Below are 57,671 nucleotides of genomic sequence, written 5' to 3'. Positions count from 1 at the left end.
GAAAATACCTTTAGATGGTACTACATAAAAAGAAGGTGTCTTTTCATTGGTAAATGGACTCAGGGCTTTATAACTTGACCCGGAGCGTTTGAGAGTTACAAAGTCCTCTACCACCTCGACAATGTCGATTCGGTTTTTGATCTCTTCGATGGTTGAGGGATGAATCATACGCGTAAATGGATTGCAAAATTACCTGATTAAAAGGATACTAAATCATCAGGAATAAAGCATAGTTTTAAACTAAAAAATCAATGCCCAAACAAACATCAAATCCTGCCAATATTTTATTTGTTTCAATCTCAGGATTAATAAGCGATATCGCCTGGCAATGCAGCAAAGAAGGGCACCAGGTGAAGTATTTCATTGAAGAAGAAAGTGAAAAAGAAATAGGTAATGGATTTGTAACAAAAGTAGATGACTGGGAGGCTGAGGTGGACTGGGCAGACCTGATCGTTTTTGATGATGTCTTAGGTCAGGGAGAAAAAGCTAAGCAACTACGAGAGCAAGGAAAGTATGTGGTAGGTGGCACTCCCTATACTGACAAGCTTGAAGATGATCGCTCTTTCGGTCAGAGTGAACTCAAAAAACATAAGGTAAACATCCTTAACTATCATGAATTTGATTCATTTGATGCTGGAATTGCTCACATCAAAGCAAACCCGGGCAAGTATGTGCTTAAGCCTAGTGGCGAAGCTCAAAATATCAAGCGACTGCTATTTGTTGGGATGGAAGAAGATGGTAGCGATGTATTACGGATTCTCCAGGCATATAAAAATGCATGGAGTGAAGAAGTAAAAGTTTATCAGCTTCAAAAGAAAGTAGATACCGGCGTTGAGATCGGTGTAGGTGCTTTTTTCAATGGAAAAGAATTTATCTATCCTATCAACATCAACTTTGAGCATAAAAAACTTTTTCCGGGGGAATTAGGAGTAGCTACAGGAGAAATGGGCACCAGTATGTTTTGGAGCGGCCCAAACAAAGTATTTAACTCTACTTTAAAAAAGATGGAACCAACCCTGGCCAAAGAAGGATATGTGGGATATATCGATGTGAATTGCATTGTAAATGGTAATGGCATTTATCCACTAGAATTCACCTCTCGCTTTGGATATCCGACCATTTCTATACAAGGTGATGGTATGCTTAATGGGATAGGTGACTTTTTCTATGAGCTTGCAAAAGGTCAAAAACCCAACCTTAAAACAAGAAACGGATTCCAGGTGGGGGCCAGAGTAGTAGTTCCTCCATTTCCTTACAAGGATCCCAAAACTTTTGAGGCTTTTTCAAAAGATGCTGCTATTGTGTTCAAACGACCTATCACAGATGGTGTGCACATTGAAGATGTGAAGATGGTAAACAATGAATGGCTAATAACCGGTGGTAGTGGTGTGGCTTTGATTGTTACAGGAATGGGGTTAACAATGAAACAAGCCCAACAGCAACTTTACAATCGCATTAAAAATATCATGATTCCTAACATGTATTACCGAACTGATATTGGAAATCGTTGGTTTGAAGATAGTGATAAGTTACATGCCTGGGGATACCTGAGGGAAAGCTAATTTGTCAGAATAATTTTAACTTGCGACGCGAATGGAATTGACGAAGGAAAATTTATTAAAAGCACTTAGTGAAGTCATCGATCCGGACCTCAAAAAGGATCTGGTATCGTTGGGAATGATTCAAAACATCCATATTGATGGCAATAAAGCAGCCTTTGATGTGGTGCTCACCACTCCTGCATGTCCTCTAAAAGAGGTGATAAAGAAGGATTGTGAGGAAAAAATAAAGAAACATTTAGGTGATGTTAAGACCATCATCAACATGACTTCCAATGTAACAACCAAACGTGATGATGGACCCGTGCTTCCGGGCGTGAAGAACATCATTGCGGTATCTTCCGGTAAAGGGGGAGTTGGGAAGTCTACCGTAGCTGCAAACCTTGCAGTGGCACTCGCACGAACAGGTGCGGATGTTGGCTTGATTGATGCTGACATTTATGGACCATCTATCCCTACCATGTTCAACTGTGAGTTTGAACAACCCGGAGTTGTTCAGGAAGATGGTAAAAACAAGATCGTCCCGATTCAGCAATATGGCGTAAAGCTGATTTCAATAGGTTTTCTTACTAACAGTGAAGATGCTGTTGTTTGGAGAGGTCCGATGGCTAGCTCGGCCCTTAGACAGTTTATTACGGATGCAAAATGGGGTGATCTTGATTACTTAATTATTGATCTTCCTCCAGGTACCAGTGACATACATCTCACTTTGGTACAGGCAGTACCTGTGACTGGGGCTGTGGTAGTTACAACCCCGCAAAAAGTGGCATTGGCTGATGCACAAAAAGGTATTTCCATGTTTAAACAACCTCAAATCAACGTTCCGATTTTAGGTTTGGTGGAAAATATGGCATGGTTTACTCCCGACGAACTTCCTGATAATAAATACTTTATCTTTGGAGAAGGTGGCGGAAGAAAGCTTGCAGAGAAGAACGAAGTAGAATTATTGGGACAAATCCCAATTGTTCAGTCTATCAGAGAGAGTGGAGATAGTGGATATCCGGCTGCTATGAAGGATGGAGAGTTATCGGATGCGTTTAAAAGCCTTGCTGAAAGCGTAGCAAGACAAGTGGCGATTAGAAATGCTTCATCCCCGGAGACTAAAAAAGTAGAAGTGACCGTTTAGGATATGTCAGAAATTGTAGAAAAAGTAGAAAAAGCACTAAACACGATCAGGCCTTACCTGGAGGCAGATGGCGGTGATGTGAAAGTGCTGGAAGTGGATGAGGATATGAACGTTGTGCTGGAGCTCATGGGAAATTGTGGCTCATGCCCTATGTCTACAATGACATTAAAAGCAGGTGTGGAAGAAGCGATAAAACGTGAAGTTCCTGAAATTAAAAGTGTACATGCGGTTAATATTACCTCGCCAGACGATCCAAACGCTAAACTCCCATTTGCTAACTGATGGACCCATGCGTGCTGGGTTAGTATTACTATTTACACTTTTCATCACCTATCTACATGCCCAGGATAGATGCGCAACTGTAGCTCCATCTACCGGCGAGTTTGAAAGCTGGATAAGCACAAAACTTTCAGAACAAAAAAATCAAGCCAACAGGCTTCAAGCACCCATTTATCAGGTACCGGTTGTGGTGCATGTTTTTCATAAAGGTGAACTTGAAGGCACTGGAGTCAACCTTTCCACTGAGCGTATCAAGGCTCAGATAGATTCGCTCACGGCCGATTTTAGAAGAATGAATGCAGATGCTGTAAATACTCCGGCTGAATTCCTCCCCGTGGCAGCAGATGTAGAGATTGAATTTGTGCTTGCAAAACAAGACCCTGCCGGCAACCCTACTAATGGTATCGTTAGACTACAAGGATCACGTGATGTATATCGGGCAAACTCTCACAGACCATTGCTTCGATCTGAAAGCTACTGGCCTCCTCAGCACTACCTGAACATTTATGTGCTTGACCTCCAGGTTTTCCTTGGTTATGCGTCATTCCCCTTAATCTCGATTGAAGGAATTGTAAATGATACGGAAGACTACATTTTTGATGGTGTACTTATTGATTATCAGTACTTTGGTGTAAATCCATCTGCTTCTGCTTTTGAAAGCTATGGCAGGACTCTCACACATGAAGTAGGTCATTACCTTGGCTTAAGGCACATATGGGGAGATGGCAATTGCTCTGTAGATGATTTTGTAGACGATACACCTCTAGCAGATACAGACAATGGAGATTACACCTCTCCCTGTACGTTCCCAAACCCAGGTGATTCAGAAGTATGTATTAGCGGAGAACCGGAGATGTTTCAAAACTACATGGACTATACAGATGACATATGTATGAATCTGTTTACTGAAGGGCAAAAATCCCGAATGAGAGTGGTGATGGATAATGCGCCTAACAGGATATCACTCAAATCAAGCCCGGGACTTTCTGAACCCACAAGATTTACGAATGATTTGGCAGTAGTAGAAATCCAGAGCCCTGATTTTGCGACCTGCGGGACTAATATTACTCCTCAGCTAATGGTCACCAACTATGGGACTGATGACATCACATCGTATGAAATACAATTCAATATCAATGGCAACCCAATTGGCGGTTCACAGGCTTTCAATACCTCGCTTTCTCCACTGGCTTCTGATGTAATCAACTTCTCCACACAATCAATCCCTAGTGCTCCTTACACCATTTCTTTTGAGGTGATGAGTGTCAACGAGACTGTAGACGATAATAATGCCAATGATATGATATCTAAAGTGGTGTCAAACAATACATCTGTCAGGCTCCCCTTCTTTGAAGATTTTGAAAGTGTACTAACAGTTTTGGGTCCAATTGGCAGTAATTTACCATGGGAAGTAATGTCTGCTCCAAAAACAACCCCGTCCAATCAAGGCATTGTCTTTAAGGCATTTGAAAACACCGAATGGTTTGGGGAAGAGACCATTTTCAAAACACCGATCCTGGATTTAACAAATATTCAATCCGGAGAAATGCTTTTCAGTTTTGCTCATGCAAATCCACCGGATGCATTTTATGATGGCCTGATGGTCAAAGCAAGTGTTGATTGTGGTGAAACTTTTACAGATGTACTATTCTCAAGTTTTGGTCCAAACCTGGCCACTACAGGAGAATCTTCAGAGAATTTCACACCAGCAAATCAGCTAGAGTGGATGGATACGCTGATAAGTATTACCGAGTATAAGGATATTGATGGAGTACAGTTCGCTTTTGTGGGAATAAATGGTGGTGGAAATAATATCTACCTGGATGATATTGAAATCGTTGAGACTAATCTCTTTGAAAACGATGTGCTCCCCAGCAGTTTGAAAGGGCCACTAATTACCTGCGCCGAGTCTTCTCGTATAGAGCTTCGTTTGCGAAATGTAGGGTCACAAATAATTTCCTCTTTTGAAGTAAAATACCATGTGAATGGAGATACAATCACTACAACTTTTGATGACTTAAGTATCGCATCTAAATCTTTTGCCAGTGTATTTATTACTGCTGATAACCTCATTGAAGGTCCAAATGAAATAGGTGCGGAAATCATACAGGTCAATGGTGTGGATGATGAATCAGGTGAGAATAACACACTTGAAACCACGCTTTTAAGAGATAGAAAATCTGATGAATACCCTCTATCATTAGATTTTGAAAGTTCCGATAGTTGGGACATTACGTCAGAAAGTAATCAATCCCTTTGGGAAAGAGTTACCATTGAAGAAAATGGTGCTTTACGTGCAAATGGCTTCAATGCTCCTCAGCTTGGCGTAAAAAGTTGGTTTATCAGTCCAAAGCTCTCAACCGGAAACCTGGATAGCGCCTTTCTATTTTTCCGTGCATCATATGCCTCTCGTGACGGATTTGAAGATCGGCTACAAGTCCTTTTGTCTACCGATTGTGGAGAAAATTACAACACAACATTACTGGATATAGATTCAGATTCACTTCAAGTGGAAACCTCTGCTATACGCTGGGTGCCAACAGAAGAAAGTGACTGGAAGACCTTCAGGCTCAGTCTTTCCCATTCATTTTTCTTTGATGAAGACATTCGGATCGCATTTGTATTTACACCGGGAGGAGGAAATGATCTTTACATCGATGATATCAATATCTTTGAAAGCGACCCTCCTATTTATGAGGATGTTGCTCGTATTTACCCCAACCCGGCCAAAGATCACTTCAATGTAGGTTTTAACCTTCCTGAAAAAGAAGAAGTGACAATTAGAGTGGTTGATATCAGTGGTCGAATAATTTTTGAACAAAGAGTACCTAATGCATTGAATCAGATCATTGAATACAAAGCTCCCTCACAAGAAGGATTGTATTTTGTGAATGTGATTGGAACTCAATTCAAAAGCTCTCAAAAACTGTTTATTAGTCGCTAATTGATTAGGTTTATCCCCATATTTTTAAACGCAAGATGACATTTAAAAAACCAACCAGCATCAAAGATTTTTTAATTCACCTGGGAGTGCTAATCGGCAGCAGTGCACTCATTGTTGTAATTGTATTTTACGTTTGGCTACCCATCTCCACTAATCATGGTGAGACCATCACCGTACCTGACATTAAAGGTATGACTGTGGATGAACTAGACGAATTTTTAGGGAAGCGAGACTTGAAGTATGAACCAACAGCCGACTCAAGCTACTCTCCTGATTTTCCTCCTCTGGCTGTATTACGTCAGGTACCCAAGCCCAATACAAAAGTGAAAGAAAATCGAAAAATCTACGTTACACTAAATGCAGAAAGTCCACCAAAAGTGCGCATGCCTGATTTGATTGATAAATCATTAAAAAGCGCGATGATGACCTTAAAATCGTATGACCTACTTTTGGGCGACATTACAATTGTGCCGGATGACTTTTTTGTGGTACTTGAAACAAAATTAAACGGAAGAACGGTGCTTGCAGGTGAGAAAATAGAAAAGGGCTCGGCAATTGATCTGATTGCGGGAAATGGATACGGTAATACAATTTTTCAGTCTCCAAACCTAATTGGATTGGAACAGGAAGAAGCTGAATTTGCAATCATTGGATCAGGTCTGCGAGTAGGTAAAGTCCGATTTACCGAAAAATCACTCGCTGGTTTCGCTGCGGTAGATTCTGTCGGTAATGACATATTGGAATATCGAAGCATTTCACCCGGTACTGTACAGCAGCAATATCCAAGACCTGAAAAACAGGTGAGGATCAATGATCCCATCGATATCTGGATCTACAAACCTGACACAGTTAGTAATACGCCAACAATTCTGGACAATTAATGCGCAGGATTCTCTTTACCATATGTATTGCAAGCGCATCGCTGACTTATAGCCAGTTGAGCATCAAACCTATTAAGCAATCTGTTCAGCAACGAGCAAGAGCAACTCAATCACAACAAGTGAATCCAGCGTCGCTTCCTTTCTGGGATGATTTTTCTGTAACCGATGTGTCTCCTGATGGTCTAAGGGTATGGGGCAATGACACCTCGAGACAATGGAATGCGGAGCTTAGCAAAGACGTTTATGTAAATGCCAGTTTAGCGATCAATCCTCCTTCTTATAAAGTAGCCACGTTTGACGGCCTGGATTCCAATGGTGCTTTTCATGGAGACGATAAAGGGCTGGCCGATCAATTAGTGTCTGATACCATCGAGCTTCAAGGAAAAGCTGATGTGGTCTTATCCTTCTACTGGCAAGCGGGTGGAAATGTGGAGATACCGGAACCAGGTGATTCGCTTGTATTACAATTCCATAATCCTGCTGATACAGCCGCTCCATGGAAAACCGTTTGGATGAAAGACGGAGGTGATGTAGAAGCACATCAGGACAGTGTTTTTACCCAGGAGGCGATTGTTGTAGAATCGCAATTTCTAACACAGAAATTCATGTTCAGATTTCAATCATACGGGGATTTGGACGGGCCTTTTGATGCATGGCATGTGGATTGGATTTATTTGAATGAAAATAGAGGTTCTGAAGATTATTATTACCTCGATAGAGGTTTAACCGGACAGCTGAAGGCTCCTTTCTCACCCTTTAAATCAATGCCAACCTATCAATTCAGAGCAAATCAGGCTGCTCTTACCAGCAGTCAATTGGTACAGGCCTTTAACCTGGATGCCCAGCTTCAGCCTACTGAATACATTTTAGTTATCAATGACGTAATCAATAACACACGAATCGATTCGATCGAATACGGCAATAAAAATCCATTATTCAATAATCCGGATCCATTCAGCATTTCCATCGAACGATTCATTGAATTAGATGGGGTTGACCTGTCTGCCATTCCGGATGCTGATTCATTGGTTATCTCTTCGGAAGTTTATTTAGAAAGCTCAGATGATGATTTCCTGGACGGAACCCAGGTTGATTTAAGAATAAACGATACGCTGCGAACGACCTATACCTTGCACAATTATTACGCCTATGACGATGGTGTGGCAGAGTATGCTGCAGGCACGAATATCAATGGTGGACAAGTGGCTGTAAAATATTGGCTGGAGCGACCGGATACACTCACACATGTTGATATCCACTTTCCAAATATTGACCCTCCAAGCTCGAACAGCGCGTTGCAACTTAAAGTCTTTCGAAATCTTAATGATGCTCCTGTGAGATCTCAGGCTATTAATGTAGCCACGGCCACCTCATTAAATGAGTTTACCAGGTACGAATTGAACAGCCCCATCCTTTTGGCTGATACCTTTTACATTGGCTATGAACAAAGCAAAAATGATTACATCGGCATTGGGTTTGACCGGAGCAACCCGGATGCTTCTGAATATATTTTTGAAAACAAATCCGGAGTATGGGAGCAAAACCAGCGATTGAGTGGCGCACTGATGATTCGACCGGTCTTTGAAAAAATTGACTCACTTGTACTTGGAAGTAGTGAACGCCTCGTATCAAAAGTATATCCGAATCCTACTTTCGGCAGGATACAAATCGAGGGTGACTATGAAATGATCACCTTGAGGGATTTTTCTGGAAAGGTGATTCGTCAGAATGCAAAGGAAGTCATTCATGATTTTTCAAGTTTGAAGTCAGGCTTATATTTGCTCACCATTCACCGAAAAGAGGGTGATCAAACACTTAAAATCATAAAAAAATGAACGAAGATATAACCTGCCAGCAAGTAAAATCTCGTCTGGACGATGGCGAAAAATTCAACTTTATTGATGTGCGCGAGGAGTGGGAATACGAAGAAGCCAATATTGGCGCCAAGCTTATTCCATTGGGAGACTTACCAAACAGGCTTTCTGAAATTGAGCACATGAAAGATGAAGAAGTGATTGTTCACTGTAAATCCGGTGCTAGATCTGGAAGAGCAAAAAAATATCTCAACTCCCAGGGATTTTCCAATGTACGCAACATGGAAGGTGGAATCACCGCCTATCTGGAACTTTAGATTCCTTCAATGACCAATGGCTGGGGACTAAAGCTTAGAATAAATATGATTAAAGCTACCCAGCCTAACACTTTTCTTCCAACAGACAATGGCTGATTATCAATAACCGGTGGATGGTCTACACCAATAAATCTTCCAATTAAAACAGAGAATAACAGCCATCCGGTATACCCTTCCACTTTGAATATGGAGGCAATAAAGAATTGGAGGGTGAACATTACGGTTGCATAAAGTATTCGATTCTGTTTCTCTTTAAACACACTTGCGGTACTCCAATAAACGATAAATAGATATACTCCAATACTTAATAGAAAACTGGCAAGTGACTCAATCGAATTATTAATTAAATCCGCTGTAGTGACCCATCCAAGTCCTGCATAAAATAGAAAAGCAGTAAACATTACTCTAGAGATAATGCCGTGATTTTTTTCTCCAAAAAGACCGAATAACACATGTCCTCCATCCAACTGACCTATAGGTAACAGGTTTAATGCAGTGAAGAAGAATGCCAGATAAGCAGCCAACAAAATAGGGTAATGCATGAGCTCCTTTGAGCTTGGAACATACCGATCATCCGGTGCTAGATAGCTCCTGCCCAGGTTCATTAGGATATTATCACCGAATGATACGGACCCCTCCCTACCTGTATCTATTGTATCCGGCAAGGTTTCATATGCCATTCTTTCCGGGTTTAGATCCTTCTTGAGGATGAGCGTATCTAAACCTTCCATTCGTTCTTCAAAATTCTCCCCAAATACTTCATACTCTGGATGTATCTCGTAGATGTATTCTGTTTCCGGTAACGTTTGGAATCCATAAATCAAAAATGCGATTGCCACAACAAATCCGGCAATCGGACCGGAAACTCCAACATCAAAGTATTTGATCCGACTGGCTATATGCTCTTTGATTCGAATAAAAGCACCCATCGTTCCAATAGTTGGCATACCAATGAAACCAAACCACATAGGGATATAATATGGCAGAGTGACACGTATCTTGTGGTAGCGTGCAGTGAAAAAGTGACCAAACTCATGTACGGTAAGAATTAGAAGAAAAGGAATTGAAAAATTAAAACCGTAAAGGAATTCATCCCATGTGAGGCCCGTAATCACGAACTTACCAATGGTCCATTCTACACCTGCAAAGGTCGTCGTGACCAGTGTAATGATGAATAAGCCAATTTGAATGAATTTAGTTTTCTGCTGGTTATCCAAGCCCAAAAATTTCGTTTAGTTGTTTGTCAGGATCAAAAATTTGAACGGCTTTCATACCGGCTCGTTGTGCTCCCTCCACATTATCCAATCGATCGTCAAGGAAGAGCATTCTCGAAGCATACAATCCAATGTCATCAATAACAAACTTGTAGCAATTCAGGTTTGGTTTACGCATGCCTATTTCGTGAGAATAATACACTTCCTTTACAAAGTCTCGTAAACTGAAGCGTCCGGTCGACTCCATGATCATCTCTTCGTAGGCTATTTCATGAATCATGTTGGTATTTGATAGAATGAACGTATCAAACTTTTCACCGATTTTAAGCACTTTATCCATGCGCTCTTTGGTGATGGATTTAAGCATGCTGTTCCAGATCGATTCGAACTGTCGCTCACCCATTTTAGTACCCAAAAGGTTATTGATGCTGGCCCTAAATTCATCTGGACCTATCATTCCCATTTCAAATTTTTGCAGAACAGGTGCAGTTACAACCAGTTCTTCAATCTCTTCCTGGTTCTTTTTTGCCACTTCAGAAAACTTCCTGATGACCTTAGGATAATCCAGGTCGATCAATACATTTCCAAAATCAAAAATTACGGCATCTATGCCTTGCAGTAGGTCTGACATTCGTTGGCTATTAAGTCGCAAATATGTAATATTGCGCTCCTATTTCAAATAGAAAGAGGGCCTATAACTCAGTTGGTTAGAGTAACTGACTCATAATCAGTAAGTCCCAGGTTCGAGCCCTGGTGGGCCCACACTGATAATCAAGCACTTACGAAATTTTCGTGAGTGCTTTTTTATTTTACTGCGTGTTATCTGCAATTTTTGAATCTCATTAATTACCGTAACCCATTTACTAATTAGTTCGCATATGAATTTCAAGCTTACCCTTCTTGAACTCAAAAAAAACAGGAAGAGATACGATCTCACTAGACTATCCATAGTAAAAATTGCATTACACAATTTGATGTTTACAAAATTGATTTTAACAACTTCTCTTAAGTTAAAAGGCCTTCAATATAATACAGATGTCTTTCTTCTAAGTTTTACCCATCACTTTAAAATCATTAATGAATTAGCTTACTTGAAAAAATCAGATGGTGAGAGTCTAGCTTTACTCTATGAAGAGATTGATAAGCAGTTACAGAATGATATCTCATTGCTTGAAAAAAAGAAAACCAATTACCTCATAGGAGGACTTTATAACAGATACCTTCTTTTTTATGACAAATACAAGTGGTTTTTTAAGGCACATTGTTTGGTATTATCCTCAAAAGCAATTAAAAAACTATGCAATAAATCGAATGGCGTTTACAATCCATTTCATGCTTTCAACATTCTGAAGAAATTAAATGAAGTTGAAAAAAATCACCTATTTGATCTTGGAATGGAAAATGGGATTAAATGGAACAGGGAGCAATTTGATCAATTGTTAGAAAATAAAATTAGATCTGCAATTGAAGTTGAAGACATGAAGAAGATCGCAAGGTTTCGTGGACTATTTAAGAGTAGCAATGAGACGCATGTTTTTTTTAGTGATCCACGATACTGGAAACTTGAAAACGGTGGCGATTTTGACATAAAAGATACCAAAAGAATTGTATCCCTTCAAGCAAACATGAAATCCTACTGGACAAAAAGGGGCATCCCTGAAATTGTCCAAATACGCGACTATTAGATCAGTTACCAACCTTTTTTAAGGTAACCGTAGGAAACACAATAGTACTTCATTTGACTTGTGGCATGGAAAAACTTCATGCTACCAATGCGTATTACATAATCATGGGCTCGGCAGAGTGGGACGCATTGTTAAAATATATAGATAACTACTTTGCGAAGCGAGAGCCAAAACAAGAACCTACAGAATGGGTAAATCAACGCATGGCATATCACATGCTCGGGATCTCTAATCCCAAAACGTTGAATGAATATGTTGGAGAAGGTATCATTGAGTGCTCAGAACTCTCCTCACGAAATGTTATGTACCGTAGGTCTTCCATTATTAAACATATTGAATTTAAAAGCTTCAAATAATGGATAAAGAATACTTATCAGAGCTTGAAAGCTGGTCATTTAACATCGGCTACAATTCACTGGAAGGGACTCATCAATGGTTCATCCTTCTCATAAGATATATCGCTCAGAACAAAATTTCCCTTAAAGATGCTGCCTTTTGCTCAGAGGCATTCAAACAAGGACAAGAACTTGGAAATGTTCAAATGAAAAACATTGAGGAGATGTCTAATGACCTTCGCAGCATGACGGAGAAGTTGCAAAACGTTTTTGATGAAATTGATAAGACCAAGCAATGAACATGAAGTTTACTTCCAGTTTTCGCTTAGATGAAAACCTTAAAATTCTTCTTGAAGAAAAATCGCAAGATGCCGGAATGAATAAAGGAGAATTTATGAGGCAACTGATTGAAAATGGATATGTAAAGTCTCGTATTAATCATAAGGATGCTTTTGCCATTGAGAACTTAGTCGATATGATCGATTTGGCAGGAGATAACGAATGGCTAGTAGATAAACTGCGAAGAATCTTAAAACACATTATTAAACGACAATGGTGATTTTAACCCATAGTAACAACCACATTAAAGCGACCTTAAATTACATCACTCGTAAAGAATCTAAACCGTTATTTGTGGGAAAAAATCTTTGTGACTATGACCCGAAGGATCTGGATTACCTCGGAAATCAATTCAAAGCATTTCAAAGAGACATTAAGGATAGCTACTATCATATTAAGGTAGCCTGGCACCCCAAAGATCCGAACTTCAAATTAGAGCGAATGAACGAGGCATATAGCTGTATTATTCAAGAGATGAATCTCACAAGAAATGCCTCGATATGCTTTGCTCACAGAAATACAGGAAGTCCTCATTTGCACATAGCGGTATCAAAACAGTCTTTTGATCTAAATGTCCATGATGACGGGTTTATTGGATTAAAATCAAAAGCAACGGCAATTAAATTTGACAAGCAACTTGGATATTATGGGCCACCGCAGATGAAATCTTTAATGGCAAAAATGTTAACTGAGCAAATTCAAAAGTGCAATCACTTTGATGCTATTGAAGACTATTTAATCAAGGCCAATTTGAAGATTGATTTCGACAAGAAGGACAATCCTATAATAAGAAGCACTGAGTCAAAAAACGTATTAACATTCAATGAAATTCCTCAAATATTTTTTGAACACATTCAATTATTAAAAGAAGAGAAAAAAAGACAAAAACGTTATGAGCAAAAAAAGCAACGATCACTATCATTATGACAGATTAAGAAGAGAAATTGAAGAATTGAAGGAATTCTTGCACAAACTAGGACTTGACTTTGTAGAGTATCAAGAAATCATTCAAAGTATTGAAACTAAAATTGAATTTCTTGAAGGAAAGGCTGATTCAATTAATCTAGGTCAATTTTATGATTCTGTAATCAAGATTGTATACATCCTTAAAAAGCTAGAAACTTGGGATGAAAAGAATGCAAGGTATCAAGCAAAGCAGCATGAATTATTCAATTCCCTGCAAAAATTAGAAGCTACCATTGAGAGAAAAGAAGGAGAATTGAGTTTAACCACTCTGCGGTTTAACGAAGAATTAAATCGTCAAAAAGATTTGAATGTTAAAATGGAAAACTTAGTCAGGCGGTTAAGTCGGAGTATATTTATTTACATACCTAGAATTAGAGTGAAGTGGGCTGAGTATATCTCATTTCCCGTGTACATCATTATGCTAATGTTCGCTTTTGCCTTTTTGCTATCAAGCATTCACCAATTCGATGAGCAATTAGAAACAAGAGAGCAACTAGAAAAACTAACTCTTCTGTATCAAGCAAATGAGCCTGAATCGTTCAAAAAAATAATTCCCCTTATGAGAAACGATTCATTGTTTCAAATTGAAAAGGCTAGGTTGGATAGTATCAGAATTCATTCTAAAGACCATTAAAGATGCCTTTTAACAACCAATATCATTTACCCACTTTCTGGTATTTACATTAACTGCTAAACAATCTATCTTAGGTCATCAATGAAACTCATCGACGACCAACTCTTTCTGTCAGCAACTGACCTTGTAAATTTCTTAGGCTGCAAACACCTCACTGAACTCGATCGAGCAGAGAAACTTGAAGAAATAGACTCACCTGACTTCTATGATCCGGCCCACGAACTCTTAAAGCAAAAAGGCCTTGAACATGAGAATGCGTATGAGCAATCTTTGGCAGATCAAAAGTTCTCTATTTATCGGCTTACTGAACACTCAAATGAGGCTACCCTCAAAGCCATGCAGGAAGGCCATGATTACATCCTTCAGGCAGGGCTCTATAATGGAAGATGGAACGGACGAGCTGATTTTCTAAAACGAGTAGATGGAGCAAGTGATCTTGGTGATTATCATTACGAGGTGGAAGACACCAAGCTGGCCACTGAAACAAAAGCCGGTACAGTTCTTCAGCTATGCCTTTATTCTGAAATATTGAGCAAGCTCCAGGGTCGAGATCCGGAAAATATGTGGGTAGTAAAACCAGGTGATGACTTTCCAACTGACAAGTTCAGGTATCCGGAATTTCAATCGTATTATCAGCTCATCAAAAAGCAGTTCGAGAATACAATAGTGAATCAACCTAAAGGTTCTTATCCCTACCCTGTAGCTAAATGTAGCACCTGCAGATGGTGGAAGGAATGTGATAAAAAGTGGCATGATGACGATCACCTTAGTTTGATTGCGGGCATTCAGGCCATGCACTTAAAAGAGCTGGAGAAACAAGGCTTTAATACTTTAGATAGCTATGCTAGAGTAGATGAACCATTTAAAACAATACCTGAGCAAGGGAGTATTGCCACTTATGAGAAAATTCATAGCCAGGCCAAAATTCAACGTTCAGGAAGAGCTGCGGAGACAATTCTGTACGAGTTATTAGAAATAATCCCAGAACGCGGATTGAACCGATTACCGGCTCCCAATACAGGTGATGTCTATTTTGATATTGAAAGTGATCACTTTCATGAAGAAGGTGGGCTAGAATACCTTTTAGGATATCTTACCTATACTCCTGAGGAAGGCTATGAGGATTACAACTATCTATGGTCAAAAAATAAGGGTGAAGAGAAAGAGTCATTTGAAAAATTCATTGATTTTTTAATAGAACAATGGAATAGATATCCGGAGTTCTACATCTATCATTATGCCCCATACGAACCTGCTGCCATTAAGAGGATGGCTCAATACCATAGAACTAAGGAAGTTGAGGTAGACAATCTGCTCAGAGGCGAACGATTCATTGACCTTTATTCTGTACTTAAAGAATCATTGAGAGCAAGTGTTGAGAGCTACTCGCTGAAAGATGTAGAAAAGCTCACCACGTATGAACGGAAAGCAGACCTTCGGTTGTCCAGCATGGCTAGAAGACGAATTGCTACAGCCTTAGAATTCAAAACTGATAAGTTGCTTATTGAAGCAGATGTACAGGTGGTTGAGGAATACAACAAAGATGATTGCCTGGCCACAGAGGCGTTACATCATTTTCTTGAGCAACGCTATCAGGAAAACAAAGCACAGCTTCAGCGACCACCTGTCAAAGATGGCGCTGCCTCTGAAGGAGTTGAAGGAAGGGATATTGAAGCAGAGGAAATGTTCAAAGCTTTGATTAAAGATCTTCCTGAAGACCGGGAGGATTGGAATAATGAACAAAAGGCTTTGTGGTTAACTGCTCACCTGGTTGAATACTATCGCAGAGAAAAGAAGAGTGCTTTCTGGGAATATTTCAGGCTACAGGATATGGAGCCAGACGAACTTTTGCATGAGCGTAAAGCGATCACAGGACTGACATATACTGGTGAACATCCAGACGCTAAAAGAGTACCGATTCATATCTATACATTTCCACCTCAAGAGATATCAATAAAAGAAGGAACGGATCTCTTTGAAGTGCCTGGAGACAAGGTAGGCTCAGTTTATGAAATTTCTGATGAGGACTTTACAGTTAGTATCAAGAAAATGGGTAAAACAGCAGATGTAAACCCTATATCTGTTTGTACGAAAGAGGTGATTAATGATTTTGTCCTAATCCAATCACTATGGAAGCTGATCCAATTTATCATCGCAAAAGGAATTGATACTGAAGGTCCATTTAGGGCAGGCAGAGATTTGCTGCTACAACATAACCCAAGACTATTGAATGGTGAGGCCATGGAAGCAAAGCCAGGTGAATCACTGGAAGAGCACGTCCTTAGAATCCTATTAAACCTTGACCATAGCATCCTCCCGATTCAGGGTCCTCCGGGATCCGGAAAAACATACAATGGAAGCAAGTTGATTGCTGAGCTGGTTAGAAATAGGAAGCGAATAGGAATCACTGCCGTCAGCCATAGCGTGATTGTGAACTTCTTGGAAAGTGTTCAGGAAGAAGGACAAAAGAAAGATTTAAAAATAGCCATTAAGCATAAAGTATCCTCTTCTACTAATGTTGAAAAAGGAGATGAAGTATCATTCAAAAAAGTAGATGAAGCACTTGGCTTACTGGAAGATGGGACCGTAGTTGGTGGCACTTCATGGCTATGGGCTGATGATCAGCTTGAAGACTCAGTGGACTATCTGTTTGTAGATGAGGCAGGTCAAATGTCACTGGCCAATGTGCTGGCTGTTTCCAAAGCGGCTAAGAACATTGTACTACTTGGTGATCCACAACAATTGGAGCAACCACAGAAAGGAGCTCATCCGGAAGGTGCTGATGTCTCGGCATTGCAGCACATCATAGGTGAGCATCAAACCATACCTACTGAGAAAGGAATATTCCTCGATACCACCTGGAGATTACATCCGGACATAGCAGCATTTACCTCTGAGTTGTATTATGAGGGGCGTCTAAAATCAAAAGAGGAAACAGCACAGCAGAAAATCCAGGGGGATTCAACATTCAGTGGATCAGGGCTATTCTATCATTCCGTTGATCATGTTGGAAACCAAAATTCCTCTCCGGAAGAAGTCTCCGAGATTGAAAAGATTGTGAAAGAGATGCTGGATGCTAAGCTTCAGTGGACTGACAGAACGGGAGAAACTAAACCAATCACTTCCGATGACATATTGATTGTGGCTCCCTATAACGCACAAGTTGCGGCACTTAAATACAGACTTCCGGATTGTAGAATTGGAACAGTAGATAAGTTCCAGGGGAAACAAGCACCCGTTGTGATTTACAGCATGACTAGCTCCTCTCCAGAGGAAGCCCCGCGTGGGATGAGTTTCTTGTATGACCCGCACCGATTAAATGTAGCAACTAGCAGAGCAGAATGTATTTGTATTTTGGTGGCAAGCCCAAAGCTCTTTCAACCAGAATGTCATTCTATTCCTCAAATGAAATGGGCAAATGGTATGTGTAGGTATTTAGAATTAACAGTTTAAACCAATAACTAATGTTCGGAAAATCAAAACGAAGCAAAGCACCTATTCCGGCCAAAATATTGGCAGAGAATAATGGAGAAGTTGTTTTTTACAATATTGAGGAGATTCGAAGCATGAGAGATGAAATAAATTGGCGTGTAAAGGTTGCGTACAATTCGAGTGTAGCTTTCATTTCTGTTTTTTCATTTGTGGTGGTTCAACTCTTTAGCACTGAAAACACGTTTATAGATAGTTTTGAAAGTGATCCTGACCTTTTTATTAAAGCTGGCTTAGGTATAATTATATTAATAGCAGCATGGGTTGGTGTGCAGAATGCAAATCATTTGATTGAAAAGCGTATAGAGTTGTACACTCTTGATTTAATGAAAAACGTGTACAAAGAAAGTTCTCATGTCTTCTTCAGTTGGCTAGGATTTTTGTATGGAAGTGTTTTCTTTAGAAGAAAGTCGAAGAATTTTATAGCTAAGTTCTTAAATGCCTCGATAGGACTATTTACATATTTTTTGCCGAATATCATAGCCTTTGGAATTTGGCTATACTTTTTAATCATGATCCCATTAAAGGGATATTTACCATTTTTTTACTTGGCCTCTTTCTTTGTCATGATTGCAATGAGTACTTCATTCTTTTTATTCTTTTACGTCGTAAAGGTGAATAACAACCATACAAAATTTTATAAAGAAGTTATGCAGCCATACTTTGAACGAGAATAATCTTATCTCCTATTCAAGGCTTTTAAGGCTAAATTCGGATAATCGGTTATAATTCCGTCTAATCCTACATTGGCAGCTTTTAAAATATCTTCAGGCTTGTTCAAGGTAAAAGCTGCTACTTGGTAGCCATTGTTATGCATTTTTTTTACGAAAGACTCATTAGCATACATGTAAAAAATATTGACTGATTGGGCTTTATCTAGCGGTCGGAAATAACCGAATCTAAACTTTCTATCATAATAAAATGGAGCTATTGAAGATTTTCCAAAAACCAATTGATTAATCCTGATATCTGGAAATTCTTCTATGCACTCATGCAGATATTTGGTTTCGAATGACTGAACTGTAATCCAACTAGTTGCTCCTTTTAAGGTAATTAACTCTGCCATCTTAGAAACAATTCCCTTGTATATTCCCTTCTTAGGCCATTTAATTTCTATCAATAGTTCACACTTACCATTGATCAAATCAATAACTTCTTCAAGAGTGGGTACTTTTTCACCGCTATACTCATCACTAAACCAACTTCCTGCATCGAGGTTTTTAATTTCACCTAAAGTCAGATCCTCAATGTCACCTTCACCATTAGTCGTTCTTGAAACTTCATAATCATGCATTACAACTATCCGATCGTCTTTGGTTAAATGTATATCTATTTCAATTACATCAACTTTCAGGTCTATTGCTTTTCTTATGCTTGTGATAGTATTTTCTGGTGCAAGGCCAGCAGCCCCCCTATGCCCAATGACTTTAACTGATTCAAAATTGTTGCTATCATCTATAGAGACTGATTTCCACTTCAAAAAGGGAATCAGAACAGTTAGAACTAAAAAAATAAAGAGTGAAATAGTCATTACTGCAGCGGATTTGAATATTATTTTTCTTGATTTCATCTAAACTAAGCTCATTGGAAAAAATAAAGCTAGTATTTTAATTAGAATTTCCTCACAGTTCAAGATTATATTGGCCTTGTATTAAAGCATCAACATACATCACTTGACAGCTCATCTTTTCATCAGAGGTGTGACCTTTATGATAATATCCGGGACTAGCAATTGGACTGAGGGAAGTCTTCGGATAAACCAAAAACCCCTTCTTCGCTCCCCAATAGATATTGTATGCAAAAACCTGACGGAGATCTTCATCCGAAGGCTGAGCATTATTTACGATTTTCCATTTAGCGTCAACTATTTGATTCTCTCCATCAATATTAACCACCATATCAGGCCGCATTCTTCTTAACTTCCAGAACAATTGAGAGTCCTGATATTTGACGCTATATCCAGATGCGATTAGCTGACGATATATATACTCCTCCCATAATTCGTTCATGTCAAACAGCAATGCAAATAGGTCATTTCTCCCACCCTTGATATCAGGCGAGTAATTGAGAATTATCATTTTAGCTATCTCCAGTGCCTTGCTGTAAGAGCTTGACTTTCTGTCAAGATTAATTTTTTCAAAAGTCTTCTCAGTCACACTAACGAATGGCATTTCAGGAAACTCGAATAGTAGTCGGTTAAGGTCATCGGTAATAAATGAGTTTTTAGTCAAAGACTGGATGATTCCCAAAGCCTTGTACAAAACCTGATGTATTAAATGATTGTGATCATAGACCTGATGCATGGTATAAAAACGCTCTTTGTGTACAAGGTTTTGATTGATATGTTGATTGAATTTGAGTGATCCTTTCAGGGCAAATAGATTTCCTTCTTTCCTCCTATATTTCCTGATTAACCCTTTTCTGACCAGTCCTCTTACCTGATTAATGTACTCCTGAAAATATAAGTGAAGGATCGAGTACTTCTTATATCGCAATGATGCCTCAGAAATGTAATTAAGCTGTAAAAAGCGTGTCTGTCGAAGCATGGATAGCAACACATTGTGCCAATCTGATTTGCTTTCACTTCTATCTGTCTTGGGAAGGATTTCAATAGTGAGATCCAACACTTGCATTACACCTACATATTGTGAGAACTGAACCCCAGAGCGTACTAGCTTAAAGTATTTTGAACCACCTCGATTATCATGATAATCTACCATAGCTTCCAGATGACGAGCCGTAAACCACACCTCATACCCCTTTCTGCCAGGCTCGCATCTTAGCATTGAATGTTCAAAAACTTGGTAGGTTCTATCCATCATTTTCTTCTTCCCTGCCCTTGATCGTATCAGATGGAATTTCATAAATAGACTTGACTGCCGCCATGAAATCTACCTCATACTTATTGAATCTATAGTCCTTGATGGTGTAGACATTTTTATCTTGGAGCATGCTCTGATCTTCCATTTCGAAAGCGGCAAATTTTACTTCCGCCCCTGACCGAATTTCAACAAAATGTCTCCCTAAAACCAAACCAATCTTTCCAAAATCACCGTAGAAATACTCCTCCAAAAGGGGAATGATTTTATCATAGAAAATAGACATCAGCTCCTTTTCACAATCATCAGCACCTATCAAAGAGAAAAAATAAGAGTGGCCAATCATGTGATCTTTGTCAATAAGTAACTCAATTCGCTCATTAATAGCCTTGAGCAATTTCGCTGGATTGAGCTTATTAAACTCTACGACACCTTCAAAGACATTCCGTTTCAAGCCTTCCTCCCAATCAACTTTCTTTTCTAAAGCTTCGTATGCTTTTTTATCCTTTACTTCACCGATCAGCTTTAATAAGCTTGATTCATGAAGAATCCACTTTTCATCTTTCCACTTATAATCCCAGTCCTTCTGCCATAATCTCCACAGAAGAAAATGTGGTTCAAGCAAATGAATATCTGGCTTGACTTCTTCAAATGCAAACCTTCTTCTGAGAGCTGTATCTAAAGCTTCGATACTTCTATCAGCAGTATTCATTGTCCCTATAATGTGGAGATTCGGGGGAACGGAAAATTTGACGGACTTATCATAAGGAAGGTTCACCCATAATTCTTGATCCTGACCAATACGCTTATCAGCCTCAATTAGAGTAATAAGTTCCCCAAAAATGGCGCTTACATTTCCACGATTAATCTCATCTATGAAGATTGCATACGGCTTGGCCTTTTTGAAATTTTTGACCTTACTCTCATGAGAATCTTCATAACATCCTTTAAAAGATTTATAGCCTGCAAGTCTTAAAGCTTCCTGACAAGCTTCATAAAAAACTCCTTTTTCGATTCTGTAGGCAATGTCATCCTGGTCAGAAGATTCATCTTCATCATTGGTCAGTACAGGCTTTATTCCTTCTACAAAGTCTTCATAGGTAAATGATTGATGGAATGTTACGAATTTGAATCGCTCAAGAGTCTTGATTTTACCTATTTGTTTATCAACGTTTTCAATTTCCTCTGCAAGTGATTTGATTTCTACTAATTCCTCTTCAACCAGTTGCCTATCAACAGTCCAATTCGATTCTTTGTCCTTGTCAAAAATTAAAGGGTCATGCCTCCGGGTATGATTTACAAATTCATTCTCTTTCTTGGTGTGAAGTTGCAGTTGAGACCAAACGATTTGATTGGCTTTGGTTGGTTTGTCAGGATTGTGTTTTGCACGAATCATTGGGTGGTCTATTAGGTCCGGCACTTTCATTGAACCCTTGCTATATAAAATCGCCGCAATAATTTTCCACCAAGAATTATCTTGAGCCAGATCAAATGTTAAACTATCATCAACCAATAATTCTTCTTTATCAATAAATCCTCTTTTTAATTCATTGATTTTGTAGGTTTTACCTGTTCCAGGAGGCCCGAAAAGAATTTGATTAAGTTGAAGCACTGAAGCATCAGAGGACTGCTTGTCTTTCTTTTGCAAATCCTTAACAAAAGCCGAAAAAGCTTTGCCTCCCTCTTGTCCATTATTTCTTAATGATTGAGCCAAACGGGAAAGCTCCGTAATATCATAGCTATTGACCTTATCGAGATCAAAGGATCCAGATTCTGCGTATGCCTTTACATTTTTCGCATAATTATTATGGGTTTTGACTGTAGCAGTTTTCCAATTATACATCATCCATTCGATGAAATGTGCTATTATTTTCATTTCCGAATCATTCCTTTGATCAAAAAAATCTATTACATAATTTATCTGCTCCTCGAATACTGGAGAGATTAATTCAACTAAACCGTCCCAAGTATTCGGGAAGTTTGAATCCACAGGAATTCTCCAATATTGCTCCGCCTGAAACTTATCTCGATAAGATTTGTATTGATTTTCATCATCGGAAAAGTTTACATCTACATCAATTCCAAATTCGGGTTGAGAGTCGAATCCTCCAAAGCTAAGCTTTACGAAAACTTGATTTTCAATTGGAATGTCTTTTGGAACAAAGCCTGTTAGAATGTACTCCTTAAGTACAAACCCTTGACCATGTCCAGCCATTTTATTGGGCTTTTCGTTGTAATTATTTCTAAGATTAACCCCAATTGCTTCTCCTAGTCTTTGTCCAAGATGTTTAAGTTTATCACGTGTTTCGAAGTACATCTTAGTTCCTACACTATTGCTATCGTACTTTTCACCAATCCAATCTCTGTATCCAACAAGATCGTTTAACCTGAAATATTCAATATCACTCACTCTGCACCCCCTTCCACAATCTGACCATCATCATCTTGTTCCTCTTGTTGAGTTAAATATTTCCTATCATTCAATTGGATAATTACCGGTTGCTTTAATCTTAAAGCCTTTCCTACAGCAATTACATGTCGTTCCTCTAGTGTAGGAAGAGTGTTTGAGTAGTCTGATCCTATGTAATTCTCTAAAAACTGCTTTCCCGTATCATCAAAAACTCGAAGTGCAAATATTGTATTGCACTGATTTAAGATACTCTTACTAATGTTCGCAGTTCTTTGGGTTATGACCAAGCTCCCTAGCCCGTACTTGCGGCCTTGTAATATTATCTTTGCTGTACCATTAACAGCTGCTACATCTCCATCATTTGCAGCTGACCCCCATTCTGGAACCAGCGAATGTGCCTCTTCAAAAACAATCATCACTCGAGCTGATGAACCATCTGTTGAGTCAAATTCCATAAGAATTCTAAGAATTTCTTCACATATGATCCTTGTTTTTTCTGCTGCGCTTAATAGAGTTGTTATAACATTATATCCAATTTTCTCTCCTTTAGATACTTTATGAAAATCAGGATTATAAACCCTGATATTTTTTTTGTCACTTACTACATATTCATTTGGAGTTTGTTGAGAATCAAATAAAAACTTTAATAAGTCTAATCTTATCTCATTTCTATAAAGATCTTTGTTGCCACTTTTATCCGGGTATTGTTTTCCATTCTCGTCGCTAGACACAAATTCTATTTTAGCATTGATTTGATTAAAAGAGTTAGCAACATCCCTTTCAATTTTTTCATCGGAAATATATCTAGGAAGCCTATCCTCTCGAGCATACTCATTTGTAATATCAATACATATTACTTTTAACGACTCGATCTTTTCAATTGACTTCTTTATTAGCTCAAATGTTAAGCAAGATTTTCCAATACCTAAAATTCCAAGTATTGCAGTATTATGAGTTACTAAAGAATGATAATCAACAATTGGTATTGGATATGATGTAGTAGGAAGCCTTCCAATAAACTTTTCAGCTATTGTAGACCTCTCTTCTTCATTTATCTCATCCTCTGAATGTAGAAATACAGGTGTGAAAATTTCAGGCATCCAGGATACTACGCCCAATTCATTTCTTTCTAGGTTATAATAACCCAATTTTCGAGCTACTCCAATTGTGAATCCGTAAACATCTTGATTTTCTAATGGTTCATCACGAGTGTTTCCATCAATCACTTGATAGAGCGTCTCAACCCCATTCACTTGAACCTTAAGAATTGCTCCTTCTGACACGTGATTAGCTTCTGAGAGTCCTAGGATATGAAACTTTAGAGTGTTGAGGTTTGAGCCGCTTTCTACAAAACCTATTAATGAGCTAAAATTCTGATAGAGTAAGCATGAATTTATTTTTTCCTTAATAGGATCGCTAAAGTCTTCAACCGAATCTATGTGAAAAGCTGAATTTTCATCACTTAGAATTGATTTAGAGCTTGAGAAAATTGCAGACAGGGAAGGTACTGTTATTTTTTGCTTGTTCTCATCCTGAAGCAAATACACGTTTGCCCATTGTTTATTCAAAAGTTGCCTTACACTAATAACAATCCCAACAGACTTTGTTTTTTTTCGATTTTCAATAGTTATAATATCACCTTCTTTAACTGAATTTTCATTACCGATCTCAACTTTATAAAGTAGTGGATTTTCACACCCTATGGCTTTCCCAATTACTGCAGAATTGGTTTTTGATATATTCCTTAGTCCCGATAAAACCTCAACCGTTAGGCCAACAAGATCGAAGAATACAATGCAAATCCAGAAGGCCAAGAGGATAATAAAGTCCACTATATCAGGCGGGCTAGAAAGAGCGAAGTAAGAATAAATTGAACTTAAGAAAATGATTGAAAATAGAACGTTACTTGCGCCCAACTTGACAGAAAACCAATAAGTAAACCGACTTAGGCCTCTCCATAAATTAGATTCTGCGTCCTTCAATCCAATTGAAACCAGACTAAATACGAGAACGGTCAGGTTGAAGATGAAAATAGCCTGATACCCAAAAAAGGATGCTTTTGAATCAATTGTCAAAAGAGCTATCAATACAGCTAAGGAGTTGGTTAATGAGTCTGTTGGTTTTGTAAAAAAAGGCTCAGCAACATACTTGCCTAGAACTATTAGAAGAATACCAGAGTAGAACCAAAGGCTTGTATCATTAGCTAAATCAAAAGCCATCGAAAGAATATCACCACCTAGCCCCCTGAAAATCATTACTAAAATGATCAGATAAATAAATGCTACTAGAATTCTTTGCGGCTGTGTGAGTTTTGGCTTCACCCTTCACCCCCTTCCACAATCTTGATCTCTTCCTCCGTTAACCCATATAGCTCATATACCAACTGATCTATTTGATATTCAATGTTTGACGTATCATTATCTAGATCATCATTTTTTCTAGAAATAACTTCATTTACTTTTTTGGAAATATCAATGACATCAACCCTTGGAACAGGAAAGTCATTGATAATTCTAGAAGAGTATGAATAGTATCCTCCTTGTTTCAGAGCAGCTCTTCTATGTAAGTAAAATTTGGCCAATGAACTATTCAGTATTCCAAGTAAAGCTCTCAATGAATCATCTTCCTTCACATCTAGAGTTAAACCAAATACTCTAGCACCACTGTAACCAGCAGTTTTATTAGATAGTCCGAATTTGTGATGTTTAGTCTCGCCTGGCCAGAGTATTTTATTCGAATTATAGACCTCTAATGTTCCAAATCTCGTTAAGGAGTACCAGTTTGATTTACCTTCAAATGTTTTTCTTGAGTCTTTCCTTTTTTCCAGTTCACTTTTTTTTGACTTGAGATAACGATAGGCATTAGGATATCTAGCTCTCATTACTTCTAAAGGCAATAGGTTTGTGCTATTGCCTTTCTGTTCATAAGGATATATAATGTATTGATCTGTATCAATTATGGCATATCGATCACAGTTTTGTGCTCTGATAAGAGGGAGCAAAACTCCTGACTCAATACCTAACTTTTCAATTTTATCATTAGATAGTAAGAATGTATCATCACTTCCACTGACTATCCCATAATGACATGAACCAAAATCACTAAGCTTAGGGTTCGAACTAATCTTGTTTATCAATTTTGATTCGACTTGGGATACAAGCGACCAGTGTTTTTCATCCAAATTATCAACATCAATTGGTGTTTTATTACCAAAGTCGAACTCTTTGGCTGATGCTATTGAGTCTACCTTTCTGTAAAAGAAATTATCAGATAAAGTATTCTTAAAGAAGAAGATACTTACATATGTTAAAGCCTCATCGAAAACAGGTAAATCTTGAAAATCAATAACTTCCAAAAGGCCAAGTTTATTCATAAGGTATCCTCTGCACCTTTCACCATATTCAGCACCGATAAACTGATTCGATGTTATGAAAGTTGAAGTCGAGTTTGTCTGATTAATACGGCCAGCTAGCTCAAAAAATAGAATAGAAATATCAACTCGTTTATGGGCTACTTGATACGAAGACTTGTAAAAATCAATTTGTTTATGTCCAAGCTCTTGCACCCTGATATATGGGGGATTCCCTATCACCACATCAAACCCTTTAAAGTTGCCTTGATCATCAAGGACCTCCGGAAACTCAAACCGCCACTCAAAAGCATCTTCGTAGATTTTGTTGCTTTTGATTTCTTCAATTTCGTGCTCCAACTTTCCCAAGGCAGTGGATTTGGTGCCCACTTCTTTTTCCCACTTCTTCTTTTCTTTAGGCCCCATCTCAAACATGCTCTGCTGGTTGGTCAGGTTAAAGAGTTCACCTTTTAGTTTGTTGAGTTTGATAAGTCGCTTATCCTTTTTATTGATCTCTGTCTCAAAATCGCTCTTGATGCTCTCAATCAGTCGTTCAAACTCACGCTTATCTTCCTTCTTCGTGGCATTCTTGTAGTTGTAAACCGCATCGCGATAAGTCCCAATATCCCACTTGCTCTTTTTTAAGGCATCACTAATATCCACATCCAGATCAAAACGGCTAATGAGTGAATTACCGGTCTTTATGTTGATGTCAATATTGGGAAGGGTCTCCAGCTCTCCTTCATTCTTATAGTAAGCGTTCTTCAACAGCTCAATCCACAGCCTGAGCCTGCAAATCTTCACTGAGTTGGCGTTAATGTCTACTCCAAAAAGACAGTTCTCAATGATCGTTTGTTTTTCATGGAAGAGGGTTTCCTGAACTCGCTGCTTCTCCTTGTTTCCAATGGCGTACTGAAACAGCTCTCCTTCTGATTCTACAACCAGCTCATCGTTCTCGATTGTAATCTCATAGTCACGCAAGGTTTTACCATCTCGGTCCAGCAAGATCTTCAGCTCGGACTTGATGGCTATGATCTCATTCAGCGCTGAAACCAGGAAGTGTCCGGAACCCACGGCAGGATCACAGATCTTCAGGCTATTGATGATGTCATTTGCCTCCTGCTTTTTATCCTTTTCTATGTGGTCATAGAGTTGATCGAAGCTTGCCAGCTTCCAACCTTTAGCCTCATTAAATTTTTTAACCACAGCTCGCCGGATCGTCTCCCGGCACATGTACATGGTGATAAATCCGGGAGTATAAAAGGAGCCGTCTTTGTAGCCATTGATTTTTTCAAAGATCAATCCTAAAACGGAGGCATTGATTAAGGATTTATTCTCTTCCTGGATTTCTTCCTTTCCTTCACTACTAAAATCATAAGCCTCTAAAAAGCGGAACAAATACTCCAGTGCATCCATTTTTCCGGAGAGAGGCTTGCCATTCGCATCTTTCAACACAGTTCTGGAGTATAGCTCATGCTCCAGATTGTTATTGAGCATAGTCACTGTCATGATCTCCTCCAATCCTGTCGGTTCAAAGAGCGAGCTATTGAGGTAAGGTACTTTGGCATATTTCTCCTTGTATCGATCTGACCGGTCCTCTATTCGCCTAGCCAGCACCCCAAAGAATAAGCTTTCCAGTGCATCGTAGTTGGGCACTGTTTTTATATCCAGGAAGCGATATGCCTGATCGCCTTTGTGATAGGTCACCAGCTGAGACTCCATGAGCTTGAGAAAGAGGATCCGATTGATCCAGGTGATGCAAAGCTCCAGAGCAACTGCATAGAGACGCTCGTCATGAGTGTCTCCAAAGTGTGATGGCCGATCCAGCCCATTCAATCTGTCACGCTCATCCATGGTAATGATTGCATTCTCCAGAAATGAACCTTCAATCCGTTTGCCCTCAGCCTTTCGCTGAATGACCTTCTTACCTTTGTCCTTCACTTCTTCCAACCCAATAATATGCAGCAACTCATGGTAGAATTGCTTGTTCAGGCTGTTGCTATCGTTCGCGAAAGGTTTCTTCAGTAAATGAACAGGTGACAGCACCTTGAATAGAGAGATTAACTTTTGAGAGTCTTCTCCCTTATTTAGTTCTTTCTCATACTCACGCAAATCAAACCAGGTATACTCTAGTTGATCCTCTACTTCGGCTATGTATGTGCTGGTAATTTTGGAATAGAAGAATGTGGTGTCCGTGCCTTCTAGCTGTTTTGAGTCCCATTCCTGAAATGCTTTTTGCAGCTTCTTATTCTTGTAGAAGTATTTGTGAAACAGAGCTGCATCGAAGATGAACCATTCATAAATATTTGTTACAACCAGGTACTTGATGTCGGCATTCTTATTGCTTTTATGTTCTCGTAAATAATAGAGGAGCAACTCCTGAAGTGCTTTGGCATTCAGTTGCTCTTTAGAAATCATTTCCGACTTATTACCTGGCCTTTTGACTTCCGTTAAAACACCCACTTTGCTCTTTGGTGATTTCTCCTGATGGATGACAAAGTCGGTTCTACCCTTGGTATTAATGAAGTGGTCATTTTTATACCAGGTATCAGATAGGAAAGCCATCACATTGTTCTTGAGATGCTCTTCTGATTCATCCTCATTCAGATCTTTTAGAAGCAATGAAAGATTAGACCTGAAGGCTTCAATCTCAGCACGATTGACCTTTTGTCTTCGATAGGCTTTGTTGAGTGATTCTTGTGGCTTTAGTGGCATTTGGTGAAACTAGCAAATGTTCCTTAAAGCTAACAAACCATTAAATAGGATTGAAGGAGATAAAGAAATATGTATAGAAGTGCTGAAGGTAAGTGCTTTCCCTTTCTTTTTAAGGATTAATCACTAATATAGTGCGCACCTAATTGGGTCTCAAAATTTATAATTTATATCTGAAAGAAATTATGGGGTTTCACGTAATACTAAAACATAATTCAAATGAAATTAAATATGCATACGCTCAAGATGAAATTGAGCTAGCTAAGCTTCCAATCTCTATTGACTCTATCATTTATCAAGGAGAAGAACGATGGAGGCCGATGTTGGTAAAAGATAGTTCACAGTATAAACGATTTTCAAAACCATCTTATCGTGTAGGAATTCTGGCCCAGGAACTTTTCAAAAAGCAAGCTTTGAAAAAAGAATATATCCTAGAAGAGCTCAATCAAGATCAAGAATCAATGAAAGCATATACAAACGCAACAAAAGAATATATACCCATTAAAAGAGGAGATTTCCTATTAAGAAATGCTGGCAACTATGAGATAGATGTGAAATGCAGATTTTTTATTGAGAACAAAAAAGGTCAAACCTGTTTTGAGTTTAATGTAGACCATCTTGAGCGTCATCTAAATATGTGGAAAAAATTTACAAAAACACCTGTGATCATTGCCGTTTATGATAGAGATAAGATCAACAATTCTCCGCGAGAAGAATCACTTCATATGATAGATGTTGAGCACATGAAAAACATTGTAAAGAAACATAACCTTAAAAAAATGCCAAGAAAAAATAATGGTGAACGATATCAAGTTTATCAAATACCTGTAGATGAAACGATGAAAGAATTTGACCTGATTTCATACTTATTTAAAAAGAAAAAATAGTCATCTAAAATGTTCCTTCACATTCGTCCCAAACATAGCTCCTCTTAATATTTTAACATCTTCACGATCATAAAAGGTATCGGTTGCTATAGATGGTCTTCTTTTCAGCGCATCTTTAAGTCCCTTCTCAAGGCTCTTCCTTTTTTTATAAAGTACCCAAGCTTGTTCTTCAATTGAGAATGGGTGCTCGTTCTTTACAGCATCAACAAACATCCTTTGCTTCTCACTGATGGGGTCGAGTTTGCCCTCAATTAAGGCCTCAAACCAGTGTCCATACTTCTCAAGAATATCAATCATTTCATCAGAAAATGCCCGAAGGTTCTTGATTTTACTATCGATCTTGAATTGACCTTTCTCTTTTAAATATTGAAGATGATCCTGTTTCGTGCTAGGCATTCCTAAATCTAACTAACCATTAGATAGCATTGAAATTGATCATCAATATCCTTTCAAAAATCTGACTGTTTTAGGGCACTTTTCAGGAAGTAACCACAGACCATAGAAAATTCAAAGTGTATTACATTTCCACTTCTTGCTATAAGAAGATGAAACGAGGGAGTTTTCACTCCCCCATAAATACTATGCTTTAAGCTGTCTCAAATCCACTTGATGTCGCTCTTCATCCCCTAAAAACTCCACAAAATTGGACCAGCTTCGCTTTGTTTTTTCAGATCGGATCTTACCTCGCCATTTCCGTACATACTCACGATCCTTCTTTGTGCAAATCTTAGGAATCACATCCCATTCATAACATTCAGAACAGCCATCAAACTTCACTACTGTTTTCACAAAGGGTTTGTTATTAAGTAGGTGTTGTTCCATATCGTATATGTTACCGGCATCTCCAATATAAGTTCGATATACTACGACTTCCTTAAACTTCTCCCTTTTGAATCTTCTTAATCTCTCCTCCAGGTTTAGTTCACTTGTTATCCCTTGTTTGATGTATTCAAAACCTAATGGATGTCGGAGGTAACAGAAGTAGAGTAATCCTTTACCCCCATTCCTTTTACATTTATTAATAAAATTCTTTCTCTTGCCTGTGGTTCCACCCAGCCCACAGCAAAATGTACGGGTAGCTTTCTTTGATTTAGAATACCGTTTAAAATATTCTTCCCCACAACGAATACATCTTACAAAGGGGTAAATTAGATTTTGAAAGTAACCCCTCTTGGTTTCCCAGAGCAAGCGAGAAACAAATTTGACTTTTAGTGTCGGCCATTTAGACTCTACTGTCTCTCGTATTTCATCCTCATGGATCATTTTGGCGGTCATTGGCAAGGTACCTTTATTCAGAATGTTGTTCACATTCAAATCACGATGCGTGCATTTCCATTTCTTATCATAGACATGAGCGTGGAAAGGTGACTTTGCGTGCTTTGCTCTTTTACTAGTCGTCCTCTTCCTATATACCTTCTTTACTTGATATTGTGGACCAAGCTTTTGTTGAAGCATCTCCTTGATCTCTTTCTTGGTATGAGTCCTCTGACAGAGACAACCACCCTTACTCGGATTGTTCCTGATATGCGCCATCTTTCGTTTTTTCATACTTCCACAAGAAAGACATCTAAGCTTGCCTACAAGCCCTTTCCCAGCAACCATTTCAATACCCAAGACCTTATACTTTACATTCAATTTCCCTTGTGAGTGTAGGTCATCAAGTTCTACCTGAATCCTCCTGAGCTGCTCAGAATTAGATTCATTTTTATAATTTTTATTCATGGCTTATGTTAGCCAATCATCAGACCTAAAAGCCACGCCAAACCTGACCTACTGAGGGCCCCACCTAACCAAAATTGAGCGAGCGAAGTTGAGCGAATTGGCTAGCGAAATAAGCAGCGAACTAGCAGCGGATTTTTGCTAGCAAAAGCGGAGCGGATTTCGCTGCACTAGCCACGAGCGAATAGCAAGCAAAAAAGCAAGTATAGAGGGAATAGCAAGTGTTTTAGCAGACCGTAGTTTGCTTATGCTCGCTAAAAGAAGGCGAGCGGATTCGCTTAATAGCTAAGCGAAATCTTGCTCAAAAGAATAATCAGCTTTTGCAAACGAGCTAAGCAAATTGGGTAAGCGAAAATAGCAGTGAAACCTAGCGAAATCGAGAGCAAAAAAAGACCGGATTGTTAAGCGAAAATTCCGTGTCGTATTTGAATTAGAATATTAGTAATGCGTTTGATCCCTTTTTCGTTTTCTAAACAGTCTTTTGGCTTTCTGTCATTAAGAAATTCCCAAGAAGTGTTCATCCATTTATCAAAATTCACTTTACTATCAAAAGTTTTCAGGCCTTCCTCATCAAGACGTTTTAGTAATTGGAGATTCATACTATAAAAAACGTATTCAAATAAAGATGGTTAAATGATCCTTAATATGCGTTTAACTAAAATGAACAAATCTCTCAAAGAAATTAAATACGATCTTGCTATTGCAATGTCAGATCCAAACATTACTGAATAGCAAATATTCGAAAGAAAGTCGTTTATTTAATACGTGAATATGTGATATCCTTTCCGACAGCATTATCCTCTATCACGATCATATCAGTAAGAAATGTCTCAATTGGACTTATTTGATTGCTTGCCTCTCCGAAGAAAATAAAGTTGGAACCACTAATCTTATACGTTCCTTTCACCTCCTTATCTCCATTCAATATGAACAATGCATTATTGGCACTATCCAATTGCATTTCAATTGTAACTCCGTTCATCTTAGCACCCCATGTTCCAATAATTACCTCAGAGTATTCATCTACAGAAACTTCTGTTAAGTCTAATTCACTAGAAGGTTTCACCTTCAATTCATAGATTGTTTCCAAATCAATACAATTGAAAGCGTTGTGTAAATAATCAACTATCCGCAAGTCCTTTTTTCGTGAAGTATCTATTTCCCTTGAGGTGCTTCTGTCTCCAAATTGATAGACTATTTTCTTAATCTTATGCTGCTGGAAAATCGCAAATTCCTTCTTGGTTACTGGATGCATGAAGAAAACATTATAACGAGTGTATTTGGTGTCTCCAAAAGTTGCTGTTTCTGGAGTTTCTCTCAAGCTGCATTCTGTTGGATTCTCAAAAGATAGGATCTCCCCACTTTCAAATTCAATTATCACGAAGCTCTTTTCGAGCTTGTCATTCGAAAGATCACCTTTTACATATTCATTGTAAACGGACGGTGTATTTCTATCAGAATAATTAAGTACCAAAAATGTTCCACCAGAACCTTGATTTACTTGTGTGATATTAATTGAGAATCTAATAGAATTTAGTGCACCCATAAGAGAAGAACCATAAGATTCTATTAGATCACCAGCATCACTTTTTGAAGTTGTTCTATACTCTTCACAGTTCTGAGCTAAGCTAATTTGACAAATGCAAACAAGAATGCACACTAAATATCGTAAATACATAATGACAGGTTTTCTGCAATTATAACATATCCGTTATAGATTCAAATTGATTCTACGACCAATTTTCAGATATGACTGAAAGGGATTTGGATCGTAGAATCGTAGAGCTTGGAAAACACATTAGAGCGATCCGGGAATCAAAGGGTCTTTCGCAGACTGAACTAGCATATAAAATGGGTAAAGATCAGCCTTCCCTAAATAGAGTTGAAAACGGCAAGATCAGCCCCTCATATGGTTATCTCCTTCAAATAGCTGATGGGTTAGATATCCACATTTCTGACCTTATTCCTAAGAATAAATAATCTCCATCGTGCAGTACACTGTCTATGTCCTTTGGCATTTAATTTAGAAGTAGCATATTTTGGACTTGCTGCTTAGAATCAACTATATGAGTTGATCGATTGACGAGTTTTTTAAATAAACTATTTCTTCAACCCTTTAGAAAGTCCTTCGATATCTAAAGCTGGGTACCTTTCTGATTTTCGATCCACTAGCCATGCTATCTCCTTTGCTCTCTGTAGAATTTGATGTGGGGATAATTTTTCATTGGAGGACATTGACAGAATCAAATCGTATTCGATTGCATCTTTTGATTTTCTGAGCATAAGAAAACTTTTTTAGTTACCTATCTTCAAATATATCGAACAAAGAGTAAGCTTCGCTGAAGACTAGCTATATAAAGATTTCTTGTTAGATACTTAGTTGCTAAGTTCACGGAGCTAATCACATGACAAGAATTGTCGAGCTGATTCTTAATGATTAAGACTGTCCAAACAGGGCAGTCTTTTTTTGTTTCTATACAAGGTATTGAAGTGGAGTATAGTAGTTAACATAAGATTAACTACTATGCTAATCGACAGCTGCTTTTTAGAGAGTTTTGTATGGGGTCAATTAAATGACCCTCTATGTCCAATTGAATGACCCACTATTCTACCAAAACCATTAATTGCTGCTAATATTGAGTGTTAGGGTCGTCTGAATGAATCAGTACCTGAGGAAATCAACAAATACAAAAACTAGTATAACTGATTTCTAAAATGTTGAATATTATCAATTGATAATTTAAATTCAAAGAAAGTCCAGATTTGACTGATTCCGATCATGTACTACGCGAGCATATTGAAAACTTACCGCTTTCAAAGGAATTGCAAGAGTTTGTACTAAATCAAAGATGCAGCTGTCTTTACTCTCTACTTATTAGGTATACGGCATCTGATCTTTTAAATAGAGATGACTTCAATCACCACATGCTAATCGAACTATACTATTTTCTGAGAAAACATGATTTGGAAGATGCTTTTAGAGATTAAAATTTAATTCTGAACTAAGAGCTTATATTCTTCAAGGAACAATGACTGATTATTCCGAAAGTTCCACAGAATCACAGTAGCCTATCAGGGAAAAATTCTGATTCTAATCCAAAACGGTTCCTTCTTTCATTCGTTCCCACTTCCAAGCCGCGTATTTTATATAATTTAGAATTCGTCATTCTAACCGAGTATCGTATAGCATCCGAAAACTCTGAGAAAATAAACAAACTTGAAGCTCTTCCATTTTTGTCATGTGGCAAGGTTTCATCTAAAGCCCTTTCAATTTCCATATCAATTGGAGAAAATGATGCCTTATCTTGATATAATTCAGAACTTGGCATAATTATTTCAGAAACAGCAAAATCTCTTTTATCAACTCTGTACATGAGATTATTTAATTTCGTTTAGTGAGACTTGATTAGTTTATGCCAAGTAGTTCTATGAGGCATTCCTTTTTGGTCGCATTTAGGAAAATCATCCCCTTCCAAAACCCAAGCCTCCGTTCCAGGATGAATCTCGCAACAGTAATAAGAAGTTTCCGGACACTCTGTTCCTGTTTTCCAATTCTCATTTGTTTCTAATGGCTGACTACTATTCATTTTTTAATGCTTCGTTATAAGCTAAAAAAGCCTCACTAAATTAGTGAGGCAAATCATTAAGAACCAGCTTTAAACTGTACTTGCAATATAATCAATTGATATATTAGGTTGTCTTCGTTCTGTGAGACAGTTACTCAACCAATAATTTATCTTTTAAGTCCTGATATGCGAAATGAATGAGTTATATCAGAGCTCTTTCATCAATCGTTTCTTCAGGTCTCAACTTTACGTGCCGCATTCGTTTCCCCGATCCTTCTAGCAAACCCATTTCATCTGGTAAATCTGCTCCATAAAAAAATCCAAGATTAACATGTTTTTTGAACGCGTTCACATAGGCAAAAGGAGCATCTCCTATACATGCCACAGGGCATCCATCATGGAATACTTCTTGAACATCAGTTCCACATTTCATAATCGTAGTGAACCATTTATGTGCAATTGATCTAAGTTCATCCGACTTCTGTTCAAGCCAGGGTTCAAGATCCATCGTCTGAATATCTTTCGAGGCAATCTTAAATAGCGGCTCCATCTATTTATTCGTTTTGTATGACAAATCTTACTCATTCCTGATGCGAAGCTTCGGAAACCTCTTTCTTAACTCGATCTGGTATTCGAATTAGAGTTAAAGCCTGGAAAACAAAACTAAACATCAGAATGACGAACCAGTCTTATCGAGTTTAGAGGCTATTGCCAATTCCGCAGTAAAGGCTTTCCTATCCTCGCTAGGAATTGGATTATCTTGCCAATACCCCACAGTGTCAGCAACTTTCTCCATGTTCGTATCATTCAATCTTAGACTGTTGTATAGTTATCTCAGCATTTCCATTCTCTATTTTGAAAGGTAGTTCATAATAGTATTCAGAAATATGTTCGTCGACGCATGTAATCCGACAAACGTAACTGGTTGAAAACTGTAGACTATCAATAATTATACTCTGAGAAATTTTTATAGTAGATATAAACTCGAAATCGTTAAGCCTATCTACTGTTCCAAGGTATAGATCAAAATCACTCTCAGATCCATTGATAATAGTCGCCTTAAAGTATTCATTAACTTGAGAATCTTGTTTGCTGCAACCTAACAACAGAATAAGTGTAAATAGAAAAAAGTATTTCATTCGTTTTGAGAAAGTTTGGTTAGAGGCCAAGCATTAAAGTTTCGCTAGTCTGGATAATGTTTGCCTGTAACTATTTATAAAATCATCAATTTTTTGAGATTCTTTACCATAGAAGTATGCTGAATCAACCCCGTTTTCATCATCCAAAGCTAAATCTTTCCGAATTTTCTTAATAGTGTCAATTGGAACATCACCAGAAGGAGGCATTGAGATTTGAGTACGATATTGTTTAGAAATCAACTTGAAATATCTTTTCATTTTTCTCTGTCGTGAGATATTATATTTTATTCCACTGCATTGCCAACTCTGTTCCTGCAGCTGGCGTCTAAAATGACAAATCTTACAGCAAATGCTTATTACCTTGAAGGTCCTGAAAATGAAGAATATCTCGAGAATCCCATCGAATAAACAAAAGTTTTTGCGATTCTTACAAAAAAAGATTGCATAAATGCAGCCAAGGGGTTGAAATAGGCTATCTAATTCACAAAAACATAGAAGTTGTTCTAAAAGAGTAATCGAATAGATGCAATGATTAGTTATCATTGAGTGTTCTAATCCAAACCATGTCTCTTAATTGAGACACCTATGTATTAGTAGAATAGTTGAGTTTACTCGGCCTAAGTCTTTCAAGTAAGGTGGAAGTATTTTTAAAAAGGAAGTACAATTTCCAGCCAATCTATCTTATCTATCTTTTTATTGGAGGATACAGAAATCCAATTGTTATCTATTTTGCTGAATGAATTTAAATACCATGTTTTACTTTCCAAGAAAGCACGTGAACCTGTAATTCCAATCTCAGGTAAAGAGATTTCCAGGCCACGACCATCAGCCTTAATGACACTTTCAAGGATGGTCCAATATTTGAAAAACGTCCTCATAGGATTACTAGAATTATTTATATAATCCCAAGCGTTTCCATTAAAAGAGCTTTTAAAAGCCTCAAGATTCATTGAACGTATTTCCTCTATATCGATCCCTAAGCACAACCCTCTACCGATAGCGCACAGCACATGTTTTCTCGTATGTGAAAGATTGAAGTCCAGACTGGAGTCTATGTAGGGTTTTCCGTTTTGTGAATAGCGAATGTCGTTCAGGACATTCTCAGGATAGCCGAACATTTTCAGGGCTCTTTTAAGTAAAAGTTTGCCAACCAGGCTTGCATGACGATCTTGCCAGTGATGTAACGCCTGAACTCCTGTCTGCATGTAATTGGGAAGTTGCCCCATTGCTTTATTCCAAGAGGAATCTGAGAGATGTTGATTGATGTGCGAGTACAGTATTAGGATTTCGTTGCTCTTTTTAAGGTCTGTATTTTCAGAATGCCCACTCACCATTCCCATGCAAACATCATCATTTTAGATTTTTATTAATTATTTGGATCATCTTATCCAGTTCACTATTGAGAAAAAAATGTCCACCCTCAAAATAACAAATCGTCACTATTTTATCGGAGTAGTTTTTCCAACCGTCGCACTGTTTCGGTGTTAAAGGTTCATCCTTACCTAAAAAAACTGTAATGTCGATGTTCAGAGGAGTCGTATTATGGGTGTGATCCCTTGTCTCCAGAAGTCCAAAATCACTTCTCAAAACCGGTAAGAATACTTCTAATAATTCCGGATATTCAAAAAACTCGGGCGGAGTACCTCCAAATTCTTTCAGAATTTTAATGAATTCTTCCTCACTCATGCCTCTGTACTTCTTTTCTGTTTCCATCAGATGTGGGACGGCAACACCAGAAAAGAAAACATGCTGGGGTAGTGGCAAACTATTCGCTTTTAACGTATTGAAAACATCATAAGCTGCATATCCACCCAGGCTATGTCCAAAAATAGCGTATTCGCTATCAATATTGCTTTTTAGCATTGAAACGATGTCATCAACCATCTCCTGATAATCATCGTAGAGTGGCTCAAGTAAGCGATTTCTTCTACCAGCAAGTTCAATTGGTACCAATTCAATTGTCTTATCCAAATACGCTGGCCACTTACTAAAAACAACGGAAGAGCCTCCCGCGTATGGCAAACAGAAAAGTCTCATTTTTTATCTTCTCGTTACAAAATAGGTATTTTGGAAACTTTACTACCTTAACTAAGCTGATGAAAAGATCCCGACTTGTTCGCGATGAAGCTTGGTCGCTTCATCAACTCGATGGGAGGATGATTTTTTATGCTATTGTAGGAAATGAACAGAATGTTTCGATCCCAAGGAGACAAATTTGAGGGAGAGGCATGGATCAGGTTGCTATGAAAAAACAACAGAGTCCCAGCTGCTCCCTTGGCTGAAAGCACTCCCTTTTCTCTAATGTTTTTTTTGATAGTCTCTTCTTCCAAAACATATTTCAGTTTAGAAGATAGCTGTGAAATGTAGGGTTTCGAATTTTGATACTCTTTGAAAGCGTCACTTTCATCGTTAAGATTTGAATCATATTGTTGAAAACTCAACAGGCCGGCTTTATGTGAAGCTGGTACCAGGTACATTGGACCGTTATATTCATGTATATCACCTAAAAAGATAGCGACCGTCAACGCATCAGGCTCCGGCATTCCATCTTCCTTATGCCAAAACACAAAATCTTGATGCCATTCCCATGGCTCCCCCAGAAAAGCACACTTGTTATTAAACTTTATCTGATAAGGGTATACCTCACTTCCGATTAATTCACTGACTATCGCTATAAGGTCATTATTTTGTACTATAGCATCGATCACACTGTTTTTTTCCACCTCAACGAAAATACTCCGGACTTCTCCGGACTTCTCGAATATAACCGCATTGGGATCGATTTTTTTTATTTGCGGAATTTCATCAACTATCACAGAGATCTCGTGCTTACTTAAGAAACTATCTAGCAACAGGAATCCCTCTGCATCGTATTTTACTTTATATGCAGACAGTTCTTCATTTTTGATCGTTTGGCTTTTTTCAGTTTGATTCATTTTTTTAGTGATATGATTTTTCAAATATATTTATTGTACCTATCTACATCAGTTTTTAGCTAATATTTATTTACTGAAGTACAAGAATAAGTATCAACTTAACAGTTCCCTAATTGTAGCCTTTAAGAAAAGGTCTCGAATCGATAATTTTTGCGGTAATACTTCGTTCATTTTTTTTACTGCTCTTATGGCGAGAATCGAGTTTCCCCCTACTTTGAAAAAGTCATCTTTGACACCTACACGCTCTACATTTAGCACGTCTTCCCATATGGCACAGATATCCAGCTCAATGGGTGTCTGCGGAGCCACATAGTTTTCTTCTAACGACCTGAAGTCTGGAAGAGGCAAACCTTTTTTATCCAACTTTCCATTCGATGTAAGTGGGAAGGCATCCAATTTTAAGAAGAAATTGGGGATCATGTAGTCCGGTAGAAAATTGGCTAACTCATTATAAATGTGATCTTTAGATAACTCCTCAGCACCTGAAGCTAATGTATAATAGCACACCAAGTATTTGTCTTTATCTTCTTTTGTATGATTACGTTCTCTCAACAGTACGCAACATTGTGCTATCCCTGACACCTTTAATAAGACGTGTTCTATTTCGCTCAACTCAATTCGATACCCTCTGACTTTTACCTGATCATCTTTTCTGCCTATGTACTCAAGACTCCCAGTAGGCAACCATCTTACCATGTCCCCTGTCCTGTAAAGTCGAGAAGGGCTATTTTCATTGGGTTCGACTCTATCCAATGGATTCGAAATAAAACGCGCCTCAGTAAGCTCTTTGTTATTTAAGTAGCCTCTAGCAACACCAACTCCTCCGATGTAAAGTTCACCAACAAACCCTGCGGGGACTGGCTGAAGGTTCGAATCCAACACATAAAAACTTGTATTGTCAGCGGGTCTTCCAATGTCTGTACTGAGGCTGCCCTCCTTAAATTCATGCATGGAAACACATACGGTGCATTCTGTCGGACCATAAGCATTGATAAACTGCCTACCCGCGCTCCATGCAGTCATCACATCTAGTGTACAAGCTTCTCCTCCTACAACTAAGGTTCTCAGATCTACTAGGTCTCTTTTTTCCAATAAAGCCAATAAGGCCGGAGGAAGAATTGCTGATGTTATTCGCTGGTCTTCTAGATATTTACCTAGCTGTATGGCATCTTTCCTGGTATCAGCTGAAACGATCGCAAGCGAGGCTCCCACGGAGAGTGCCCCAAAGATTTCCCATACCGAAGCATCAAACGCATAAGAAGCAAACTGCAGCATCCTGGATCTTTCGTCCAGGCCAAACTGCCTGCTCTGCACATTAACCAAATTGACAAGGCCTGTATGCTCGACCATTACCCCCTTAGGTGTACCGGTAGTCCCTGAGGTGTAGATGACGTAGGCAAGATCTCGGGAGGTACTGTACTTCGGAAGATTGGTCATATTTTCTTCTTGATAGCAAAGTTCCGTAAAGTCCGTGTATAGCACCTTACTATTGGAAACTCTCAAGTTACCTTTTTCTATCAGACCTCTTTGAGATAAAACCAACGATGAGTGGGTATCTTGCAGAAGAAAATCAATTTTTTTCTGAGGATAGTCTGTTCCAAGAGGAACATAGGCTCCTCCTGCTTTTAAGACTGCCAATATTCCTACTACCATCTCCAGGTTTCTTTCCAGTAGCAACGGAATCAGTGTATCAGCTTCCAAGGCTTTACCCACCTTTTTCTTGTATTCAGCTCTTATTGACCACGCCAGTTGGTTGCTCCTTTCATTGAGCTGTTTGTAGGTTAAAGTTTGACCTTCATAGGTCAAAGCAACATTCTCGGGAAACTTTTCGACTTGCTTCTCAAATAACTCATGGATACGCGTGTCCTTATGGTAAAAGTTATTTGTAGCATTCCAGGTTTTGGTAACCATTTCATATTCCGAATATGAAAGTAGACTTATTTTACTGTAGGGCCGATCCGGAACGTTCACAAGTTGTTCGAGCAAGTGCAAGAAATGACGGATTAAATTGGCAATCGTCGAACTTCGGAATATGCTTGTGGCATAGTTAATCAGCCCTCTGAGTTCGTCACCACTGTCATCAATGAATATTGACAAGTCAAATTTAGCTACTTGATAGGCCTCTGAATTAGTTAGGGTTCTGAAAAATTGATTTTTTTTGACGTCCCTACCAAAGCCTTGTACACCGAACATCACCTGAAATATAGGGTGTCTAGATTGATCCCGAACGACTCCCAATTCATCAACTAACTTTTCAAATGGTAAGTCTTGATACAACTGCGAGGTGATTTGATCTTTATGGACTTCTGATATCAGTGATGCATAGCTTTGATCTGCTCTCAGCTTAGTCCTATTGACTTGCGTATTAATAAAGAAACCAATGAGATCCGCCGTTTGGTGATAGTGTCTATTGGCAAAAGGACTACCTATTACGATGTCTTCCTGCCCACTGTATTTTCCCAGCAGGATACTTACACCACTCAGCAACACACAATGAAGTGTTGTATCATTAAGTTTTGCCAAGCTGCGTAGTTCGTTGCTTACTTCTTTTGGGATAGTAAAGTGTTCTTGAGCACCACTGTAATTGATCTGGCTTGGCCGCGCGAAGTCACATGGTAAGGCCAGGGTTTCATAACCCTCTAGTTTCTTTTTCCAAAAACTCACCTGATCGGCTAACCTTTCATTGTTCAAATAGGAACGCTGCCATTGTGCATAATCCTTGTATTGAATAGCTAGTGAAGGAAGATTAAAGTTTGTATTCTGATCTATGAATGCTTCATAATAGGCATAGAGTTCCTTCATAAAAAGATCAATGGACCAACCATCGGTGGCAATATGATGGATGTTTATTACCATCACACGTTTGATGTTATTGTTTGCTTTTGTATCCGGACTAAGCTTAAAGAACTTCACTCTGACCGGATACTCTTTGTCGAGTTTAAAGGGCTGATTGATATACGATGTAATCAATTCTTCTAAACTATCGGATTGTGAATAAACACATTCATCGAACATCAGAGAGTCAGAGTGAATTCGTTGGATTCCTTCCCCGTCTTTTCTCTTCTCTATCGTACTTCGCAAGACCTCGTGACGAGTCACTATACGATCTAAGGCGTACTGCAAGCCTTTTTCATTAGTTTTTTCTTCCAGCTCTAAAACAATCGGCACATGATAGGCATTCGTTCCTCCTTCGTACTGCTCTATGAACCACAATCGCTCCTGGGCAAAAGACAATGGCATGCAGTTTTTGTCTGTAGAAGGGATAACCACCTGTTTTTTATTCAGGCAATGTCTTAGTAATTTTAGAATAGTCTTGTGTTTAAATATATCTGATACCTTTACTTCAATTCCCAGCTTCTGACTGATCTGGTGAGAGGCTTGGATTGCCAGCATAGAGTTTCCACCAATACCAAAAAAACCGTCGTTTATTCCCACCCTCTTTAGTCCTAACAGTTCTTTCCAAATCTTACAGACGGCCAACTCCATCTCGGTACTAGGTGCGACATAGCGCTCTATAGGTAAATCTACATCCTGATCAATTAATGCCTTTTTATCAATCTTTCCATTTACGGTTCTTGGAAAACTTTTCATATTCACCAAGACATCCGGAATCATATGTAGAGGCAATGTGCTTACCAACTTGTCGTAAACTTCCTGTCGAGTAGTCGATTGTGAAGTCGAGTTCAACACATAGTAACCGGCCAGGTATGCCATTTCGTCTCCTGTTCCAACGCTACGCTTTTGGAACAGCACACAAGCCTGACTTATCTCACTAATTTGGGATAGTGCATGAGACACTTCTTCCATCTCAATTCGGTAGCCCCTGATTTTCACTTGATCATCGTTTCGACCCAGGTATTCTAACTGACCATCAGGCATCCATCTAACAAGGTCGCCCGTCTTGTATAGCTTCTGCCTGTCTTTTACCTCTCCCGATTCTATCAAGACAGGATTATCAATAAAGCGCTCTACTGTAAGGTTTTCGTTATTCAAATAGCCTCTTGCTACTCCGGCTCCTCCGATATACAATTCACCTACTACTCCGTCAGGTACTACACATAGATCAGTATCTAAAACATAGCAGTTGACATTACTTAGAGGCCGTCCTATATTGGTGTGGCTGCTTCCTTTCATATATTCATGCATAGAGGTACATACTGTAGCCTCAGTTGGTCCGTAGGCATTGAACAGTCGCCGTTTCTCACTCCATCTATCCATAAGTGAAGCTGCGCATACTTCACCAGCTACCACAAGAGTCTCTAGTTTTTCAAATGGCCTCGGTTCTATGAGAGATAGTATCGCCGGGGGCAACGTGGCAACACTTACTTCCTGCTCCTCCAAATACTCTGCAAGCAGATTCGCATTTTCCCTTATCCCACTTGATAAAATGAAAAGAGTCCCTCCAGTACACAACGTACCAAATATTTCCCATACGGAGGCATCGAAGATGTATGAAGCGAACTGAATTACCCTAGAGCTTGGTCTTAAATTCAGTTTTTCTTTTTGATTGAACACTAAGTTGATCACCCCTTGATGCTCCACCATCACGCCTTTTGGGTTGCCTGTGGTGCCAGAAGTATAGATTACATAAGCAAGATCTCTTGACTGATTTCGATTGACGAGGTTAGCAACATCCTGATCCTGATAAAGATTCTCGGACAGATCGATAAATAGTGTTTTATCCTGATGTGATCTTAGATTTTCATTTTCAGCTAATCTTCGCTGGGTCAAAATAAGCTCTGAATAACTATCTTCAAGGAGGTAGTCCACTCTACTCTGTGGGTAACTTGTATCAATCGGAAGGTAGCCCCCTCCTGCTTTCATCGTTCCAAGGATACCAATAATCATCTCTAATCCTCTTTCCAGGCACAATGCAATCAAGGTGTCTGGCTGAAGCTCTTTTCCCGTTTTCTGCTTATACTTTTTAAGGATGTAGACGGCCAGCTGGTCACTCTTCTTATTAAGGTCCTTATAGGTAATCCTTTCTCCCTCGTAAACTAATGCCACTTTATTAGGATGTTTAGCAGCTCGAATCTCAAACAACTTGTGGATTGTTGTGTCTACCGGAAATGACTTTTCAGTCTTATTCCAATGCACCACTACTTTTTGGTACTCATCCTCTTTAAGCAAACTAATCTGGTTATAAGGCACATAAGGGCTCTCGATTAAACCTTCAAGAAGATTCTGATACAGCACAATGAGGCGAGTGATCGTGGATTGCTTAAACAGGCTTGTAGAATAGTTAATGCTTCCTTGGAGCGACCCCTGACTGTCATCAATAAAAATAGAAAGATCAAACTTTGCAACTTCACCTGAAGACGGTCCAGCAAAAGGCTTGAGGTACTGGTTGTGATGATGATCTTCGGAGCCTGCCATAAAGTCTTGCACTCCGAACATCACCTGAAAGATCGGATGACGAGACAAATCCCGATCAATTCCAAGCTCATTGACTAGCTTTTCAAAAGGTAAATCCTGATGCAATTGGGCTTCGACTTGCTCGCGATGGACCGAATCTATCAATTCTACAAAGCTCTGGCTTGCTTTAAGTATGGTCCTGTTTACTTGTGTGTTAACGAAGAAGCCAATAAGTCCGGCAGTCTGATAAAAATGCCGATTGGCAACAGGGCTACCGATTACCAGGTCTTTTTGTCCTGTATACTTTGTCAGTAAAATGTTGATACTACTGAGAAGGACACTGTAAAGTGTTGTCCCACGCATTGCTGCTAGACTCCTGAGCTTTTCGCTAGTCTTCTCATTGATTTCAAAGTGCTCCCGAGCACCTTCATAATCAAATTGTGCTGGTCGGGTAAAATCGGTAGGTAAATTGAGGTTCTCATATCCTGTCAATTTTTGCTTCCAATAGTAGATCTGCTTTGCCAGTTTCTCGCCTGAGAGGTAGGCTCTTTGCCATATTGCGTAGTCCTTGTACTGTATTGACAAAGGAGCTAAGCCAAACCCAGCATTCTCACTGAGGTATGCGTCATAATAGGCCTTTAGCTCTCGATGAAAGATGCTTATTGACCAACCATCAAAGGCGATATGATGGAAATTCAAGAGCAAAACCACACGGTCGGTCTCCCGGCTTTTGTAAAAACTCGCGCGCATTGGGTAGTCTTTTTGAAGATCGAAAGGGCGCCTAACCTCTTCGCGAATTAAGGATTCCCACTGCTCCTCCCCTGACGCTATTTCCTCTCCTATTACCAATGGGGTGCTGTGTACTCTTTGTATTCCTTCTTGATTTTCTCCTTTCTCAATTGTACTTCTTAAAACCTCATGACGCATAACCATCTGCTGCAAAGCGTGACGTATTCCTTGCTGATCTGCTTCAGGACTGAGTTCAAAAAGGAAAGGCATATGGTAAGCATGTGTTCCTCCTTCAAACTGTTCGATAAACCATAATCGCTCCTGCGCGAAAGAGAGGACAGCTGTGTTTTTGTCGGTTTTGGTAATACGAACTTGATCCTGTCCTTTGCTGAATGCTAGCAATTTGGAAATGTTTTTATTTTTAAAAATGTCTGCCACTCTTACATCTACACCGAGCACCTGACTCATTCTGTGAGATACCTGAATAGCCATTATGGAATTACCTCCTACTCTGAAAAAGTCATCGGAAAGGCCTACTCGCTCTACTCCCAAGATCTCTTCCCATATTTTACAGGCTTCCAGTTCTGTTTCTGATGCGGGTGCGATATACTTTTCAGCATCTGATCCAAATAAAGGATCGGGGAGTGCATTTTTATCCAATTTGCCGTTAATCGTAGCAGGAAAGCTAGCGAGTGAGACATAAACATCCGGAACCATGTAGCTCGGCAAAATCGAACTCAATTTGCTTTTTATGAAAGTATCTGACACCTCATCAGACAAATCCATTACATAGTAGCAAACTAGGAATTTTGTTGTACCCACAGCTGTTTTACGCTCCTTTACAAGGACGGCACTTTGTTTAATTCCTCCGATGGTAGAAAGTGCGTATTCTATCTCTTCTAGTTCTATTCTATAGCCTCTGATTTTGACCTGGTCGTCATTCCTTCCAATGTATTCCAGACTACCATCCTCTTGCCATCTGACTAAGTCACCGGTCTTGTACAACCTCGTATTCTTACTCTCTTTTCCTTCTGATACGGCAAACGGATTCTGTACAAAGTACCTCTTGGTTAGCGTTTCACTGTTTAAATAGCCACGTGCTAATCCTGGTCCTCCAACATGCAACTCTCCTATCACTCCAACTGGAACAGGAATCATGTTGGTGTCCAACACATACGCTTTTTTTCCAAATAACGGCTTTCCAATCAAAGATGTTGTTTCGGTGCCATTGAAAACGTGCATAGTGGCACAAACAGTGGTCTCAGTGGGTCCATAAGCATTCACGATTGAGCGGTTGGAACTCCACTGTTTTACTAGACTTAATGAAAATGCCTCTCCTCCTACAAGCAAGTTTTTTAACGACTTGAATTTTTGGGAAGAAAGCGTTTCTAAAAGAACTGGTGGCAGTATTGCCGTATCTATCGAATAGGTTGCTACTAATGATTCCAGAAGCTCTTTATCGGATCGCTCCTGATTGTTGACAACAATCAGCTTAAGGCCATATAAAAGCGAAGTAAATATTTCCATGACCGATGCATCAAAAACGATCGAGGCATATTGCAAAAAATGTCTTGGCGGATAATTGCTTAACGTATCCTTTACACTTTGGCAAAATAGAGTCACCGATTTGTGCTCTATCATGACTCCCTTAGGCTTACCCGAGGTACCAGATGTGTATATCACGTAGGCAAGGTCATTCGAAGTATTTGAACCTTGCAAGTCGCTAGTCTCTTCCGTTTGATAGTATGATTTTGCAAGGTCGATATATAGGACTTTATCTTCAGGTAAGGCCAGCCCTTCACTCTTAACTAACCTCTTTTGGGTCAGAATCAGGGCTGACTCTGTGTCTTTCAACAGGTAATCAATCCGCTCTTCTGGATAATCAGGATCTATTGGTACGTAAGCACCTCCAGCCTTGAGCACACCCAACATTCCAATAATCATCTCCAAGCTCCTCTCCAGACACAATGCGATCAAGGCATCCGGCTTTAGCTCGTGACCTTTCCGTGCTTCGTACTTTTTCCTAATATGACGAGCCAACTGATTACTCTTCTCGTTTAGTTCCTGGTAGGTCAGTTCCTCTCCTTCAAACACCAAGGCTACCTCATCGGGTGTCCTCTTTACCTGTTCTTCGAATAGCTCATGTATCGTCAACTCATCTGAATACTGCTTTTCTGTGGAATTCCAGTCCAGTATGACTCGCTGGTATTCATTGGTATCGAGCAAACTGATCTGGCTGTAAGGTTGCTTCGGATCATTCGCAAGTTGTGACAACAGGTAAGTGTAGTGATTTACCAGTCTCACGATAGTGTCTTTGTGAAATAAGCTTGTGGCATAGCTGATAGTGCCCTCCAACTTCTCACCACTGTCATCAATAAAGATGGAGAGGTCAAATTTCTCCACCTCATAAGCAGGAGATCCTCCATAAGGTTTGAAGTACTTTTTCTGATGATCAGCCTTCTTTCTCCCAAAGCTCTGTACAGCAAGCAAGACCTGGAATATTGGGTGACGAGAAAGGTCTCGGTCGATTCCCAACTCATCTACCAGCTTCTCAAAAGGTAAGTCCTGATGAGACTGAGAGGCCACCTGCTCTTGGTGAACTACATCGATCAACGAGGCATAGCTCTGATCATCCTCTAGTCTGCTTCTATTGACCTGCGTATTGACAAAGAACCCGATGAGCTCTGCTGTCTGATGGTGGTGTCGATTGGCAATGGGGCTGCCTACTACTATGTCTCGTTGGCCAGTGTACTTCCCTAGCAAGATATTGAGACTACTCAACAGGACGGTGTGCATCGTAGTGCCATGATCCCTGGCCAACTTCCGCAGTTTTTCACTCGTCTGTTTTTCTATCACAAAAGACTCATAAGCTCCTTTGTAATCAACCTGATGCGGGCGAACGTAATCAGTCGGTAGTGCCAAGGTTTCGTAGCCGGTAAGCTTCTCTTTCCAGTAGTTGATTTGTCTTTGAAGTACCTCGCCCGTCAGGTAGGTGCGCTGCCAGGTGGCATAATCCTTATACTGTATGGTCAGCGGCGGGAGATTGAAATGCTTGTCCTCTCTTTGAAATGCATCACAATAAGCTAGTAACTCTTTTTGAATAATATCCTTAGACCAGCCGTCACAAGCAATGTGATGAATGTTAACCAAAACAATGATTCGATCAAATGAATCTGCAGGTATCTTACACGATGACCTTATTTTGTAAAACTTAACCTTAATAGGGTATTTATTACTCAGATCAAAAGGTTTATTAATATCGGATTTAAGCAGAGACTCAAGGTCGTCTTCTAAGTCAAGTACTTCTTCCTCCAAAGAAAGTGGCTTGGTATGGACTCTCTGTATCCCTTCTTGATTTTCACCCTTTTCAATGGTACTTCGCAGGATTTCATGTCGCTGAACTATCTTATCTAGGGCATAGTGAACCGCCTCCTCCTTTGTCTCTGGCTTCAACTCCAACACCATCGGCATATGGTAGGCGTTTGTCCCCTCTTCAAACTGCTCTATGAACCACAACCGCTCCTGAGCAAAGGATAAAACCGTAGGGTGATCACCGGTCTTCCTGATGAGCTCCTCTCCCTGACCCTGACTGTTTAGCAACAGCTGTGAGATGGTCTTGTATAAGAATACGTCTGCTACCTTGATCTCTGTTTTCAATGATTGACTCATCCGGTGAGATACCTGGATCGCCAAAATAGAGTTGCCACCAATTCTAAAAAAATCATCCGTTATGCCCACCCGATCAAGACCCAATACCGATCCCCAGATCCTGCTGGACTCCTCTTCCGATGCCGTGACAGGTGCAACATATTCGTCCATACCGGATGAAAACAGTGGATCGGGTAACGAGTCCTTGTCCAACTTACCATTCGCAGTCAAAGGAAAAACCGGAAGGCACATAAACGCATCAGGGATCATGTGATCCGGTAAAACTGATCGTAGCTGAAATGACAAAAACTCATGCGACAACTCTTCTGTCAAATCCGACACATAGTAACCCACCAGGTACTTGCGTACACCCGATGGAATCTCTTGCTCCTTCACCAAAACACAACTCTGCCGTATCCCTGCAACGCCCTCCAGTGCCTGCTCTACTTCCCCCAGCTCTACTCGATATCCTCTGATCTTCACCTGATGGTCGTTCCTGCCAAGGTACTCTAGGTTCCCATCTGATCGCCAGCGGACCAGGTCGCCTGTCTTGTAGAGACGCTCATCAGCTACACCCTCTGAGGGCACAGCAGAAAACGGATTCCTAATGAACTTAGATGTGGTTAGATCTGCGTTCTTGTGATAACCTCTGGAAAGCCCCACTCCTCCTAAGTAAAGCTCACCGACAACTCCCACAGGAACCGGGCGCTCGTAACGGTCCAATACATACACCTTCGTATTCTGGATCGGACGACCGATGCTCACCTCTTCGCCAGGGAGAACTTCTGAATAAGTAATGGAGGCTTCCGTTGGCCCATATTGGTTGTAAATCTTAAAATCAGGACCCGGAGCTTTCGAGTAGGTCTCCTCAACCAGACGGTCGCTCAAGGCCTCGCCGCTGCAAAGCAAATAACGTACGCTCGCGTTCCAACTTACTCCTCGCGATGACAGGTAGTCATTGTACGTCTCCAGCATGCTCGGAACAAAGTGAAGAAGGGTCACCTCCTGAGTAGCGATCAGGTCATACAAATAGCTGCTGTCTTTATGACCCTCCGGCTTGGCAAGCACAAGCTTAGCTCCGCTTACCGGTGACAGCAGCAACTCCCAAATGGATACATCAAACGTATAGGGTGCTTTATGCAAAACAACATCCGAAGACCCTAGTTCATACATGCCTGCCATCCAGGACAATTTGTTCACAATGCTACCATGAGAGATCATTACCCCCTTTGGCCGACCCGTAGTACCTGAGGTATAGATCAGATAAGCCAGATCGGTCGATTGACTCTCATGACCTACAGAAGCGACACTCTCCTCCTCGTAGTATGTTTCCGACAAATCGATGTGCAGTAACTTTGATCTGTCCAACGCATTGGTACTACGATCCAGAAGGTCTCGCTGAGTAAGTATCAAGGACGCTCCGCTATCTTCCAGTAAAAAATTAATCCGCTCCTCTGGGTATTCAGGATTCAATGGTACGCACACACCACCAGACTTTAAAACCCCCATAATACCGACCAGCATCTCCAAACTTCTTTCCAAATAAAGCCCGATAAACGTATCGGCAGTCAACGAGGATCCAGTGATCTCTGAATAGTATGATCGAATACGTCTGGCTAGCTGATTACTCCTTTCTTCAAGCTGATTGTATGTCAACGATTCCCCTTCAAACACTACCGCTATCGCTTCTGGTGTCTGAGATGCCTGTCGAGCAAATAGCACGTGCAGTGGCTCGCCCTCCGGATACGGGTGACTTGTTGCATTCCAGTCTAGCAAAATCTTATCGTACTCATCACGATCGAGTAAACTTATCTCACTGTAGGGACGATCAGGAAGAGACACAAGCTGATCCAAAAGAAATTGATAATGTGAAATGAGACGGGTGATACTCGACGATTTAAACAAACTTGTCGCATAGCTAATCCTACCCGATAAGGTCTCACCACTGTCGTCGATGAAAAGTGACAAATCAAATTTCGAAACCTCTCCTGATACTTCTCCTTCGTAGGGTGCGAAGTAACTCTGCTGGCTGGAAGCGGTGCTGCTTCCAAGACTTTGCACTCCAAACATCACCTGGAACAGTGGGTGGCGAGACAGGTCACGATCAATCCCTAACTCGTCTACCAGCTTCTCGAATGGAAGATCCTGATAAAACTGGGCTGATACCTGCTCCTGATGAACATGATCAATGAGCTCCGAGTAACTCTGAGTGCCATTGAGAACCGTCCTGTTTACCTGCGTGTTTACAAAAAAACCGATCAGGTCAGTCGTCTGGTGATACTGACGATTGGCAATGGGACTACCTATCACGATATCTTCTTGACCGCTGTACTTCCCAAACAAGATATTTACACTACTCAATAGCACGCTGTGTAGCGTAGTGCCACGGCTTTTTGCCAAAGAACGCAATCGATCACTCGTCTCTTGATTTATTGTAAAGTAAAGCTCCCGACCCTTATAATCTATCTGAGACGGCCTCCTGTAATCTGTGGGAAGTGCTAACGTCTCATAGCCAGAAAGCTTTTCTTTCCAGTAGTTGATTTGATTAGCCAACACATCCCCTGTTAAGTAATTCCTTTGCCAGAGCGCATAATCTTTGTACTGGATCGTCAAGGGAACCAGACTAAAACTGGTGTCCTGAGTCATGTAGGCCTCGTAATAGGCAAGGAGCTCACTCCTGAAAATATCAATGGACCATCCGTCACAAGCAATATGATGGATATTGACAAGCAAGACCACACGTGCCGGATGCGCTTGATCCTTGGGTGTAACTGTGTAAAAGAACGCGCGAATCGGATATTCTTTTGAAAGGTCAAAAGGCCGTCGAATCTCTGACTGAATCAGTGCATCCAGTGCTTCATCAGTGGTCAAGCTAACTTCATCTATAGAAAGGGTATCTTTTCCTACTAACTGTCTCCCATCTCCGTCTTCTCCTTTTTCGATGGTGCTACGAAGCACTTCATGGCGCAAGACCACCTGCTGAAGTGCGTATCTAACCCCATCCATATTAGTATCATTTTCCAGCTCCAACACCATAGGGACATGATACGCATCAGTACCCTCTTCAAATTGCTCGATGAACCATAACCGCTCTTGAGCAGGACTTAGCGGATAATGAGGTCTACTATCGCCTTTAAAAATTACCTTTTTTCGGAAGTCTTCACCTGAAGCAATCTCATTTGATGTAAGAATGGAGATGATTTTGTCCTTATTGCTGAAGATGAAATTGTCGGTCTGGTCGCTTTGGAATTCTTCGGGGGCCGAGTAGTTTATCCTACCATTTTCCACCCAAATTTCCCCGTAGGCGTTCCTTAATTCAATAAAAAATTGAAGAATTTTATTCATTTTATTTAATGGAGATTACTCAAGGTTTTGCAGCTTTAGAATACTTTCTTGATTAATTCGGAGGCGGACTTTGGCTTTGACTGACTGAGCAGCTCCTTGATACTTTTAGAAGCGAAGAGATCTGAAATTTTTACTTCTTTGTCGAGCTCTTTGTTTATCCGATGTGATATCTGAATGGCGTGTATTGAATTACCACCAATTGCAAAAAAATCATCGTGTAACGAAACCTCTTCCAGTCCTAGCACCTGTGCGAAGATCTGAGCCATCTTAAACTCCTCTTCGGTGCAGCTTTCGTCAATTACCTTCGCTTCATTAATTGAGCTTGGTTTTTCTGTCTGCTCGTCTGTGACAATGGTGCTAGCCAGCGTCTCTATATCGTACCTGGATATTCCTAGGCAACTAATATTTTGTCCTATGACTCTATCCAAAAGGTAGGGAAATTCGTCACTCCTGATGGAATTTGATACGGCTTCTTCTTCTGACTTACTTTCATCTATAAAGTTGACAGCTGCTCCTGCGTCAGAAACATGGTTGATATTGATTGCTAATAAAGAATCGACATTCGACACGTTTCGTGTACTAATCTCATCCAGGTACAGGTTAGCAGCGGTGTACTCCATATTGCCCAAAGATGGTATTATGCTTGACAAGGAGGAACAACTTACCAAATGAGTGATGGGGGTAAGTTCTGCTAGCTTTATCAACGTATCTATTCCATTGACCTTAGGATTCACTACTTCATTGATGTCTTCTTTCGATTTTTCATAAACAGCACTTTTAGCTACTACGCCGGCAGCATGCAACGCAATGTGGATCCTCTGCACATTATGTTCTGTAATCATGCCACGGAGTTTAGCCAGACAGTTATCCTCACCTACATCCGCAGACAGATAGATTATTTTATGATCGCTTTTCAAGAGGGTATCAAGTCTTTTTCTGTATTCACCTTGAAGACTGGCCTCCTCCCTTCTACCGATCAGAAAGAGTGTGCATCTATCAACTCGTTGAGTCAGATGCCTTGCAAAAGCATATCCCAATGCCCCAAGACCACCTGTAATTAGAAATACATTTCCATCGATTCCGAACTTGTTCTTTAATCCGCTGACCTGTTTATAGACTGGCCTCCAGCAGTACTTACCTCTAGATACCAGTAAATCCTCATCCGAAACATGATTCAACATATGCCAGAGATTAGCAATGTTGATCTCCTCTGCCTGTATGTCTATATGCATCGTCTTTGTGGAGGATGTAAAGTAATCTGACAGGATTGATTTTGTCACACCTGTCACTATTGATGGTTTTTCTTGAAGTCGCTCAACCCCTAGCACCTCGTAGTTGTCAAAAGAAATAGATGCGAAGGCCTCGATTTGGCCTTTTCTCGTCTTTGACCAATCGAACACGTTTCGGATTGCAAAGATGTCAAGAGCTGGATTAGACAGATTTATACTAGGAGATACATAAATAAGCCGTTTGAGTGGCCCCTTTTTTGTTTTATCAGACAAAATAGTTGCTATGTCCTCTTCATCTCCCAAGTCGAACATGGTTTCGGGCTTTATGCTATTGGACTGCTTGTGAATCACATAGTCTAAATCATCACAGTGCTGTCCAAACAGCTCTAATAGCTTACTACTGCCGGTTTGATCTGGGTGCTCATCGTTTATGAGAAATAGTACATTGCTATTTTTTAACTCCTCTATCTTATTGAAAGGTATTTCTGACCTTTTTCGCTCCCATATTCGTTCGTAAAAAACATCATTAATGGCATTGAATTTTTTATCCTGGGCTGAGGTACTTTTTTCCAGCCAACACTTTTGAAAATCAAATTGATAACCTGGAAGTTGAGTCAACAACTTTCCTCCCTGCAGGATTTCGGGAGAGTTTGGTTTACTAATCACCCCAGACATCCATAACTTGCTGATAATGGTTTCCTGACTGACTGGTTTTTCAATAGGCTTTTCCATTGCTTCATTATGTGAAGGAAGTAGCTGTACCGTTCTAAGGTTTTTTTGGCTTCCGGGTTGCTGTTTTTTATTTGCGAAGTAACTCAGTCCCCTTCCCGGCCCCACCTCGATAAATGTTACATTGTGATTATACGTTTTGCATATCGTGTCGACTCCTTTAGAAAATAAGACCGTGTTTCTTAATTGCTTAGACCAATAAGCAGACTCGACTACTTCATCACCTGCCACTAAGCCAGTTAAATTTGAAATAAACATTTTATTTGGTCTGTGCAAATGAACGTCACCCAGTGTTTTATTGAATTCGATGGAAGCATCTTCCATAGATTCTGAGTGAAATGCATGCGAGGTGTTGAGTTCTACCGTTGAAATTTTCCTTTCTTCCAGATCCTTTTGAAGATTTAATATCGACTCTTTGTCCCCTGAAATCACTAAGTCATCTGAAGAGTTAATCACAGCAATTTCGCAGTGATGGTCATCAACTATATGCTGTACATTTCCTACCTCAGCATTTACAGCTAACATGCTGCCTTTGGTCATCTCTTGCATCAGTCTGCCTCTTGCAATGACCACTTTTATGGCATCCTTGAGTTGAAATACGCCTGACAAGGTTGCAGCAACGAACTCTCCCAAACTATGTCCGATATAGGCATCAGCTTTCACTCCTAAGCTTTTCAATAGTTTTGCCAGAGCAAATTCTATTATAAACAGAGTAATCTGGGACCATTGTGTTTGATTGATATGATAACTTGTCAAATGCTCTTCAGGAAAAAGAATTTCGCGAATGTCCAGCTCCAGGTGTTGATTAGCGTTCGAAATACATTCATCAAGAGCTTTCCTGAAAACCTCACTACTTTCATAGAGTGTTTTCGCCATCCCTGCATATTGTGTGCCCTGACCAGGGAACATAAGCACTACTTTATTTGCACCTTGTGCATTCAGTGATTCTACAGCACCACCTCTGAGCTGAGCGGTTAGCTCTTCCAAGTGTTGACTGGTGTAAGCACTTCTATAAACAAAGTGCTCCCTACGTTCTTGCAACGTATATGCCACATCCTTAATATCAACGGAGTTATTCTGCTCTAAATAGTTTAACAGCTTTTCCCTGAGAGCATCTAGCGAATTTTTAGATTTTGCTGATAGTACGATATGGTATTGATCTCGACTTTCTTGATCATTCCTCAAAAACTTATCTTTTGAGCTGTCGGAAGCTTCATCATTCTTGGCCGGAATATAATCTCCTATCACGACGTGCGCATTTGTGCCTCCAATACCAAATGCACTTACGCCCGCGATTCGCTGCTTATCATTACTTGGTAGCCATTCTTTGTTGCCTACCAGCACCTCAAAGATTGACTGTTCTAAGCGAAGTTCTGGATTAGGTTGAGAAAAGTTGACCTGCCCTGGAATAATATCGTGTTGGAGCATTGAGCATACTTTTATTAATCCAGCTATTCCGGCGGCAGTATCCGTATGCCCTATATTTGCCTTTACCGAGCCTAAGACGGTTTTATGAGTTCTTTTCTTGTTCGACTTGTTATAGTTAAAAGCTTCTCTTAAGCCTTGTACTTCAATGGGGTCGCCTAAGTTGGTAGCGGTACCGTGACATTCTACATAGGATACTTCTTCTGATTTAACACCGGCCATTTTTTGCGCCCGAACAATGCACTCACTTTGGCCTACAACAGAAGGTGCGGAGTAAAAGGTCTTTCTATCTCCATCATTATTGGTTGCATATCCTTTAATTACTCCTAAGATCGTATCCTTTTCCTCAATAGCATCTTTCAGCCGCTTCAGAAGGACTACTCCTGATCCAGAGCCGGAGGCAGTTCCCGTAGACATTTTGTCAAATGTTCGGCATTGGCCGTCTTTTGAAAGTGTCATCCCTTTTTGGTACAGATAACCAATTTCTCTTGGCAGATGTAATGAAGACCCACCAGCTAAGGCCATATCACAAACTCCAATCGCCAGCTTTTGACATGCTTCCACGACCGAAACCAGCCCTGTAGAACAAGCGGTATTTATGGCGTAAGCAGGGCCTGTTAGCCCAAGATGAAAGGATACTTTAGTGGCCAAGGCATCCTTAATGTTAGACATGGCAGCTTCCCATCTTTGAATTTTGCTGGCTTGCTCCCCATTGATTACGTTATTTTCTAAATAATTACTAGCACCAATACCACCAAACACTCCAATGTTCCGCTTTTTTCGTTCATTCGCATATCCTGTGGATTCAAGAACTATCCAGCAATGCTCCATAAATTTCCTGATTTGTGGATCAAATTGGCGGGCTTCGGCAGGAGACAAGCCCCAAAACAATGAGTCGAACAATTCCACACCGTCCACTTCTCCTGATACAGGTACGAATTGAGGGTTTTGCAATAATTGCTCACTGACATTAAGTGCCCTGCATTCCTCTATGCTATACTTTTTGAGCCCCTCTCTTTGATTTGCAACCATGTTCCAGAGTTCTGCCACATTTTTTGCTCCACTAAATGCTCCAGAAGTGCCTATGATCGCTATTTCATGATCGCCATCAAAAGTGGTTTCTTTGATGTAGTATTGATCAGATTTTTTATTTTGAATACTATCAACAAGCTTGTTGATAGTGTTGTATTTGAACAAGTCAGCAACCCCTATATCCTTAAAGGCTTCAAGCTTGTTGAGCCTGGCTTTTAGTTTGATACTAAGGATTGAATTCCCTCCAATTTTGAAAAAATTCTGATCAGTGCCTATTTGCTCAACAGGAACTCCCAAAACCTCTGAATATGCTTCACATAATGAGATTTCCAATTCGGACGAAGGCTTTCGGTGGCTACTAGTGGTGGTATTAAAAATAGGATTTGGCAACGCTTTGTGATCTAATTTACCGTTGGTAGTAATGGGGAAACGATCCATTGCTACCAACGTGGTTGGCAACATGTAATCAGGCAAAAAATAAGAAAGCTGCCTGAATATGCCTTCCTCAGTGAGATCATCAGCAGATTCTTCGGGCACATAGTATCCCACGAGGTATTTTGAATCAATATTTGAGTCCAGCTCTTTTACCAGTATATGGCTTTGCTTTACTCCTTCTACTTGTGAAAGTGCATCCTCAACCTCTCCTAACTCTATTCGATAGCCTCTTATTTTAACCTGACTATCTTTTCTCCCAATGTATTCTAGTTCTCCATTCTGAGACCATTTGACAAGGTCACCCGTTTTATAGAGTTTGGTATAGCCAAGCTCAATATCCTCTGCTCTAGCAAAAGTATTAGGTACAAAACGCTCATTAGTTAGTTTCTCATTGTTTAAGTAGCCAAGAGCCAAGCATGCCCCACCGATGAAGAGCTCACCAACCACCCCGACAGGGACACAGGCTCCGTCCTCGTCTAGTACATAGCATCTGGTATTATTGATTGCTTTTCCAATGTTAGTAGCTTTATCACCTTGGGTGTACTGATTGAACATGGTCCCGATAGTTGCCTCAGTCGGTCCGTAACTGTTAAATACTTTACATCTTTTTATCCAATAGTTCATC

38 protein-coding genes and 1 tRNA gene (2 of these 39 cut by a window edge) are annotated in these 57,671 nt (G+C 39.8%); 18 read left to right on the top strand and 21 right to left on the bottom strand.

The window, feature by feature from the left end; all coding sequences use genetic code 11:
• A protein-coding gene (gene dnaG / locus ACQK2H_RS08545) for a DNA primase (RefSeq protein ID WP_425391014.1) crosses the window boundary here: on the bottom strand, window positions 1-168 show its start. The gene continues 1,764 nt to the left of window position 1, outside the view; only the first 168 of its 1,932 coding nucleotides appear in the window; its start codon is at window positions 166-168; its stop codon lies off the left edge, out of view.
• A gap of 83 nt (window positions 169-251) precedes the next feature.
• Here dnaG and ACQK2H_RS08540 point away from each other — a divergent pair, with 83 nt between their 5' ends.
• From ACQK2H_RS08540 to ACQK2H_RS08510, 7 genes are read left to right on the top strand one after another with little or no spacing between them, the layout of a single operon-like run.
• The gene (locus ACQK2H_RS08540) at window positions 252-1,562 is read left to right on the top strand and encodes a hypothetical protein (protein ID WP_425391013.1); all 1,311 of its coding nucleotides are present in this window, start codon (window positions 252-254) and stop codon (window positions 1,560-1,562) included.
• 31 nt (window positions 1,563-1,593) lie between these two features.
• Complete coding sequence (locus ACQK2H_RS08535) at window positions 1,594-2,685, top strand: Mrp/NBP35 family ATP-binding protein (RefSeq protein WP_425391012.1); 1,092 nt, start codon at window positions 1,594-1,596, stop codon at window positions 2,683-2,685.
• A gap of 3 nt (window positions 2,686-2,688) precedes the next feature.
• Entirely contained in the window at window positions 2,689-2,967 is a 279-nt protein-coding gene (locus ACQK2H_RS08530) for a NifU family protein (protein WP_425391011.1), read from the top strand.
• The gene (locus ACQK2H_RS08525; protein WP_425391010.1) at window positions 2,909-5,908 is read left to right on the top strand and encodes a choice-of-anchor J domain-containing protein; all 3,000 of its coding nucleotides are present in this window, start codon (window positions 2,909-2,911) and stop codon (window positions 5,906-5,908) included. The genes ACQK2H_RS08530 and ACQK2H_RS08525 overlap by 59 nt, the downstream gene beginning before the upstream one ends.
• Before the next feature lie 35 nt (window positions 5,909-5,943).
• Complete coding sequence (locus ACQK2H_RS08520) at window positions 5,944-6,789, top strand: PASTA domain-containing protein (RefSeq protein ID WP_425391009.1); 846 nt, start codon at window positions 5,944-5,946, stop codon at window positions 6,787-6,789.
• Entirely contained in the window at window positions 6,789-8,624 is a 1,836-nt protein-coding gene (locus ACQK2H_RS08515; protein ID WP_425391008.1) for a T9SS type A sorting domain-containing protein, read from the top strand. Before ACQK2H_RS08520 ends, ACQK2H_RS08515 begins: the two co-directional genes overlap by 1 nt.
• A complete protein-coding gene (locus ACQK2H_RS08510; protein WP_425391007.1) occupies window positions 8,621-8,920 on the top strand; it encodes a rhodanese-like domain-containing protein in 300 nt (99 codons plus the stop codon). Before ACQK2H_RS08515 ends, ACQK2H_RS08510 begins: the two co-directional genes overlap by 4 nt.
• Here the strand turns inward: ACQK2H_RS08510 and ACQK2H_RS08505 are convergent.
• Both ACQK2H_RS08505 and ACQK2H_RS08500 read right to left on the bottom strand, forming a co-directional pair.
• Window positions 8,917-10,137 carry a site-2 protease family protein gene (locus ACQK2H_RS08505; protein WP_425391006.1) on the bottom strand — a complete coding sequence of 407 codons (1,221 nt, stop codon included), beginning with the start codon at window positions 10,135-10,137 and terminating at the stop codon, window positions 8,917-8,919. The two genes, ACQK2H_RS08510 and ACQK2H_RS08505, sit on opposite strands and share 4 nt — an antisense overlap.
• The gene (locus ACQK2H_RS08500) at window positions 10,130-10,765 is read right to left on the bottom strand and encodes an HAD family hydrolase (RefSeq protein WP_425391005.1); all 636 of its coding nucleotides are present in this window, start codon (window positions 10,763-10,765) and stop codon (window positions 10,130-10,132) included. Before ACQK2H_RS08500 ends, ACQK2H_RS08505 begins: the two co-directional genes overlap by 8 nt.
• Before the next feature lie 57 nt (window positions 10,766-10,822).
• Between ACQK2H_RS08500 and ACQK2H_RS08495 the strand changes: the two genes are divergently transcribed.
• From ACQK2H_RS08495 to ACQK2H_RS08455, 9 genes are all read left to right on the top strand, one after another.
• Window positions 10,823-10,896: transfer RNA gene (locus ACQK2H_RS08495), tRNA-Ile, on the top strand.
• Between the two features lie 116 nt (window positions 10,897-11,012).
• Window positions 11,013-11,819 carry a hypothetical protein gene (locus ACQK2H_RS08490; RefSeq protein ID WP_425391004.1) on the top strand — a complete coding sequence of 269 codons (807 nt, stop codon included), beginning with the start codon at window positions 11,013-11,015 and terminating at the stop codon, window positions 11,817-11,819.
• A gap of 65 nt (window positions 11,820-11,884) precedes the next feature.
• Window positions 11,885-12,175 carry a hypothetical protein gene (locus ACQK2H_RS08485; protein ID WP_425391003.1) on the top strand — a complete coding sequence of 97 codons (291 nt, stop codon included), beginning with the start codon at window positions 11,885-11,887 and terminating at the stop codon, window positions 12,173-12,175.
• The gene (locus tag ACQK2H_RS08480) at window positions 12,175-12,453 is read left to right on the top strand and encodes a hypothetical protein (RefSeq protein ID WP_425391002.1); all 279 of its coding nucleotides are present in this window, start codon (window positions 12,175-12,177) and stop codon (window positions 12,451-12,453) included. Before ACQK2H_RS08485 ends, ACQK2H_RS08480 begins: the two co-directional genes overlap by 1 nt.
• Window positions 12,450-12,713 (top strand): plasmid mobilization protein, encoded by a 264-nt coding sequence (locus ACQK2H_RS08475; protein WP_425391001.1) that lies wholly within the window; start codon window positions 12,450-12,452, stop codon window positions 12,711-12,713. The genes ACQK2H_RS08480 and ACQK2H_RS08475 overlap by 4 nt, the downstream gene beginning before the upstream one ends.
• The gene (locus ACQK2H_RS08470) at window positions 12,707-13,420 is read left to right on the top strand and encodes a relaxase/mobilization nuclease domain-containing protein (protein WP_425391000.1); all 714 of its coding nucleotides are present in this window, start codon (window positions 12,707-12,709) and stop codon (window positions 13,418-13,420) included. The genes ACQK2H_RS08475 and ACQK2H_RS08470 overlap by 7 nt, the downstream gene beginning before the upstream one ends.
• The gene (locus ACQK2H_RS08465; RefSeq protein ID WP_425390999.1) at window positions 13,386-14,093 is read left to right on the top strand and encodes a hypothetical protein; all 708 of its coding nucleotides are present in this window, start codon (window positions 13,386-13,388) and stop codon (window positions 14,091-14,093) included. The genes ACQK2H_RS08470 and ACQK2H_RS08465 overlap by 35 nt, the downstream gene beginning before the upstream one ends.
• 81 nt (window positions 14,094-14,174) lie before the next feature.
• Window positions 14,175-17,546 (top strand): TM0106 family RecB-like putative nuclease, encoded by a 3,372-nt coding sequence (locus ACQK2H_RS08460; RefSeq protein WP_425390998.1) that lies wholly within the window; start codon window positions 14,175-14,177, stop codon window positions 17,544-17,546.
• Between the two features lie 11 nt (window positions 17,547-17,557).
• Window positions 17,558-18,259 (top strand): hypothetical protein, encoded by a 702-nt coding sequence (locus ACQK2H_RS08455; RefSeq protein ID WP_425390997.1) that lies wholly within the window; start codon window positions 17,558-17,560, stop codon window positions 18,257-18,259.
• A gap of 2 nt (window positions 18,260-18,261) precedes the next feature.
• Here ACQK2H_RS08455 and ACQK2H_RS08450 read toward each other — a convergent pair whose 3' ends face one another.
• From ACQK2H_RS08450 to ACQK2H_RS08430, 5 genes are all read right to left on the bottom strand, one after another.
• The gene (locus ACQK2H_RS08450) at window positions 18,262-19,152 is read right to left on the bottom strand and encodes a glycerophosphodiester phosphodiesterase (protein WP_425390996.1); all 891 of its coding nucleotides are present in this window, start codon (window positions 19,150-19,152) and stop codon (window positions 18,262-18,264) included.
• 52 nt (window positions 19,153-19,204) lie between these two features.
• Window positions 19,205-20,401: an McrC family protein gene (locus ACQK2H_RS08445; protein ID WP_425390995.1), complete on the bottom strand. Its 1,197-nt coding sequence runs from the start codon at window positions 20,399-20,401 to the stop codon at window positions 19,205-19,207.
• Window positions 20,394-22,811 carry an McrB family protein gene (locus tag ACQK2H_RS08440; RefSeq protein ID WP_425390994.1) on the bottom strand — a complete coding sequence of 806 codons (2,418 nt, stop codon included), beginning with the start codon at window positions 22,809-22,811 and terminating at the stop codon, window positions 20,394-20,396. Before ACQK2H_RS08440 ends, ACQK2H_RS08445 begins: the two co-directional genes overlap by 8 nt.
• Window positions 22,808-25,030: an ATP-binding protein gene (locus tag ACQK2H_RS08435; RefSeq protein WP_425390993.1), complete on the bottom strand. Its 2,223-nt coding sequence runs from the start codon at window positions 25,028-25,030 to the stop codon at window positions 22,808-22,810. The genes ACQK2H_RS08440 and ACQK2H_RS08435 overlap by 4 nt, the downstream gene beginning before the upstream one ends.
• A 98-nt stretch (window positions 25,031-25,128) precedes the next feature.
• Window positions 25,129-28,875 carry a DUF7149 domain-containing protein gene (locus ACQK2H_RS08430; RefSeq protein ID WP_425390992.1) on the bottom strand — a complete coding sequence of 1,249 codons (3,747 nt, stop codon included), beginning with the start codon at window positions 28,873-28,875 and terminating at the stop codon, window positions 25,129-25,131.
• Window positions 28,876-29,018: 143 nt separating this feature from the next.
• On the opposite strand from ACQK2H_RS08430, the gene ACQK2H_RS08425 reads away from it, so the two are divergent.
• On the top strand, window positions 29,019-29,759 hold the full coding sequence (locus ACQK2H_RS08425; protein ID WP_425390991.1) for a hypothetical protein: 741 nt from the start codon (window positions 29,019-29,021) through the stop codon (window positions 29,757-29,759).
• Here ACQK2H_RS08425 and maoP read toward each other — a convergent pair whose 3' ends face one another.
• The 4 genes from maoP to ACQK2H_RS08405 all read right to left on the bottom strand — a co-directional run bounded on the left by maoP (window position 29,760) and on the right by ACQK2H_RS08405 (window position 33,024).
• On the bottom strand, window positions 29,760-30,155 hold the full coding sequence (gene maoP / locus ACQK2H_RS08420) for a DUF413 domain-containing protein (RefSeq protein ID WP_425390990.1): 396 nt from the start codon (window positions 30,153-30,155) through the stop codon (window positions 29,760-29,762). It lies immediately after the preceding gene.
• Between the two features lie 183 nt (window positions 30,156-30,338).
• Window positions 30,339-31,481 carry a hypothetical protein gene (locus tag ACQK2H_RS08415; RefSeq protein ID WP_425390989.1) on the bottom strand — a complete coding sequence of 381 codons (1,143 nt, stop codon included), beginning with the start codon at window positions 31,479-31,481 and terminating at the stop codon, window positions 30,339-30,341.
• 398 nt (window positions 31,482-31,879) lie between these two features.
• Window positions 31,880-32,077 (bottom strand): antitoxin Xre/MbcA/ParS toxin-binding domain-containing protein, encoded by a 198-nt coding sequence (locus ACQK2H_RS08410; RefSeq protein WP_425390988.1) that lies wholly within the window; start codon window positions 32,075-32,077, stop codon window positions 31,880-31,882.
• Between the two features lie 155 nt (window positions 32,078-32,232).
• The gene (locus ACQK2H_RS08405) at window positions 32,233-33,024 is read right to left on the bottom strand and encodes a hypothetical protein (RefSeq protein WP_425390987.1); all 792 of its coding nucleotides are present in this window, start codon (window positions 33,022-33,024) and stop codon (window positions 32,233-32,235) included.
• Between the two features lie 203 nt (window positions 33,025-33,227).
• Between ACQK2H_RS08405 and ACQK2H_RS08400 the strand changes: the two genes are divergently transcribed.
• Complete coding sequence (locus ACQK2H_RS08400; protein WP_425390986.1) at window positions 33,228-33,458, top strand: helix-turn-helix domain-containing protein; 231 nt, start codon at window positions 33,228-33,230, stop codon at window positions 33,456-33,458.
• 120 nt (window positions 33,459-33,578) lie between these two features.
• Here the strand turns inward: ACQK2H_RS08400 and ACQK2H_RS08395 are convergent, their stop codons facing one another.
• The 9 genes from ACQK2H_RS08395 to ACQK2H_RS08355 form a co-directional block, all read right to left on the bottom strand.
• Window positions 33,579-33,761 carry a hypothetical protein gene (locus ACQK2H_RS08395; protein WP_425390985.1) on the bottom strand — a complete coding sequence of 61 codons (183 nt, stop codon included), beginning with the start codon at window positions 33,759-33,761 and terminating at the stop codon, window positions 33,579-33,581.
• A gap of 776 nt (window positions 33,762-34,537) precedes the next feature.
• The gene (locus ACQK2H_RS08390) at window positions 34,538-34,852 is read right to left on the bottom strand and encodes a hypothetical protein (RefSeq protein ID WP_425390984.1); all 315 of its coding nucleotides are present in this window, start codon (window positions 34,850-34,852) and stop codon (window positions 34,538-34,540) included.
• A gap of 394 nt (window positions 34,853-35,246) precedes the next feature.
• Window positions 35,247-35,594, bottom strand: coding sequence for a DUF1801 domain-containing protein (locus ACQK2H_RS08385; protein ID WP_425390983.1), 348 nt, complete (start codon window positions 35,592-35,594; stop codon window positions 35,247-35,249).
• 622 nt (window positions 35,595-36,216) lie between these two features.
• Window positions 36,217-36,441, bottom strand: a complete 225-nt coding sequence (locus ACQK2H_RS08380; RefSeq protein ID WP_425390982.1) for a hypothetical protein — start codon at window positions 36,439-36,441, stop codon at window positions 36,217-36,219.
• Window positions 36,442-36,830: 389 nt separating this feature from the next.
• On the bottom strand, window positions 36,831-37,517 hold the full coding sequence (locus ACQK2H_RS08375) for a 4'-phosphopantetheinyl transferase family protein (protein ID WP_425393131.1): 687 nt from the start codon (window positions 37,515-37,517) through the stop codon (window positions 36,831-36,833).
• Window positions 37,518-37,533: 16 nt separating this feature from the next.
• Entirely contained in the window at window positions 37,534-38,220 is a 687-nt protein-coding gene (locus ACQK2H_RS08370; RefSeq protein ID WP_350205420.1) for a thioesterase II family protein, read from the bottom strand.
• Window positions 38,221-38,267: 47 nt separating this feature from the next.
• On the bottom strand, window positions 38,268-39,119 hold the full coding sequence (locus ACQK2H_RS08365; protein WP_425390981.1) for a phytanoyl-CoA dioxygenase family protein: 852 nt from the start codon (window positions 39,117-39,119) through the stop codon (window positions 38,268-38,270).
• Between the two features lie 93 nt (window positions 39,120-39,212).
• Entirely contained in the window at window positions 39,213-52,196 is a 12,984-nt protein-coding gene (locus ACQK2H_RS08360) for an amino acid adenylation domain-containing protein (RefSeq protein WP_425390980.1), read from the bottom strand.
• Window positions 52,197-52,231: 35 nt separating this feature from the next.
• On the bottom strand, window positions 52,232-57,671 hold the end of the coding sequence (locus ACQK2H_RS08355) for an amino acid adenylation domain-containing protein (protein ID WP_425390979.1). It continues 5,600 nt past the right edge of the window; 5,440 of the gene's 11,040 nt are visible here — the last part of the coding sequence; its start codon lies off the right edge, out of view; it ends in the stop codon at window positions 52,232-52,234.

The sequence above is a fragment of the Ekhidna sp. genome, from assembly GCF_965228795.1.
Taxonomy (GTDB): Bacteria; Bacteroidota; Bacteroidia; order Cytophagales; family Cyclobacteriaceae; genus Ekhidna.
Note: the sequence above shows the minus strand (reverse complement) of the source record. Positions and strands in the feature narration are given on the sequence as shown.

Excerpts from the sequence above, each read along its gene's own strand:
- ACQK2H_RS08540 (WP_425391013.1), top strand. The coding sequence starts at position 252 with ATGCCCAAACAAACATCAAATCCTGCCAATATTTTATTTGTTTCAATC.
- ACQK2H_RS08535 (WP_425391012.1), top strand. The coding sequence starts at position 1,594 with ATGGAATTGACGAAGGAAAATTTATTAAAAGCACTTAGTGAAGTCATC.
- ACQK2H_RS08530 (WP_425391011.1), top strand. The coding sequence starts at position 2,689 with ATGTCAGAAATTGTAGAAAAAGTAGAAAAAGCACTAAACACGATCAGG.
- ACQK2H_RS08525 (WP_425391010.1), top strand. The coding sequence starts at position 2,909 with ATGCGGTTAATATTACCTCGCCAGACGATCCAAACGCTAAACTCCCAT.
- ACQK2H_RS08520 (WP_425391009.1), top strand. The coding sequence starts at position 5,944 with ATGACATTTAAAAAACCAACCAGCATCAAAGATTTTTTAATTCACCTG.
- ACQK2H_RS08515 (WP_425391008.1), top strand. The coding sequence starts at position 6,789 with ATGCGCAGGATTCTCTTTACCATATGTATTGCAAGCGCATCGCTGACT.
- ACQK2H_RS08510 (WP_425391007.1), top strand. The coding sequence starts at position 8,621 with ATGAACGAAGATATAACCTGCCAGCAAGTAAAATCTCGTCTGGACGAT.
- ACQK2H_RS08500 (WP_425391005.1), bottom strand. The coding sequence starts at position 10,765 with ATGTCAGACCTACTGCAAGGCATAGATGCCGTAATTTTTGATTTTGGA.
- ACQK2H_RS08490 (WP_425391004.1), top strand. The coding sequence starts at position 11,013 with ATGAATTTCAAGCTTACCCTTCTTGAACTCAAAAAAAACAGGAAGAGA.
- ACQK2H_RS08485 (WP_425391003.1), top strand. The coding sequence starts at position 11,885 with ATGGAAAAACTTCATGCTACCAATGCGTATTACATAATCATGGGCTCG.
- ACQK2H_RS08480 (WP_425391002.1), top strand. The coding sequence starts at position 12,175 with ATGGATAAAGAATACTTATCAGAGCTTGAAAGCTGGTCATTTAACATC.
- ACQK2H_RS08475 (WP_425391001.1), top strand. The coding sequence starts at position 12,450 with ATGAACATGAAGTTTACTTCCAGTTTTCGCTTAGATGAAAACCTTAAA.
- ACQK2H_RS08470 (WP_425391000.1), top strand. The coding sequence starts at position 12,707 with ATGGTGATTTTAACCCATAGTAACAACCACATTAAAGCGACCTTAAAT.
- ACQK2H_RS08465 (WP_425390999.1), top strand. The coding sequence starts at position 13,386 with ATGAGCAAAAAAAGCAACGATCACTATCATTATGACAGATTAAGAAGA.
- ACQK2H_RS08460 (WP_425390998.1), top strand. The coding sequence starts at position 14,175 with ATGAAACTCATCGACGACCAACTCTTTCTGTCAGCAACTGACCTTGTA.
- ACQK2H_RS08455 (WP_425390997.1), top strand. The coding sequence starts at position 17,558 with ATGTTCGGAAAATCAAAACGAAGCAAAGCACCTATTCCGGCCAAAATA.
- ACQK2H_RS08450 (WP_425390996.1), bottom strand. The coding sequence starts at position 19,152 with ATGAAATCAAGAAAAATAATATTCAAATCCGCTGCAGTAATGACTATT.
- ACQK2H_RS08445 (WP_425390995.1), bottom strand. The coding sequence starts at position 20,401 with ATGGATAGAACCTACCAAGTTTTTGAACATTCAATGCTAAGATGCGAG.
- ACQK2H_RS08435 (WP_425390993.1), bottom strand. The coding sequence starts at position 25,030 with ATGGCTTTTGATTTAGCTAATGATACAAGCCTTTGGTTCTACTCTGGT.
- ACQK2H_RS08430 (WP_425390992.1), bottom strand. The coding sequence starts at position 28,875 with ATGCCACTAAAGCCACAAGAATCACTCAACAAAGCCTATCGAAGACAA.
- maoP (WP_425390990.1), bottom strand. The coding sequence starts at position 30,155 with ATGCCTAGCACGAAACAGGATCATCTTCAATATTTAAAAGAGAAAGGT.
- ACQK2H_RS08415 (WP_425390989.1), bottom strand. The coding sequence starts at position 31,481 with ATGAATAAAAATTATAAAAATGAATCTAATTCTGAGCAGCTCAGGAGG.
- ACQK2H_RS08410 (WP_425390988.1), bottom strand. The coding sequence starts at position 32,077 with ATGAATCTCCAATTACTAAAACGTCTTGATGAGGAAGGCCTGAAAACT.
- ACQK2H_RS08405 (WP_425390987.1), bottom strand. The coding sequence starts at position 33,024 with ATGGGTGCACTAAATTCTATTAGATTCTCAATTAATATCACACAAGTA.
- ACQK2H_RS08400 (WP_425390986.1), top strand. The coding sequence starts at position 33,228 with ATGACTGAAAGGGATTTGGATCGTAGAATCGTAGAGCTTGGAAAACAC.
- ACQK2H_RS08395 (WP_425390985.1), bottom strand. The coding sequence starts at position 33,761 with ATGCTCAGAAAATCAAAAGATGCAATCGAATACGATTTGATTCTGTCA.
- ACQK2H_RS08390 (WP_425390984.1), bottom strand. The coding sequence starts at position 34,852 with ATGTACAGAGTTGATAAAAGAGATTTTGCTGTTTCTGAAATAATTATG.
- ACQK2H_RS08385 (WP_425390983.1), bottom strand. The coding sequence starts at position 35,594 with ATGGAGCCGCTATTTAAGATTGCCTCGAAAGATATTCAGACGATGGAT.
- ACQK2H_RS08380 (WP_425390982.1), bottom strand. The coding sequence starts at position 36,441 with ATGAAAAGATATTTCAAGTTGATTTCTAAACAATATCGTACTCAAATC.
- ACQK2H_RS08375 (WP_425393131.1), bottom strand. The coding sequence starts at position 37,517 with ATGGTGAGTGGGCATTCTGAAAATACAGACCTTAAAAAGAGCAACGAA.
- ACQK2H_RS08370 (WP_350205420.1), bottom strand. The coding sequence starts at position 38,220 with ATGAGACTTTTCTGTTTGCCATACGCGGGAGGCTCTTCCGTTGTTTTT.
- ACQK2H_RS08365 (WP_425390981.1), bottom strand. The coding sequence starts at position 39,119 with ATGAATCAAACTGAAAAAAGCCAAACGATCAAAAATGAAGAACTGTCT.
- ACQK2H_RS08360 (WP_425390980.1), bottom strand. The coding sequence starts at position 52,196 with ATGAATAAAATTCTTCAATTTTTTATTGAATTAAGGAACGCCTACGGG.